This is a genomic window from Clostridium algoriphilum, assembly GCF_020443705.1.
GTDB classification, from domain to species: domain Bacteria; phylum Bacillota; class Clostridia; order Clostridiales; family Clostridiaceae; genus Clostridium_AD; species Clostridium_AD algoriphilum.
In genome coordinates this window covers 57,672-115,342 of record NZ_JAIZZK010000009.1, presented here as the reverse complement: position 1 = coordinate 115,342, position 57,671 = coordinate 57,672, and the positions used below count along the sequence as shown (strand labels likewise).

At 30.2% G+C, this 57,671-nt stretch carries 51 protein-coding genes and 1 riboswitch (2 of these 52 cut by a window edge); of the genes, 11 read left to right on the top strand and 40 right to left on the bottom strand.

The window, feature by feature from the left end:
- The 3 genes in view from LGK95_RS09170 to LGK95_RS09160 are tightly spaced (at most 29 nt apart) and all read left to right on the top strand, a layout consistent with a single transcriptional unit that may run on beyond the window.
- Nucleotides 1-343 carry the end of a DUF362 domain-containing protein gene (locus LGK95_RS09170; protein ID WP_226124318.1) on the top strand. Its footprint begins 764 nt before the window's first position, so 343 of the gene's 1,107 nt are visible here — the last part of the coding sequence; the start codon falls outside the window, past its left edge; the stop codon is at nt 341-343.
- 29 nt (nt 344-372) lie between these two features.
- Complete coding sequence (locus tag LGK95_RS09165) at nt 373-1,254, top strand: aldose 1-epimerase family protein (protein WP_226124316.1); 882 nt, start codon at nt 373-375, stop codon at nt 1,252-1,254.
- A gap of 15 nt (nt 1,255-1,269) precedes the next feature.
- Nucleotides 1,270-1,521 (top strand): GerMN domain-containing protein, encoded by a 252-nt coding sequence (locus LGK95_RS09160; RefSeq protein ID WP_226124335.1) that lies wholly within the window; start codon nt 1,270-1,272, stop codon nt 1,519-1,521.
- 158 nt (nt 1,522-1,679) lie between these two features.
- On the opposite strand, the gene LGK95_RS09155 is transcribed toward LGK95_RS09160, so the two are convergent.
- The 18 genes from LGK95_RS09155 to LGK95_RS09070 form a co-directional block, all read right to left on the bottom strand.
- The gene (locus tag LGK95_RS09155; protein WP_226124314.1) at nt 1,680-2,513 is read right to left on the bottom strand and encodes a conjugal transfer protein TrbL family protein; all 834 of its coding nucleotides are present in this window, start codon (nt 2,511-2,513) and stop codon (nt 1,680-1,682) included.
- Nucleotides 2,514-2,525: 12 nt separating this feature from the next.
- On the bottom strand, nt 2,526-4,346 hold the full coding sequence (locus LGK95_RS09150; RefSeq protein WP_226124312.1) for a VirD4-like conjugal transfer protein, CD1115 family: 1,821 nt from the start codon (nt 4,344-4,346) through the stop codon (nt 2,526-2,528).
- An 11-nt stretch (nt 4,347-4,357) separates the two neighbouring features.
- Nucleotides 4,358-4,939 carry a hypothetical protein gene (locus LGK95_RS09145; protein WP_226124310.1) on the bottom strand — a complete coding sequence of 194 codons (582 nt, stop codon included), beginning with the start codon at nt 4,937-4,939 and terminating at the stop codon, nt 4,358-4,360.
- Between the two features lie 14 nt (nt 4,940-4,953).
- Nucleotides 4,954-5,919, bottom strand: a complete 966-nt coding sequence (locus LGK95_RS09140; protein WP_226124308.1) for a bifunctional lytic transglycosylase/C40 family peptidase — start codon at nt 5,917-5,919, stop codon at nt 4,954-4,956.
- Nucleotides 5,916-7,154 carry a type VII secretion protein EssB/YukC gene (locus tag LGK95_RS09135; RefSeq protein WP_226124307.1) on the bottom strand — a complete coding sequence of 413 codons (1,239 nt, stop codon included), beginning with the start codon at nt 7,152-7,154 and terminating at the stop codon, nt 5,916-5,918. Before LGK95_RS09135 ends, LGK95_RS09140 begins: the two co-directional genes overlap by 4 nt.
- Before the next feature lie 6 nt (nt 7,155-7,160).
- Nucleotides 7,161-9,158 (bottom strand): VirB4 family type IV secretion system protein, encoded by a 1,998-nt coding sequence (locus LGK95_RS09130; protein ID WP_226124305.1) that lies wholly within the window; start codon nt 9,156-9,158, stop codon nt 7,161-7,163.
- 13 nt (nt 9,159-9,171) lie between these two features.
- A complete protein-coding gene (gene trsD, locus LGK95_RS09125; protein ID WP_226124304.1) occupies nt 9,172-9,780 on the bottom strand; it encodes a TrsD/TraD family conjugative transfer protein in 609 nt (202 codons plus the stop codon).
- Nucleotides 9,764-10,180 carry a hypothetical protein gene (locus LGK95_RS09120; protein WP_226124303.1) on the bottom strand — a complete coding sequence of 139 codons (417 nt, stop codon included), beginning with the start codon at nt 10,178-10,180 and terminating at the stop codon, nt 9,764-9,766. Before LGK95_RS09120 ends, trsD begins: the two co-directional genes overlap by 17 nt.
- Nucleotides 10,181-10,204: 24 nt before the next feature.
- A complete protein-coding gene (locus tag LGK95_RS09115; RefSeq protein ID WP_226124302.1) occupies nt 10,205-10,549 on the bottom strand; it encodes a CagC family type IV secretion system protein in 345 nt (114 codons plus the stop codon).
- A 481-nt stretch (nt 10,550-11,030) separates the two neighbouring features.
- Nucleotides 11,031-13,004 (bottom strand): hypothetical protein, encoded by a 1,974-nt coding sequence (locus LGK95_RS09110; protein ID WP_226124301.1) that lies wholly within the window; start codon nt 13,002-13,004, stop codon nt 11,031-11,033.
- 3 nt (nt 13,005-13,007) lie between these two features.
- On the bottom strand, nt 13,008-13,469 hold the full coding sequence (locus tag LGK95_RS09105; protein ID WP_226124300.1) for a hypothetical protein: 462 nt from the start codon (nt 13,467-13,469) through the stop codon (nt 13,008-13,010).
- A 196-nt stretch (nt 13,470-13,665) separates the two neighbouring features.
- Nucleotides 13,666-14,355, bottom strand: a complete 690-nt coding sequence (locus LGK95_RS09100) for an ABC transporter ATP-binding protein (RefSeq protein WP_226124299.1) — start codon at nt 14,353-14,355, stop codon at nt 13,666-13,668.
- A 13-nt stretch (nt 14,356-14,368) separates the two neighbouring features.
- Entirely contained in the window at nt 14,369-16,864 is a 2,496-nt protein-coding gene (locus LGK95_RS09095; RefSeq protein WP_226124296.1) for an ABC transporter permease, read from the bottom strand.
- Nucleotides 16,865-17,168: 304 nt separating this feature from the next.
- A complete protein-coding gene (locus LGK95_RS09090) occupies nt 17,169-17,705 on the bottom strand; it encodes a PTS sugar transporter subunit IIA (RefSeq protein ID WP_226124294.1) in 537 nt (178 codons plus the stop codon).
- A gap of 236 nt (nt 17,706-17,941) precedes the next feature.
- A complete protein-coding gene (locus tag LGK95_RS09085) occupies nt 17,942-18,691 on the bottom strand; it encodes a MurR/RpiR family transcriptional regulator (protein ID WP_226124292.1) in 750 nt (249 codons plus the stop codon).
- Between the two features lie 271 nt (nt 18,692-18,962).
- Nucleotides 18,963-20,288, bottom strand: a complete 1,326-nt coding sequence (locus LGK95_RS09080) for a 6-phospho-alpha-glucosidase (RefSeq protein WP_226124291.1) — start codon at nt 20,286-20,288, stop codon at nt 18,963-18,965.
- A gap of 109 nt (nt 20,289-20,397) precedes the next feature.
- Nucleotides 20,398-21,975 (bottom strand): PTS transporter subunit EIIC, encoded by a 1,578-nt coding sequence (locus LGK95_RS09075; protein ID WP_226124289.1) that lies wholly within the window; start codon nt 21,973-21,975, stop codon nt 20,398-20,400.
- A gap of 460 nt (nt 21,976-22,435) precedes the next feature.
- Complete coding sequence (locus LGK95_RS09070) at nt 22,436-23,323, bottom strand: MurR/RpiR family transcriptional regulator (protein WP_226124286.1); 888 nt, start codon at nt 23,321-23,323, stop codon at nt 22,436-22,438.
- A 339-nt stretch (nt 23,324-23,662) separates the two neighbouring features.
- Here LGK95_RS09070 and garR point away from each other — a divergent pair, with 339 nt between their 5' ends.
- The 5 genes from garR to LGK95_RS09045 all read left to right on the top strand — a co-directional run bounded on the left by garR (nt 23,663) and on the right by LGK95_RS09045 (nt 29,427).
- Nucleotides 23,663-24,556 carry a 2-hydroxy-3-oxopropionate reductase gene (gene garR / locus LGK95_RS09065; protein ID WP_226124284.1) on the top strand — a complete coding sequence of 298 codons (894 nt, stop codon included), beginning with the start codon at nt 23,663-23,665 and terminating at the stop codon, nt 24,554-24,556.
- Nucleotides 24,557-24,558: 2 nt separating this feature from the next.
- A complete protein-coding gene (locus tag LGK95_RS09060; protein ID WP_226124282.1) occupies nt 24,559-25,992 on the top strand; it encodes a four-carbon acid sugar kinase family protein in 1,434 nt (477 codons plus the stop codon).
- Nucleotides 25,993-26,025: 33 nt separating this feature from the next.
- Nucleotides 26,026-26,862, top strand: a complete 837-nt coding sequence (locus LGK95_RS09055) for a class II fructose-bisphosphate aldolase (RefSeq protein WP_226124280.1) — start codon at nt 26,026-26,028, stop codon at nt 26,860-26,862.
- Between the two features lie 288 nt (nt 26,863-27,150).
- Nucleotides 27,151-28,473: a gluconate:H+ symporter gene (locus LGK95_RS09050; protein WP_226124279.1), complete on the top strand. Its 1,323-nt coding sequence runs from the start codon at nt 27,151-27,153 to the stop codon at nt 28,471-28,473.
- Between the two features lie 129 nt (nt 28,474-28,602).
- Complete coding sequence (locus LGK95_RS09045; RefSeq protein WP_226124277.1) at nt 28,603-29,427, top strand: HAD family hydrolase; 825 nt, start codon at nt 28,603-28,605, stop codon at nt 29,425-29,427.
- A 103-nt stretch (nt 29,428-29,530) separates the two neighbouring features.
- Here LGK95_RS09045 and LGK95_RS09040 read toward each other — a convergent pair whose 3' ends face one another.
- From LGK95_RS09040 to LGK95_RS09030, 3 genes are all read right to left on the bottom strand, one after another.
- Nucleotides 29,531-30,508, bottom strand: coding sequence for a DMT family transporter (locus tag LGK95_RS09040; RefSeq protein ID WP_226124275.1), 978 nt, complete (start codon nt 30,506-30,508; stop codon nt 29,531-29,533).
- 450 nt (nt 30,509-30,958) lie between these two features.
- A complete protein-coding gene (locus LGK95_RS09035) occupies nt 30,959-31,348 on the bottom strand; it encodes a tautomerase family protein (protein ID WP_226124273.1) in 390 nt (129 codons plus the stop codon).
- A gap of 38 nt (nt 31,349-31,386) precedes the next feature.
- Entirely contained in the window at nt 31,387-32,142 is a 756-nt protein-coding gene (locus tag LGK95_RS09030) for a DeoR/GlpR family DNA-binding transcription regulator (protein WP_226124271.1), read from the bottom strand.
- A gap of 365 nt (nt 32,143-32,507) precedes the next feature.
- On the opposite strand from LGK95_RS09030, the gene iolG (LGK95_RS09025) reads away from it, so the two are divergent.
- Nucleotides 32,508-33,530, top strand: a complete 1,023-nt coding sequence (iolG, locus tag LGK95_RS09025; RefSeq protein ID WP_226124268.1) for an inositol 2-dehydrogenase — start codon at nt 32,508-32,510, stop codon at nt 33,528-33,530.
- Between the two features lie 185 nt (nt 33,531-33,715).
- Here iolG (LGK95_RS09025) and LGK95_RS09020 read toward each other — a convergent pair whose 3' ends face one another.
- From LGK95_RS09020 to LGK95_RS08980, 9 genes are all read right to left on the bottom strand, one after another.
- Nucleotides 33,716-34,471 carry a DeoR/GlpR family DNA-binding transcription regulator gene (locus LGK95_RS09020; protein ID WP_226124266.1) on the bottom strand — a complete coding sequence of 252 codons (756 nt, stop codon included), beginning with the start codon at nt 34,469-34,471 and terminating at the stop codon, nt 33,716-33,718.
- 502 nt (nt 34,472-34,973) lie between these two features.
- Nucleotides 34,974-36,569, bottom strand: coding sequence for a solute:sodium symporter family transporter (locus LGK95_RS09015; protein ID WP_226124264.1), 1,596 nt, complete (start codon nt 36,567-36,569; stop codon nt 34,974-34,976).
- 27 nt (nt 36,570-36,596) lie between these two features.
- On the bottom strand, nt 36,597-37,493 hold the full coding sequence (gene iolE / locus LGK95_RS09010) for a myo-inosose-2 dehydratase (RefSeq protein ID WP_226124262.1): 897 nt from the start codon (nt 37,491-37,493) through the stop codon (nt 36,597-36,599).
- An 18-nt stretch (nt 37,494-37,511) separates the two neighbouring features.
- A complete protein-coding gene (iolG, locus tag LGK95_RS09005) occupies nt 37,512-38,525 on the bottom strand; it encodes an inositol 2-dehydrogenase (RefSeq protein ID WP_226124260.1) in 1,014 nt (337 codons plus the stop codon).
- Between the two features lie 19 nt (nt 38,526-38,544).
- Entirely contained in the window at nt 38,545-40,479 is a 1,935-nt protein-coding gene (iolD, locus tag LGK95_RS09000; RefSeq protein WP_226124258.1) for a 3D-(3,5/4)-trihydroxycyclohexane-1,2-dione acylhydrolase (decyclizing), read from the bottom strand.
- Between the two features lie 35 nt (nt 40,480-40,514).
- Nucleotides 40,515-41,303, bottom strand: coding sequence for a 5-deoxy-glucuronate isomerase (locus LGK95_RS08995; RefSeq protein WP_226124256.1), 789 nt, complete (start codon nt 41,301-41,303; stop codon nt 40,515-40,517).
- A 25-nt stretch (nt 41,304-41,328) separates the two neighbouring features.
- Entirely contained in the window at nt 41,329-42,345 is a 1,017-nt protein-coding gene (gene iolC, locus LGK95_RS08990) for a 5-dehydro-2-deoxygluconokinase (RefSeq protein WP_226124254.1), read from the bottom strand.
- 11 nt (nt 42,346-42,356) lie between these two features.
- Nucleotides 42,357-43,202 (bottom strand): class II fructose-bisphosphate aldolase, encoded by an 846-nt coding sequence (locus LGK95_RS08985; protein ID WP_226124252.1) that lies wholly within the window; start codon nt 43,200-43,202, stop codon nt 42,357-42,359.
- Between the two features lie 483 nt (nt 43,203-43,685).
- Nucleotides 43,686-44,147 (bottom strand): methylglyoxal synthase, encoded by a 462-nt coding sequence (locus LGK95_RS08980; RefSeq protein ID WP_226124250.1) that lies wholly within the window; start codon nt 44,145-44,147, stop codon nt 43,686-43,688.
- A 195-nt stretch (nt 44,148-44,342) separates the two neighbouring features.
- Here LGK95_RS08980 and LGK95_RS08975 point away from each other — a divergent pair, with 195 nt between their 5' ends.
- The gene (locus tag LGK95_RS08975; protein ID WP_226124248.1) at nt 44,343-44,987 is read left to right on the top strand and encodes an MtnX-like HAD-IB family phosphatase; all 645 of its coding nucleotides are present in this window, start codon (nt 44,343-44,345) and stop codon (nt 44,985-44,987) included.
- Nucleotides 44,988-45,546: 559 nt separating this feature from the next.
- On the opposite strand, the gene LGK95_RS08970 is transcribed toward LGK95_RS08975, so the two are convergent.
- The 10 genes from LGK95_RS08970 to ric form a co-directional block, all read right to left on the bottom strand.
- Nucleotides 45,547-46,656 carry an ice-binding family protein gene (locus tag LGK95_RS08970; protein WP_226124247.1) on the bottom strand — a complete coding sequence of 370 codons (1,110 nt, stop codon included), beginning with the start codon at nt 46,654-46,656 and terminating at the stop codon, nt 45,547-45,549.
- A 38-nt stretch (nt 46,657-46,694) separates the two neighbouring features.
- Complete coding sequence (locus LGK95_RS08965) at nt 46,695-47,486, bottom strand: hypothetical protein (RefSeq protein WP_226124245.1); 792 nt, start codon at nt 47,484-47,486, stop codon at nt 46,695-46,697.
- A 209-nt stretch (nt 47,487-47,695) separates the two neighbouring features.
- Nucleotides 47,696-48,142 (bottom strand): hypothetical protein, encoded by a 447-nt coding sequence (locus LGK95_RS08960; protein ID WP_226124243.1) that lies wholly within the window; start codon nt 48,140-48,142, stop codon nt 47,696-47,698.
- Nucleotides 48,143-48,532: 390 nt separating this feature from the next.
- Complete coding sequence (locus LGK95_RS08955; protein ID WP_226124242.1) at nt 48,533-50,053, bottom strand: CoA-acylating methylmalonate-semialdehyde dehydrogenase; 1,521 nt, start codon at nt 50,051-50,053, stop codon at nt 48,533-48,535.
- A gap of 462 nt (nt 50,054-50,515) precedes the next feature.
- Nucleotides 50,516-51,382: a 4-hydroxy-tetrahydrodipicolinate synthase gene (dapA, locus tag LGK95_RS08950; RefSeq protein WP_226124241.1), complete on the bottom strand. Its 867-nt coding sequence runs from the start codon at nt 51,380-51,382 to the stop codon at nt 50,516-50,518.
- 93 nt (nt 51,383-51,475) lie between these two features.
- Nucleotides 51,476-51,649, bottom strand: a riboswitch (Lysine riboswitch).
- A 102-nt stretch (nt 51,650-51,751) separates the two neighbouring features.
- Nucleotides 51,752-52,975 carry a ComEC/Rec2 family competence protein gene (locus LGK95_RS08945; protein WP_226124240.1) on the bottom strand — a complete coding sequence of 408 codons (1,224 nt, stop codon included), beginning with the start codon at nt 52,973-52,975 and terminating at the stop codon, nt 51,752-51,754.
- Nucleotides 52,976-53,289: 314 nt separating this feature from the next.
- Nucleotides 53,290-53,430 carry a hypothetical protein gene (locus LGK95_RS08940; RefSeq protein ID WP_226124239.1) on the bottom strand — a complete coding sequence of 47 codons (141 nt, stop codon included), beginning with the start codon at nt 53,428-53,430 and terminating at the stop codon, nt 53,290-53,292.
- Between the two features lie 393 nt (nt 53,431-53,823).
- Nucleotides 53,824-55,470, bottom strand: a complete 1,647-nt coding sequence (gene hcp / locus LGK95_RS08935; RefSeq protein WP_226124238.1) for a hydroxylamine reductase — start codon at nt 55,468-55,470, stop codon at nt 53,824-53,826.
- Between the two features lie 165 nt (nt 55,471-55,635).
- The gene (locus LGK95_RS08930; RefSeq protein WP_226124237.1) at nt 55,636-55,977 is read right to left on the bottom strand and encodes a cupin domain-containing protein; all 342 of its coding nucleotides are present in this window, start codon (nt 55,975-55,977) and stop codon (nt 55,636-55,638) included.
- 83 nt (nt 55,978-56,060) lie between these two features.
- Nucleotides 56,061-56,759, bottom strand: coding sequence for an iron-sulfur cluster repair di-iron protein (gene ric, locus LGK95_RS08925; RefSeq protein WP_226124236.1), 699 nt, complete (start codon nt 56,757-56,759; stop codon nt 56,061-56,063).
- A gap of 267 nt (nt 56,760-57,026) precedes the next feature.
- On the opposite strand from ric, the gene LGK95_RS08920 reads away from it, so the two are divergent.
- Nucleotides 57,027-57,671: the 5' portion of a Crp/Fnr family transcriptional regulator gene (locus LGK95_RS08920; RefSeq protein ID WP_226124233.1), read on the top strand. It continues 66 nt past the right edge of the window; only the first 645 of its 711 coding nucleotides appear in the window; its start codon is at nt 57,027-57,029; the stop codon falls past the right edge of the window.

Below are 57,671 nucleotides of genomic sequence, written 5' to 3'. Positions count from 1 at the left end.
AATTGCAGAATACTCATATGCTGTGGTAAATGGTCGTCCAAACTTCCACATCAGTCTGGTTATTGATGTATCTCCGTTCTGTGACTGTCATGGAGAAAACGATGTACCAATTGTGCCTGATGTTGGTATGTTTGCTTCCTTTGATCCTGTTGCACTAGATGTTGCTTGTGCTGATGCGGTAAATGCACAACCTATTATAGCCGGAAGTCTTCTCGATAAAGGTGGTAAAAAGAATCATGACCATTTCACTGATGTGAGCCCTGAAACTGATTGGAAAGTTGCAATTGACCATGCTGTAAAGTTAAATCTTGGCAGTAAGGAATATGAATTAATTAAAATATAAAAAATATAAAATAATATTTTTAGAAAGAGGTGGCCTTTATCAGTATATTAGAAAACAGTAGTTTGCTTATAGAAGTTAATGAGCATGGAGCAGAACTCAACAAGTTATTCTCGAAAAAACATAATTTAGATTTCCTATGGAGTGGTGACTCAACCTATTGGGGAAGGAAATCGCCTATATTATTCCCTATAGTAGGTAGACTTAAAGATAACGAGACACTCATAGATGATAAAATTTTTAATATGAATCAGCACGGTTTTGCAAGAGATTGTACATTTAAATTAATAAATGAAAATAAGAATAGTATAAGATATTCTTTAATTGCCAATGAAGATACAAGAAAAAGATTTCCTTATAATTTTGAATTACTAATTACTTATGAATTACATGATAATAGTATTAAGGTGCTTTGGAATGTGAAAAATATTGATTCTAAAATTATATATTTTTCAATAGGAGCTCACCCTGCTTTTAATGTACCTTTTAAATCCGATGAAAAGTTAGAAGATTATTATTTAGCTTTTAAAACTAAAGAAGATGTAGAAAAATATACATTTGAACTTCCTTATATAAAGGGGAAAAGTAAAGTTAAAGCACCTGAATATATTTCTATAAAACCAGAAGTATTCAAAAATGATGCCTTAATTTATAATGGAGTTGATGAAGTAACATTAAAATCTACGAATAATGATATGGCTCTTAATGTTACTTTCAAAGATTTTCCTTTCGTTGGCATATGGTCACCCTATTACACAGAAACTAATACAATGGCCCCATTTGTATGTATTGAACCTTGGTATGGCATTGCAGATTTAAAGGATTCCACAAACGTTTTTAAGAATAAACTTGGTGTTAACAAAATAGAAGTTGGTGAAGAATTTAATGCCAGTTATGAAATAACAATAACATAATTGGTTTAATTTACTATAACAATAAAAAGTCTTTATTTAAATAAAGATAATATGGTATACGTGGACTTTTCAAAAGAATTCACACAGGAAATGAATGCTGGTAGTGGTTACGAAAGTCAGATACTACAATGCATTACTAATACACTGGGTGATTATTATATGGTGAAAAAAGATTATATAACCGTAGAATGTAAGCCTTATAGTTCTGGTCATATTTTAATGGAAAATGATGAAGCTTTTATTCTAGATTACAAAAATACTAAATAATTATAAGGAAGTCCAAGGGATTGCATTTTAGCAATCCCTTTTTTTAGGTTATATTGGAGTACTAACAGTATTGCTTGGATTAATTTTCATTTTACCTTGATATGTTAAAATAATATTATAATAATATTGACGTATAATTTTTTTTATTAATTTTGTATTTAAAGCCCACCTTTCATCATTAGTTTTCTTGTGGCCAGTTTCCCGGCAGACACAGCAGTTTTCCCACTTCCTGTTGTATACCACATAGACCGTAAAACACTTGGACCTTTTATTAATAGACAGCAAAATCCGATTAGTAGCATTAAATTATACCATTCAAAACTACTTGCCAAAATTGTTGTAACTCCTCCCATTAACAAGGTTTGTACGAGTATTGTTGAAATTTGGCTTAATACTTCTCTCCACCAAACACTCATATAATTGTTGTCATCAGCGCACATTGATATTGCAGCCCAAATAGATAGTAATTGTAATAGAATTAAATCTGCATGATATATACACATTTTAAAGAAAAAACTTACGACTGCTATTGTTATAAATAAAGTCATTAATATAAGTACAAAGCTATTGGATTGCGAAAATAAACCCCCAATGCTTAGTATATATTTACCAGTTGAAGCTGCTAAATCTTTCGATACATTTTTAAACATATAATCTCCGAGTGGATAAACTACTTTTCCTATTATTAATAGCAATAATGTTGGAGCTGCAACAATCATAAAAGAGGCTTTAACAGCCCTAGTGATTATTTCCCATATTGTTGCTTGTGTTTGGTCATTACTCACATCTACCAGGTATTGGATTATTTTAAATGCTATAATACAACTCATTATTGTTATACCTATTCCAAGAAAAACTAAATATACTTTTTTGAAAAAATCAGGCATTTCTTTTGGTTCAAAAAGTATTTTTGCAATGAAATTTGCTGCTTGTTCTAAAACTTGATTTATAGAACTTAGGAAATATTTATTAATTGAAGCTCCTATATCCATAATTACCTCCTATTATAGTTCGAATTTTCTTTCTGTTACTCTTCTATAATCTTTTTGACTTATTCTGTACCTGCTAGTTATATTGGGGAAAAGTTCAAATTGCTTTGTTTTCTTTAATTTCATTGGATACTTTCCAGTTATAATACATATAGATTCATCTGGATTCATCGTTAATATTTCATCCGCATTCATTAAATTTCTACCTGTGTAAGAAAAGCTTTTGGATGATGAACTTGACTTCTTTTCTCCACGTGATTTTGAATTTGACCCAGTGTTGACCTTTACTGTTGATTTACCTATTAACCTTGAAAAATATTCCGCAGTTGTATCATTCACATTGCCTAGACATAATTTAACGCCGCAGTTTCCTAAAATTGATTCTGCTTGTTCTTTACCATATCTATCTTGTAATTGAGTTATGTTTTGTAAAACAGTACAACAAGCAATACCATATCCTCTGCAAGTGGCTAAGAATCTTTCATAATCATCCAAACGTCCTAAATTGGGGAATTCATCTAAGTAAAATATAACCGACTGTGGTAACTTTGTATTATTGTTAGCCCCAATCGTATAAAGTTCTTGAAAAGTTTGATTGAAGAATAAATTTATAAGTCCTTCCCAAGTGCTATCCATTACTGGGATTATTACGTATAATGCGATTTTTCTTTTTCCTATATCTCCTACATAGAAGTCCGAACTTTCTGTAAATGTTGCAACTTCTTCATCCACATAATCTCCTATAGTTGTTAATAATGAGATCATAATACTACTTCTTGTCTTTTCTACTGATTTTTTAAACCCTAATTCGTATGCTCTACGTGCTGGATGTTTTTTATCTAATCTCATAAATTGTTCGTCAAGTTCGCTTACTCCTGATTCATCCGCTTCAGGGTCAAACTCTTGTAAAAAGTTTAGTACCCCTGTTATGTTCCTGTTTTCCTTTGGCATTTCATATATATTATATAAAATTAATGCTTTCAATAAACTTACTTGTGAATTGTACCAAATATCTTTATTTTTGGGATTGTTTTTTGCTGCGACTAATGTGTTGGCTACTGTCGTTGCATCTCTATCTTTTTTTACATAATCAAAACAATTGTATTTATCTGAATATCTCATATCATCAAAATTAATTACGTGGACTTCATAACCTTGTTTCCGTTTTACTTCTGCGGTCAATTCATAAACTTCACCTTTGGGATCTGTTACTACAATTGAACACTCTTTTTCATGCAAAACATTTGAAATTATATAACTTTGAGTTTTTAAAGAACCCGGACCCCCAACTACAAAATGATTTCGGTTAGGTAATTTTGAATTAGTTGGCTGAATTAAAACTTTACCGTCTTTTATTCCTAGAATTATACCACCACTTGTTGAAGAATAGTTAAACTCATTCTTTTTTTCAATGTTTTCACTTTTTATTTCCATGCTACTTTCTAAATCTTTAAACATCTGTTTCACTGGAACACCTATAGTTTCATTTTTAACAAATATTTCTTTGTTATTAGCATATCGACTTGAACCATGTACCGCATATTTTTCTTCAACTTTGTAAATGTCTTTGTCTGATGATTTATAAATTATATAAATCATATATAATAAAACTATTATAGTTCCAATAATTATAACTGAATTTTTTCCACTTATCATTTCTGATATTGAACTAATTGGGTGAAACAATAAATTTAAAAATCTTTCTTTCATTATTTCCGATGTCATATTTTTAACTTTATATTGTTCAAGTGTTGATATTGCAACTGATACACATAAAACAACTATTTCTAACATCAAAGTCATTATTAAATAAGAAAAGAATTTTATTTTTTTCATTTTCTCACTCCTTACTTATTTGTTGAATATGGTTGGAAATTACCCATTAAAGTACATTTTGTTATCATCCATTTATCTTTTTCTTGTTCTTTTGACTCCAGTTCATAAATTTGATTTATTGGTTTGCCTTCAACTCCTTGAACTGAATATGTTGTCGTAATATTTACTAATGCGGTAATTGCTTGATTGTTATTTGTTGTTAAATAAATATTCAAATTTTCTACTTTACTTTGAATACTTGTCGTTGGTGCTTCTATATTTCCCGCTCCTTTTAATGCATTGTATACATCAGTTGTTACATATTTTTTTATATTTTCAAATCGATTTTTATAATTTTTGTTAGTATAATTAAACTGGGCATCAATGAAATTACCTATATTATTTTTTACTTTCTCATCAGTTAATAATGCTTGAGTATTACTATTTGTATCATATTCTTTTACTTTCTTATTTAAATTTTCACTTTTAGAAGTTAATGTTCTTATTTCATCATTTTTATTTTTAACATCTATTTTTTGACCAATTACCACAAATATAAATATTAAATTTATTACAATTGATGTTATTACAATTGAAATTATTTTTTTTTGCATTTGATCCACCCACTTTATTTATTTATTCTTCCAATTCCAACTAAATGTTCTTGATAATACGGTTTAGTTAAATCAATATACCCTAAACCAGAACCACCAGATTGATACATTTTATTGTTTCCTACATATATGCCAACATGTGTAATATAATCAGGACAATCATAAGTACCTGTAAAAAACACTAAATCACCTGGTTTTGCTTCACTAGATGGAACTATTGTACTTTGATCGAATTGATTTTGTGCTGTTCTACTTAATTTAACACCTACCTGTGAATATGCATATTGAATTATGCCTGAACAATCAAAACCTTGAGCTGGGCTACTTCCTCCAAATACATATGGTCGACCTTCATATTTTAAAGCTACTTTCATCAAATCAGTATACTTAGTATCTTCTAGTGCGATATTTGTATTGTGTTCACCCTCTACAGGCTTGTCTACCTTGTTCATTACATGATCAACATAATTTACATCACCATAACTACTCCAACCATATACTGACGCTTCTTTTGCTGAAAAACTTGTTGCAAGCTCTTTAGTATGTTTTTTACCATTGCTACTTACATAATCTATATATCCACTACCGAAATTATAACTTTGAACTATAGTTTTGAAATCAACACCTTTACTATTTCCATAATCAAGAACACTTTTAAAATGTTTGACTCCTGAATCAATGCTTCGAATTGGATCTTTTATTGTATTAGGTGAAAGGTTTATACTTTCTGAACTTTGCATAACATCAAGTGTATCTGTCTCTCCAATTTCTTGATACATTAAAGCTAATAGAAAATCTACATACTCACTACATTTGTACTTTTTACAATATTCTTGTACTATAGGTCTCCATCTTGATATTTTATCAGGAACTTTTGCTTTTCCTGTAGACCCAGCGTTTCCATTTCCAAAAATAGCCATTATAACAACTAAAAGAAAAATAATTAACCCAATTATAAATTTAATTAATTTAAACTTCATTTAGCTGCAGCTTCTTTAGTGGCTTTAGCTTTATCTATTACTGCTTTTTCAGATTTTTGTATTTCATTTTTTAACAGCTCATTATTTAATTTGGTATTTATTCCTTTTGCATTTGCTATGTCATTATTTTTCAAGAAAACATTAGCGATTCTTAACAACTGTTCTTCATCTTGCACAATTTCTTTATCAAGCAATAAAGCATTTCTATTAAAACTTAAAATTTCTCTTTCAACTTCAATATATTTATTTTTTGTTTTAAGGTCTAATATTTTCTTTTCTTCCTTATCTTCATATAATTTTAATACAACTTTTTTTGCACAATCTTTGTTAGTATTAATTGCATTATCATATTTTCCTACTATAAAATAGGCTTCTGCTAATTCATTATTACTTGGGTTAGTTTCTTTTAGTTTTTTAATCCCTGTATCATTTTCACCTTTTGCTAGGCATTCATAAGCTTGTTGACTATTATTTGCACTTTTTATTTGCTGGGCTGCTAAAATTCTATAATTTTTAATCTGTACTATATTTATAATTATTGCGATTGCTACAATTACAATAATTACGCCGCCAACAATAAGTTTTGATTGTATTTTATTTATTTTATTTTTTTTATTATCTTCTTCTAAATTTCTAAAAAAGTTTGTTTCATCTTTAAATAACTTTTCTCTTATTAATTCATGTAATTCTGAAACTGTATTCGCATTTTCAATTACATTTAAAAAATTATCATTTTCTTTTTCTAATAACTCTATTTTTTTAATTTTAAACTTTTCATATGAGTATTTACTAAGCATGGATAAAATTAATAATTTATATTGATCAATTTCGGCTAAATTTTTAACACTTGGCAAAAATTGATTACTCCTATACAAAAACTTTATTGTTTTAAAATTTTTAAAATATATATTTCTTGGGTGTAGTAAAACTTTTTCCGTGAAATTATTTAATGGATCTATCTCTAACACCTTTTCTAGTATTGAAAGCCTTATAACTTCTGAATATTGTTTTGCTTTAAAAAATGATTCATATCCTTCTTCTATTTCGTAATTCAACACACATTTGTTATTTTCATGTGCTACATCTTTTAATGCAAAAAAATAAGGTGATTGTTTTTTTAATTCTTCTAGTTCAAAGTCATTTTCAAATAACACAATGTTATTTCCTAATTCAATTTTGCATTGATTATTTGCTTTTATATACAATGTGGCATCTTCCATTAACGTGATTTTCATATCCTATTATTCCCTTCCGTCATAATTGTTTACTTCTTCAATTTCAAGAGGACTTATATAAAGTTCCTTTTCATAATCAGGCTGGATTTTTGCATCTTCTTCATATTTTTCAGTATATCTTTTGGGATTACATAATCTTAATTCCTCTTTTGTTAATTCTATTTTCATAAAAACACGTTTTGTTCCATAAATCATTAATGCTTCACCTTGTCGTTTAGCCCTAAGTAATGATATTTCAGGCTTTGAAAAATTAAGTTTTAGTTTTTCAATTAAATCATCAACGCCCTTATTATCAATTCCAAAGAAAACTTTTGTGAATGAGTTCTCAACAACTGCAGTTCCTAAATCTCCATCGCTATAATTTGCTTTCAAGACATCATTAATTTGTTGGGTTGCAGCTATTGCTCCTGCTTTATATTTTCTAAACCTTTTATATGCTTGAAAAAAGAAATCACATGATTCTTGATTTTTTAATAAAAAGTGAAATTCATCTATAAACATATATGCAGCATAATCATTTTTTAACTCTGAGCTTTGAGACTTAACCTTTGTTATATCGTCCCATAAATAAGAGAATATATTTAAGTAACAAGCACCCTGAACATCTTTTTCTGTTTGTAATGCCGATAAATCAAATGATACTATTTCACTAGATAAATCAATATTTGTATACCCATTAAATAATGAATTTGAGCCATAAACATAACTTTCCAGTATGTAATAAAAATCTCTTATAAGCGAAAACTTTTCAGTGTCTTCTATCTTTAACGCTTCGCAAGATTTATATAGATCCTCTAATATAGGAAAATCTTCATGTGTTATATTTTTAAGATCTTTGCATTTTTCTAACTTAACATATAATTTCAATACTAAGCTTTCTATAATGGATGCTTCTACTTGGCTCATATCACTTTTGATAACTTTAAAAAAGCCCTTTAGTCTTTGACATTTTTGTTTTATTAAATTCTTGATTCTATTTTCTTTATTTATGTTTTTTATTATTTCATCATCCGATAATTCATCTGAATAAATTTCAAATGGATTTATTATTGTTTCTGACACCGAACTCAAATGAATTACAGTACCGCCAAAATAATTTACGATATCTGTATATTCATTTTCAGGATCTATAATATATATCTTTTTACCTTGGGCTATTAAATTTATAATTTTTCTTTTTAAATATGTTGTTTTTCCAACTCCACTTGTTCCAATTACAAACATATTTTGATTTAATGTTTTTTTATCGTCTAAATAGTTAATTGCTACTAAGGAATTAGTTTTTTTATTAATTCCTTCTATTTGTGACTTTGGCGATAAATCGCAAATTTCGCTGTCATCAAAAGGGAAAAAACTACTTGCTGCGGTTGTATTGCTCATTTGATAAGTATATTCTTTTAGTAAATTTTGTTTTAATGGTAAAGCTGACCAGTAAGCATTATTCATTTGGTAGTATGGTACTATACCTTTTATATGTAGTTTCATTAAGATACGCTGTATCTTTTCTTCTAATAGTTTAAGTTCCTCTTGTTCTTGTGCTTGTATTAAAATATATGTATAAATGTACACAAATCCTGATTTATTGTTCAAAGCTTCTTCCAATTGATAAGCAGCGCTTTTCATTTCTTTTTTTAATTTTATTTTATATTGGGGGTCATGTGTTTTTAATAATTCTGCTTCTTTATTTTTAAAACTTGAATTATAATGCTCTAGCATTATTGATGCATCTGTTGGTTCTATGTATTGGCTTATTGTAATATTACCCTTCATTCTTTTTAGATCTGATAACCAATTTCCCTTTTGTTCATTAGGGTACGAGGTGAAAGCTATTACTCTTATATAATTGCCACCCATTTCTACACAATCCTTATTTTCTTTATAAATAAAAGGGTAAATTGCATCAATTGGTGTTGCATCAATTAAACCCGATATTTCGTCTTTTTTAACAGGTTCCTTTATTTGCTCTTTTACTTCTTTCTTTTTTTTACTTTTTAATAATTTCATTTTTCCCTCCGTCCTAAGCATATATTGAATATTTAAAATCTATGAATCTATGTAACGTCGAAATAGTTTCTTTTGTACTTAATATTTCTAAGCTTACATCATGAGATTCAAGCATTGATTCTAGTGAATTTTTAACCTTTGACATTTTTTCTCTTAATTCCTTTTCAGCATTACTTAACTCTACTAATGTTCTTTTCTGTATTTTTTGACTTAATACAACTAGATGTTGTTGTGTTGTTAATTCTGAATTTAATTCTATATCTTGATAATGCATGCAATTAGCTGCAATTAATTGTTGTAAATGTTTTTTTGATTCGGAGTTTTCCATTTTAGAATTTTTAATACTTAAATAACGTTTTTTCCAATATAGATTATATCTTTTTAAATCTAATGGAACTGTCATGCTTACAGTTTGTAAACTTTCATTGTTATTTGACATTAAAAAAGCCCCATAATCTTCGAATAAACTGTTTTGTTCATATTCTGCAAGAAGATCCATGTTTACCCCTTCAACTTTTATCATTACAATTAGTTCGCTATTTTTTAGCAGTACAAAATCACTATATATTCCTTCTATAGGGCTTATATCTTGTAAATATAATTTTTTATTTTCCTGTGCCATTACTTAAATTCCCCCTTTCTTTAGGCTTTATATAATACATCTTTTGCTTGTTTAAAAATGAAATTCTCATTTTTATATAATCCAAACACTTTATATTACTCCTGTTTTTAATAGGTCTTAAAATTGCCATAACAAAGCCTGTACATAAAATTAAACAATCAAATATACCTTTTATTATCCAAAAGAATACACTACTATATGGAGGTATAACCACTATAATTGTAGATAATAATAATGAAGGTACTATAAACTTCGCAACATCTGTTACAGATAATCCTTGCACTATGTTATATCCCTTTTCTACATTACCAGGAAAAAAAAACCTTTTTCCTGTTCTTCCATTTTCTTCTTCTCCCAATAATTCAAGTAAAGCTTTTTTTAAGCCCTCTTTATCTTCCAAATCATTCACCTCATTTATTTTTTCTTATTGAAACAAACCATATATCCAAGGAATTAGCCATACTAAAGACCCACCAACTGCAACTGCTAAACCTATTGTTCCTACACTTTTCCACATATCGTTTTTCACATGAGGATCGTCTAAACTTGGCAATTTTGATATAATTACCTTGAGTGCTGCTATAACTCCAACTACAACAATAATACCTGTTAGAACCCCTTGAATTACTGATAATCCTTGATTTACTTTAGCTGTTACTGTTGCTTCATCACTTGCTGCCAAAACTGGTATTGAATTTATAATTGATACCCCTGCCACATATGCAGCAACTAAACTGCTCTTGATTTTTTTCATGTTTTTGCTTTTCATCTTTTTTTACCCCTTCCTATATTTGATGTAATATTCTATACATCAATCTTCACTTTAATACTTGCAATCTACTTTTTTATACAAAATGTCTATCTTGCAAACAGTTTAAAATACTACATGTTTCGCTATTTTAACTTTTAATTTTCAATATTTTCTTTTCTTATATGTTTTATAAGGTTGTTTTGCTTCATCTCCTCCAATCAGGCTATTTTGCTACCTTTCTATACTCTTATTATGCATTACCGCCGATTATAAAGCAAGAAATTCCATGGAAATAATAATCATTTTTCGACATAAAAGGACTTAATTTAAATATATTCCATTATATGCTTTTATTGTAATACGACAAAAAAATAAAATACCTCAATATTCATTTTTCTGAATAATGCAGTATTTCTTCAAATAGGAATTTAGTGGCTTAAGTGGCTGAATTTTTACACAAATCATTGTCGTACCCATAACCCTAAATATTAAATTAATATTATAAGCTACACTCCAATGATAGATCATATTTATGACTAACTACTTTTGTTATTATTGGTTTACTTGGGGGGGTAATGAATTCCCTTTGTTTCTTCTTAGACTTAGATAGTTCTAATCGTTGATCTATAGCAGATTTATTAGTGATTTTACTATGTAGAGATTTTTTATTTTCTAATTCTTTTTCTTTTTCATTGTGAATTTCTTTAGCTTTATTATATTGATCCCAATTTGTTATTTCTTTGGATTCTAAATGTTTTTCAGCTCTATTGTACTTTGATATTTCATTAATGTGCTCATTTTCAAAGGCTTTTTTAAAAGACTTTTTTTGGTTGTATTTTTCTACAATAGGCTTGTACTTATCTATTGTTTCCAAATCACATTTAATTTCAGCTAAATCGATCTCATCATTTTCTAGTATATCTATTTGCTTATAAATTTTTGACATTTCTCTAATTTCTGTTTCTTCTGCTATTATCGTAGAACTTATATCACAAAATTCATTTATAGTCTTTAGGAATTTGCACCCATCAATTTTATTACTTTCAAGAATATCCATACTTAGTTCATTTATTTGTTTTTCTTTATTATCATTATTTAGCATTTTATTTTCAGGTAAATATCTCTGAAGGTTGTTTACCTTTTGTTTAAGATAATCTATTTTTTCATCAAAGGTTGTTTTGTCAATTACTCCTCTTAAAGATATTTGACCTTCTACTTTTTCTAGATTACTATCAACTTCTGCTAACTTTTCACTGCAAATTTTTTTCACCTTTGAATCATCTGTTTGGATAGCTATAATATTTAAATTGTCTTTCGCCTTTAGAGTACAAAGTAATTCTTTTTTAAAAGGATCTACATTAGGGGTATGTATTAATTCACGATGATCTAATGCCTTTACTTTCAAATCAGACTCCCTAGTGACATCTGTATACATTTCTTTAATTTCCTGTTCTTTAGATGCAACAATTTTGAAGCATTTAGTATTATCTTTTTTTTCTGATATATCTACATTAAGTTTAATCTTTTCTTCTATACTAAGATTATCTTCAAGGAATTGTAATTTATTTTCTAAATAAGACTTCTGCTCCAAAGTATATTTAGGACAACTATTTTCACTATCAAGTAAATGTTCAATATTTTCCTTTGAAATACCATTTAATAAATCAGGGGTATTTCGTAATTCAATAATTTGATCCTTAAGTATATTTCTTTCACTGTTAATTTTCTTTTCAAATTTGTTTAATTTTACTTTTAACTCTTCAATATACTTAAAATCCATCTCAGGATTTTTTAATTCATCTGTATATTCTTTCATTAAACAATTATATGTTACAATTTGTTCATGAACAATTCTTTTTTCATCCATCGCTTTATATACATCTAAAGATATATCCTTATTCTTAAGATCGATATAACCATCTTTTTTATTTATATTTTCTTTATATAAGTTACTTATTTCTTCTATTTTATATTGTGTACTCCGTAACAATCTTGTATCTAGTTTATAGTCATTTAAATTTATAGGAATTAGTGTAATATTTTTAGTATAATCTGGATTCTCGAAATTTTTGTAAGCATTTTTTGTTATTTCTAAGCCATGCGGAATTAATATTTGTGTTATTCCTCCTAGACCATATTGAGGATTTGCAGTGGTATCACCAACAGCTATCTTTACCTGAAGGTTTACAGCATATAACCTGGCAGTAGGCTTATACTTAGCTATATTCTCTTTAGCAATTTCATCATACCAAGCACTAACTTGAACTCCTTGACATAAAGCTGTTACATCTAGATTTAATTTTTTAAATTCCTCTAATGGTAAGAAATAATTACCTCCACCATTTGGCATTTCAAGCGCAACAATTAATTCTCCATTTTTCAAAGTAGAATTTTTTAAATTATCTACACCTATATACCATTTTTGTCCTTGAAACATTTTGTTGAATAAAACAGGATAGGGTTTATATTTCATACTCTACTTAGCCTCGTTTTCATATAAATAATTAATTCTAATGCGTACACTAGGACTTCTTATTTCTGAATCAAGCACAGCATATCCACCTTGAAAATCTACATCCTCATCTATGTATTTAACGTCTAACATTTTTCTCATCAATGCTTTATTTTTTTCTACTAGTTCTCCAAATTCAACATAATCTTGATTAAAATGGCATTTTCTAGATGCATCATCTACATTAAATGTAATTTTTATGACTTTATTACTTAAGATATTTAAATTTATATCTACATCAGCACCATCGACAACTATCCTTTTTAATAAAAGATACGGATGTCTCTCAGCTTCTAAGTTCCTTTTTCCATCTTCTGTTAACAGATCTTTAATATTAGAGTTTTTGATTTCCTCTATAGACATTCCCGCTTTTATAATATGATTTTCATCAATTATTAAATCTCCTGTGCTTTTATCTAAAATCATCGTCTACCACCTCATATGTATTTTATTAAATTATTAGTAATTTACTTTTGTATAAATTGATTGTATACTAGGTAATTCATGAAGTCAATTTGAGGTATATGATGATATATTACCGTGTTCTGCAAATTTTAGTATAAAAAAAGCCATCTGATTTCAGATGGTTTTTTTTGGTTCACTATAACCTTTATTATACAACTTATTCCACAAGTTCTTCTCTATCAACTATTTCTCCATCAATTAATTTTATTATAGATGTACCATATTGGGCAGCATCAGACGAGTGAGTTACTTGTATCAGTGTTTTTCCGTATTCTTGATTTATCTTTTTAAATAACTTCATTATATCTGTCCCAGTTTTTGAATCAAGGTTTCCAATTGGTTCATCCAAAAATATTATTTCCGGTTCAAAAATTAAGGCTCTTGCTATAGCAACCCTCTGTTGCTGTCCTCCTGATAATTCCCTTGGAGTCAACTTTCTCGTGTCTTGCATACCAATTATATCTAATATTTCCTCAAGCTTTTTATTATAATCTTTAAGCCTTTTGCCATCTAATATTATTGGAAGCATTATATTATCCTCTACGCTTAGGTTTGGCACTAGATTATAAAATTGGAATACAAATCCCAGCTTATTTCTTCTCATCCAGCTTATTTCTTTTTTCTTTATTCTACTAATATCTTTGCCATCTATGCACACTGTTCCTGAAGTTGGTTTATCTAATCCTCCGAGCAAATATAAAAGGGTTGACTTACCACCACCGGATGGTCCCATAATTGATATAAACTCCCCTTTTTCAACGTTAAAATTTATATTTTTTAGCACCTTAACGCTTTCTTTTCCTACCTTAAATGATTTATTTAAATTATTAACTTCAATTATACTCATAGGATTTCCCCCTTTATTCATACTTTAATTCATTTATTATTGATAATTTATTGCTCCTTAGCATTATAGGTAATGATCCTAATACTATTAATACTAAAGCTGCTACTGCGTACATTGGTACAGATTTAATATCTAAAACTATACGCATTGGCATTTCCATTGCAGTCATAGTCTTAGTAAGTAGTGACAATCCTAAATAACTATAAGGAACAGCTATTACTACTGACCACACTACTGAAAATACTGACTCCCAAAGTAACATTCCATTTCTAGCACCATCTGACATCCCTACTGAGTTTAAAATTGCGAGCTCTCCCTTTCTTTGTAAGAAACCTATTGTAATATTATTCAGCACTCCGAGTGCCGCTATAAAAATTGCCAAATATGAAAATATACTTAAAACATTAACTATCATTTGATTTTGATCCAGATTTTGTTTTTGGAACTCATCCCTTGTAGTTGCAGTTGCTCCAAAATCTTTAACAACGGTCTTTAATTCTTTTTTAACATTCTCTGTTGATTTTGTAGTTTTAAATGCTATTTGATTCGCTTCTATAACATTAAATTCTTTTTTCATAACATCATTCTTCATTAATATAAATGTACCATTATTGTATACTTTGCCATCCATTGTTCCTATTATTTTAAGATTCTTTTTTATGTCATTCACTTCAATTGTAATTTTATCTCCTACATTTACATTCAGTGCTCTTTTAATCTTGTCGGTTATAATAATTTCACTATCTGTAGACTTATCAAACTTTTTATACATCTCACTATATTTATCACTATCTAATTCTAAATATCCATTAAATTTCTGATATTTTTTGCTATCTACTCCTTCAAGAAAAATCATTGTATCCTTGTTAGCGCTGCCCATTGCAAACTTAAATACTTGAATGCTATCCTTATTGACATTTTTATTTTCTTTTATTTTAGAAATTAGTTTATCTGTTACACTCACGCCTTGGATTCCAGGCACCCCTTTAATTCCTGTTACTGAAACATCAAAATCCATCTGTTGATATGCTCCAGTAACTATATTCTTCATACTTGTCCCTATGGATGTAATCATAAATATTGATAACATAGAAATTACTATAAGTGTAATATTCCCCATAAGCACCTTTGAAGTTCTTAAGTTATTAAGAGAAAATATTATAACCTTACTTCTTCCTCTAAATAATTTGTACAATAAATTAGTTACTACATCTATTACCTTAGGATACATAAGCACAAGCCCTATGATAGATACAAGTATAAATATACTACTTAATGAATTAACCCAAGGGGCATCTATCGAATTTACAAATATTGTAGCTACTAATATAGTAGTCCCAATGATAAATTTTACCCATCCTATGCGCATTGATATATTCACATTGTTTAATATAACTTCCTTTACTTCTAACTTTCTTATTTTTATTATTGGAACTATTGCTGATATGCAAGAGAATACTATTGCAAAGATCGCTCCTATAACAAAATATAGTGGATTCACTGAAAACTTTTCAATTATTCCATAATCCTTTAATGGCGATATAAAATAATTGATTAAATACAGACCTCCATATCCAAAAATATTTCCAAAAATTGCTCCTATTATTCCATAGCCTATACTCTCGAGTAAAAGTATCTTTTCTACAGTCCAGTTTGTTGCCCCTTGACTTAAAAATGTTCCTATTACAGGTAACCTCTCAGTTATGGTTAATTTAAATGAACCATATATAATTATTGCACTCATAAATAATACTATTACAAGCATTGCATATAATACTTTCGTAAATGAACCAATTTGCTTTTCAATAGATGCTGCATCAAAAAGTTCCTTGGCAGCAAATTGTGTATTGTTATCATTAAACTTCTTTACACTTTCTTTTAGACCATCTAATGATTTATTCGCTGTTACGTAGTTATATTTCCCTTCCACTTTATATTGCTTCGATATATATTTATATGGAACTATTATTTGATAGGTCGTTTTCTTATCATTATAAAAAGTTGCCTCATTCGCACTTATGACTGCGACTTTATACTTTTTACTTTCTCCTGCTATAAATAATTCTAATTCATCATTTATCTTTAATTTTTTTTCCTCAGATGTTCTTTGGGAAATTATACACTTTGCTCCAGTGAATGTACTTAAGTCACCTTCAATTAAATTATCTTTGTTTATGTTTTTGTCTTCCTTCCCTCTAATGGTTACATTATTTATTTCATCCCCATTAGTTGTTGCTGATAAGTCAATCTCACCGCTTATATTTTTAATTCCTTTTTCTTTTATATCTTTCGTCTTAAAGAAAGGTTCAGACCCCTTAGATGTTATAATTATTTCTTTCCCCTCAAATAATTCGGTCATTGGTTTTTCAAAACTGCTAATTGCAATCTTAACTGTTCCTGAAACTGTTACTAATAACCCTGTACTCATTGCTATAGCCAAAATCAACAAGCAAAATCTTGCTTTCTTCTCTAACATGCATTTGGCTATATATTTAAAGAATATTCTCACACCGTTTCCCCCTTGCCTAATATAATTTCTTAATAATAATTTCATGCATACATTCTCATCTAATACGTAATCTATCAATTCTATGAATTAATATAAGTGATTATTCCATCTATATTTTTCTTTCTTGTAAAATCTACTGGATTATTCAAACCATCATTCATTTATTCATCACAAAAAATAAATTATCATAAGAAAAAAGATGCATAAATTTAAAGCACCTTTCTTATTATGATAATTTTTCTAATCTGAATAGGAATAACTTCTTTCGATATATATTAATAAAAGTATAAATTATCACAAGAGATTATTTTATAATCACTGCATTTTCATCCTTAGCCTTAACTTTTCCAAGATTATAACTAAAACTTTTTCCGTTAAGCTCAATGAAAACTATAAGTACAACAATAGATGGTACCTTATCCTTTATTTCTTCAATATTAACTTCTAATAACTTATCTCCTGCCCTTACTTCATTGCCTTGCTCCACATAAACGTCAAATCCTTCTCCCTTTAAATTAACAGTATCCAATCCAAAATGAATTAATATATCAACCCCGCAATTACTTCTTATTGAAATAGCATGTTTGGTAGGGAATACAGATGTAATTATTCCATCAACTGGTGAGAATAGCACTCCATTTTCAGGCTCTATAGCAAACCCATCACCCATCATTCTTTGAGAAAACACCTCATCTTCCACGTCATCTAAGTTTATTATTTCTCCCGAAATAGGAATTATAAATGTTTCATTTTTTTCTTTATCCTTTTGAACTTCATGTACATTTTCTTTGTGAATGTCTGCTTGATCATTAAACATAAAAGCTTTGATTTTATTAAACATTTTTCACCCTCCAAATATAATTAATAAACTTGTACTAAATCAAATATTTAAACTTCTTTATATTACTATTATATTAAAAATATCAATTGATTTAAACCTTTTCATCGTCTAAAAAAACAGGTTCTACATGAAAATAACATGTATTCCCATTAAGTATAGAATAAAAAATACCAAGACAAAAGATCATATAAATTTAAATATTCATATGTTCTCTTGTTTTGGTATTAGACTAAATTTCACTTGTTTTTTTCTAAATATATACCTATTAAAAATTCAAATAACATTAAAATATTAGCATAGAAAGAATTTGCTAATTTATTACGATCATCCATAGTATTCATATCATATAATTTAAAATTTATGTCTGATATTTTAGCTAATGTATTATCCACATCTCCTGTAAATGAAACTATTTTTATTCCATTTTTCTTAGCAGATTCAGACACTTTTACTAAAAAATCTGTTTCTCCCGACTTAGATACACATATAAATAGCTTTGCTTTTATTGCATTTACATCATAACTTTCATAAGATTCAGAATAAATACAATTAAAACCAAGAACTAATAATTTTCTAGTAATATACTTTACTATAGGTTCTGAAAATCCTTGTCCACAAGTATATATAACTTCACCTTTATTTTCTATTAATAAATCTATAAAATCACTTATTTTTTTAGATTCTATCAAAGCTAATAATTCTTCTAAGTCTACTCCATAATATTTATTACTTTCTTGACCTGAAAAATGAGATTTCTTTTCTTTCAATGTAAAATTCAAGTTATAATACATATCTAAAAATCCCGAATATCCTAATTTTTTTGCTAAATTCATAATAGTAGTAGTAGACGTATAGTTTTTCTTTGCTATACCTCTTACCCCTATATCTTTAACATTCTGTATATTAATTATTATATAAATTAATATATTTTCTTCTGTCTTACTTAACTGATATTTATCCACCATTTTGCTAATATCTAAATTCATGCATTTCTCACCTACTATAAATAGTATATAATTTATTTAACGATAACACAAACTTTAATATCACACTACTACATCCATGCAGGGCATAAGTTATACTTTATAATTGATAAGAATTTAAGAGCATGAACATTAAATTTTGATTTCTCACGAAATAATTATATAAATAAAAAAAGACTGCGTTAGAAATAGATATAAAATCTATTTCTAACACAGTCCTAACCTTGGAGTAATTTACACAATAATAAAATACTAAACTATCAACACTCCAAACCTATTTTAATTCAGGCCAATATTCTTTGTTTACTTTAATTAAATCATCTAAAATACTTTTAGCAACGCTTGCACTAGGTACAGTTTTAGAAAGTGTAATAGCTTGCCATAATTTTAGATAGGATTTCTCTACCCAAGCTTCGACTACTAATTTTTCTACAGAAACCTGTTGCTGCATTAATCCCTTCTGGAATTGAGGAATCTTTCCTACTACTAATGGTTCTGGTCCATTACTTCCAACCATACAAGGTATTTCAACCATAGCTGTTGGATCAAAGTTTTCGATAGCACCATTATTCTCTACAATTAACAACATTCTTTCCTGTGAATTATATGCTATAGCTCTTGCTAAATCTACTATATATGATGCATGATCATCTACATGCAAAGCGCATCCTTTTGTAGATTGTTGTTCAATAATTTTCCTGCACTCTCCAAATACAAACTTTTCTCTTCCATCCATTACTTCGTTTGCTCTTGAATATTCTTTATTTGAATGCTTAACAACATAATCCTGGAATAAATAATATTTTAAATAAGTATTAGGTAATGTGTTTGGGTCTAATGCATACACATCTTTTGCTTTTGAAAAGGTATCATACCAACTTGCCTCAGTTTCTTGAGTACCTCCTTTATTAATTATATAACCATGTTTAGCAACATGTTCTTTTATTTTTGGCATTAAGTCATTTCCATCATTATCACGTATATCTGTCCACCAGCCAAAATGATTAAGTCCATAATATCGAACTTTCATATCTTTTCTTGACTTTAGTCCTAAAATTTCAGCCATGCGTACTTCTGTACCTATTGGCATATCACATATGTTTAATATCTTTGAATTAGGCCTTAATTTTCTAGTTGCTTCTGCAACTATTGCTGCTGGGTTGGAATAGTTTAACATCCATGCATTTGGTGAATATTTCTCCATATAGTCAAGTATTTCAATAACTCCACCAATGGATCTCATTCCATAAGAAATTCCTCCTGGACCACAAGTTTCTTGTCCAAGTACATCATACTTTAATGGGATTTTCTCATCTAATTCACGCATTGCATATTTACCTACTCTTATATGAGCCATAACGAAGTCTATATCTGTAAATGCTTCTTTTGGATCTGTTGTCACACAGAATTCAATATCTGGTGCTTTCTCCTTTAAAACAACTTCACATGCTCCAGCAACTATTGCCTGTCTTTCCTTATCATTATCATATAATTTTAGTTTTCTTATAGGGAACCTATCTAAGTTGTCTAAAAGCATTAATATTATTCCTGGTGTAAATGTACTTCCACCGCCAGCTATTGTTACTGAAAATTTATTCATTATTATACCTTCTTTCTAATTTTATATATAAGCTATGAATAAGTAATTAGCATACTAATTATTTACCAATTCACAGTATTAACCTTTTTGAATGATTAGCATAAATTCCTTAAACAGAAAGATATTTGTCAACAGCACTTCTTACTCCACTTACTTTAGGTCCATAAATAGCTTGAATGTTATTACCGTTTTTTATTACCCCTAAAGCTCCTGTTGCTTTTAATGCTACTTCATCAACCATTTCGGCATCCTTTATCTTCACTCTTAAGCGAGAAAAACAATTATCTACAGTTTCTATGTTTTTCTTTCCACCAAGTGCTTCAACTATTACTGATGCTAAATCAGAACTATCGGTTTTAACTACTGCTTCTTTTACTGAACTGTTACTAACCTTATCTTTATAATCTTTTTTGGTATATAACTTTACTTCACTATCTTCTCTACCTGGAGTTTTTAAATTAAACTTAATAATTATAAACTTAAATAAAAAGTAAAATGCTACTAGTTCAACCAAACCTACACCTATAGCAATAGGCCATCTAGTCCTACTAATTCCTGCGGGTAAATTGTATGTCAAGAAATCTATAATACCACCTGCCGCATAAGTCCTAACTCCAAGTGCTACTACAATTACTTGAAATATTCCATCAAATACTGAGTAAGCCACCCATAAAGCTGGTGCTACAAATAAAAATGTAAATTCTAAAGGTTCTGTAATACCAACTAAAACAGATGTTGCTACTGCGGGTATTAAAATAGCCTTTAATTTAACCTTATTTTCTGGTTTTGCAGTTTTATAAAATGCAAACGCTGCTCCTACTAACCCAAACATTTTGACCATGCCATACTGTACATATTTTGCTGACGGATCAAAAACTTTTATTGATGGATCTGTTAACTGCGCTAAGAATATATTATAAGCTCCAAATACTGTTTTTCCACCAACTTCTAGTGTTCCACCAATATTAGAGTAAGAAAATGGAGTCCATATTAAGTGATGTAATCCTGTTGGTATTAGTACTCGATTTAAAAATCCGTATAAAAACACACCAACATTACCTGATATATTTATAAAACCTGTTAGACCACTGATACCTATTGCGACTATAGGCCAAATATAGCTAAATGCCATTCCAAGGATTAGTAAAATAGGTACTAAAACTAAAAGAACTAATTTTGTATTACCATAAAACGCAAATGCACCTGGGAACTCTTTATTACTAAATTTATTATGAACAAGTGCTACTACCACACCGAGTATTATTCCTAAAAAAACTCCCATATCAATTACTTGAAATCCCAGAATTATAGTTTGACCTGTACCAAATAAGTCGGAAGTTGTTTTGTAACCTACTAATTTTCCTGTTAAAGTAAGCCACTCATTATTAGCTCCTAAAAATATTAAGAATGAAAGTAATGCCACAAGAGCTGCTTCTGCTTTTTTATCTTTTGCCATCCCCATTGCAATTCCAACACAGAAGAGGATACCCAAATTATTCATAATAGGCCAAAGACCACTTGCAATATATTTTCCAACATTTATTAAAGAATTACCATCTCCAACAATTGTTGGATTGCTTAAAATAGAAGATAATGCAATGATTATACCAATTATAGGTAAGAACAATACTGGAACTACTATAGCTCTTGCAAAAATCTGCATTCCATTTACTATTTTTTCTTTCATTTAAAAATCCCCCTTTTTAAATTTGTTGTTAGTTTTTTATGTAATCATTTACTTGTTATACAATATTTCTCCCCCACTATTAATTTAAAACAATTACAAAGCTAATATAGAATTACTTAATCAGTAGACTTTTAACTCCTTTCTTTTAATATTTTGTTAATTTGTTGTTAGTTACACTTTAACAAATTTTTGTAATTTTTTAAATAGAAATGCCCCCTTTAAAAACAGGTTAAGTCAATTGACAACCTGTTTTTTTTATACAATATTAACTTTTTTTATCAAGATCAGAAATGCTCTTTTAATTTTTCCGTAGTAATACCATAAACATTCGTTTTAGAACACAAATAAAAAAACTTGCAAATACCTAATGTAAGGTCATTCGCAAGTTTCAAAGCTATTATGCTCTAACTTAAAATGATGATTTTCTGCTAAACAAAAAATCGATTTTTTTAATTCTAACTCATTTAGGCATTTTCTTTTTTACACTAGAAATTGCTTTTCTTGATTTTTCAATCATCCTTTTACTTTCTTCACCCATTTTTAGACTTACTGAAATATAAATCATATCTAAAATAACAAGTTGAATAAGTCGTGATACCATAGCATCTGTATAGTATTCTAAATCATATGTCGAACTAAACAACGCAACATCCGAAATTTTTGCAAGATCAGAATTCAGATAACTTGTAATGCCTATAATCTTGCATCCTTTTTCTTTTGCACTTTCAGCACATTCTAATACTTCTCGACTCTCCCCTGTATGAGAGATGAGAACTACAACATCATTAATCTCAAGATGACAAGTTTTTATTAATGAAAAATGTGAATTTACATCATAAGATACCTTTTTACCAATTCTCATGAACTTATGATATGCATCCATGGCGATTACACTCGATCCCCCTGATCCATAAAATAATAAACTGTTGGATTCATAAATAAGATTCACAGCTTTCTCCAAATCATCTACATTTATTATGTTATTCAGATCATTTACTGCACAGCCTACAGAATAAACGACCTTTTGTTTAACTGCATTAATGTCATCCTCAGCTACAATATTTTGATATCCATCCTCTATTTTAATGCCATTTGGTGACAGTGTATGTGTTTCTTTTGATAATTCCCCTGCCATATCTAGGCGAAATGTACTATATGAGCTGTAATCCAATTTATTTATAAAACGAATTACTGTAGGTTCACTGACATTACATTTTTGCGACAATTCATTAATAGTAAGTCTCACTGTTTCAGATTTATTGTTAAGAATAAAATCAGCAATATTTTTCTGAATTTTAGAAAGCGTATTGAATCTTGATCTAATGGTAGCGAAAAGATTGTCCTCCATAGTTATATTTTCCTCCTAACGTTTGTAAATAAACATCTTTAATAAATTAATTGTAGCAATATATCACATAAAAAACAATTAAATTAATGAACTATAATATATTGTAAAATAGTTATTGACAACGTTTAAATATTTTGATATTATTAAGACAGTAATAAAACTACTGTTATTAATATTCATTAGTAGTAAAGTTACTGGAAAGAGTGTAAATGTTTACTATTGACTGTATCATTAATAGCAATTCTAGCTAACTATAAACATTTAATACTTTAAAAGTACAATTAAATAACTAGCTAAACATATAAAAAATAATTTATAGTAAAAAATGGAGGAGTAAACATGAAAAAAAATATTGGTTTTATAGGACTAGGTATAATGGGAAAACCTATGACATTAAATCTCATCAAGGCTGGTCACAAATTAACTGTATTTGATATTAATAAAGAAGCGGTGAAATTAATGGTTAATGCAGGTGCTACTTCAGCTGAATCACCTAAAGATGTAGCAGAAAATAGTGATATCATTTTTACAATGCTTCCAAATTCTCAACATGTAAAAGAAGTAGTTTTAGGTGAAAATGGAATTACTCAAAGTGCCAAAAATGGAACTATTGTAATCGATATGAGTTCCATTACTCCAGTAGTTTCTAAGGAAATCGCCAGCGAAATAACTAAAATGGGACTAGAAATGTTAGATGCACCTGTAAGTGGAGGGGAACCGGGAGCTATAAACGGTAACTTATCAATTATGGTAGGAGGTAAGCCTGAGGTTTTTGAAAAGGTTAAAGATGTGCTTTATAATATGGGAACCTCTGTAATATTAGTTGGAGATAATGGTTGTGGTGTAACTGCAAAGTTAGCAAATCAAATTATTGTAAATTTAAACATTGCGGCAATGTCAGAAGCACTAGTACTCGCATCAAAAGCTGGAATTGATATTGAAAAGATGTACCAGGCAATAAGAGGAGGCCTTGCAGGAAGTGCTGTACTTGATGCAAAGGTTCCTTTGATTCTCGAAAGAAATTTTGTAGCTGGTGGTAAAATAGCTATCAATCTTAAGGATATAACAAATGTTATGGAAACTGCACATGCACTTGATGTTCCACTACCTCTATCCAGCCAGCTATTGGAGATATTCCATGCGCTTAAGGCAGATGGAAAAGCCAATGATGACCATGGTGGAATAGTACAATATTATGAAAAAATTGCTAAAGTTGAAGTAAGAAAGGGGTAATTATGAATATTAAAAAAATATTAGTAAAAGAGGCTTTCTCTAAAATACCAGCAGTAGATATAAATGTTGTAAACAAATTATATGAAAAAGAATTACTTGAACTTAATAAAAAAATAATAGTTCTTGATGATGACCCTACAGGTGTACAAACTGTTCATGATATTTCAGTTTACACTGATTGGTCAGTAGATAGCATAGAAAAGGGCTTTGCAGAAAAAAACTCCATGTTTTTCTTGCTAACAAACTCTAGAGGTTTTACAGCAAGTGAAACAGAAAAAGCACATAAAGAAATAGCTTTAAATGTTATTAAAGTGGCAAAAAAATATAATAAGGAATTCCTTATTATTAGTAGATCAGATTCAACGCTTAGAGGACATTACCCTCTTGAAACAAATGTATTAAGAGAAGTAATTGAATCAAATTCCGAGCTTATATTAGATGGTGAAGTATTATTACCCTTCTTTAAAGAAGGTGGCAGGTTTACAATTGACAATATCCACTATGTTCAATATGGAGAAGAATTGATACCTGCTGGCGAAACTGAATTCGCAAAGGACAGAACTTTTGGTTATACAAAGTCTCATTTAGGTGAATATGTTGAGGAAAAAACGAATGGTGAGTTTAAGGCTGAAAATATCACGTATATATCACTTGAAAGTATTAGGAATCTTGATATCGAAACTATTACAAAACAATTACTTGAAGTTAATAATTTTAATAAAGTAGTTGTAAATGCTGTAGACTATGTTGATGTAAAAATATTCTCTATTGCATTAATTAAAGCATTAAAAACAGGAAAGAATTTTATGTACAGAACTGCAGCTGCATTCACAAAAGTAATTGGTGGTGTAAGTGATAAGGGCTTACTTACTAGAGATGAACTTATTAAGAATGAATCTAATAATGGAGGATTAATAATAGTTGGTTCTCATGTTAAAAAGACTACTGAGCAGCTAGAAGAATTGAAGAAATGTAGTTTTCTACAATCTATTGAGCTTAACTGTCAGCTTGTATTAGAGCCTAAAAAATTTGAAGCTGAAGTGGATAGAGTTTTAGAAAATTGCGAGAGGCTTATAGGTTCTGGTAAAAGTGTAGCTGTTTACACTAGTAGAAAAAGGATAGATTTAGGACTAGATAAAAAAGAGGAAGAATTAAAACTTTCTATCAAAATATCAGATGCTGTAACAAGTATTGTCCAAAGATTAAAAATAAGACCTAAATATATTATTGCAAAGGGTGGTATTACCTCAAGCGACGTAGGAACAAAAGGTCTTAGTGTGCAAAGAGCAACCGTTATTGGTCAGATTAAGCCAGGCATACCTGTTTGGGCTACAGGAAATGAAAGTAAGTTCCCAGGATTATCATACGTTATATTTCCAGGTAATGTAGGAACTAAAACTACTTTAAAAGAAGCAGCTGAGATTTTAGATAAATAAAAAACGAAATTAAAAAGGTCATAGGAGGATAAAATGCTAGTTAATATGAAGGAAATTCTCCATTATGCAAAGCTGGGAAATTATGCTGTCGGTTCATTTAATATTTATAGTTATGAAACTATAAAAGGTGTATTGGACTCTGCTAGGCATCAGAATACTCCTGTAATTCTTGCATTTGGCGAAAAATATCTAGAAAATATGGATTTTGAATTAGTATATGGCTTGGTAAAAACATTATCAAAAGACATTAAAGTTCAAGTTGCTTTGCATCTGGATCACTGTAGCAATTTAGAGAATGTGTACAAAGCTATAAAGGCTGGTTTTACTTCAGTGATGTATGATGGCTCTTCACTACCGTATGAACAAAATGTTGCAAACACATTAAAAGTAGTTGAAGTTGCTCATTCATGTAATGTATCTGTAGAGGCTGAGTTGGGTTCTTTAGCAGCAGGAGTAAATTCACATGAAGGAAAATCTACTGATGAAGAAATTTATACAAACCCTCTTCAGGCTAAAGATTTCGTACAAAAAACCGAAGTAGATGTATTGGCTGTATCAATTGGTACAGTACATGGAATGTATAAGGGAATTCCGAACATAAGAATAGATATATTAAAGAAAATTTTCAAAGAATTGGACATCCCTCTTGCATTACATGGTGGTTCAGGAACACCTGAAGATGTGATTAGGAATTGTATTCAAAATGGGATTTGTAAAATAAATGTTAATACAGAGGTATCATCCTATACTGTTGATAAATTGAAAGAATTATTAAATGAAGGAAAGAGATATCACTTATCCCAAATTTCTTTGATGCAAATAACTTATGTTAAAGAAGTAGTTTGTAAGTACATGAAACTTTTTGAGTAAAATGGTTTTGTATATTTAGATTAGTATATAGTATTTAGAATAAAATGAGTTTTATAAAAATTTTATAATCCAAAAACAATATGGAATGACAAGTTATTATATTGAAAAATTTGCTTGCCGTTTCATATACCTTACAATTTATCGACTTAAGTAAATTAACGTATTTTTAACTAATCCATAGAATTTTAGGTTAGCTCAATTTAGTATATAACTCCTGAAAACGATAACAATATCAACAAAAGCAATTTTATGTAAGTAAATAATTATTAATAATTAGGAGGTTAAAATATGCCACTAATAATAATTGGTATAGGCGTAGTATTATTACTTGTGTTAATGGTAGTCTTTAAGGTAAACGGATTTATTTCTTTGGTTTTGGTTTCTATTACAGTTGCAATTATGGAAGGAATGCCTGCAGTAGAAGCTATAGCATCTGTTAAAGCTGGGCTAGGGGGTACCTTAGGAAATCTGGCACTAGTTTTAGGCTTCGGAGCAATGCTCGGGAAGCTTATGGCTGACTGTGGAGGAGCTCAAAGAATTGCTACAACACTAATACGAGTGTTTGGAAAGAATAGAGTTCAATTAGCAGCTGTTATAACAGGTTTTATAGTAGGAATGGCACTTTTTTATGAAACAGGCTTTATTATATTAATACCATTGGTATTTACTATAGCCTTAGAAGCTGAGGTTCCCGTTCTTTATGTAGGTATCCCATTAGTTTCAGCATTAATAACAGCTCATGGATTTTTACCACCTCACCCTGGCCCAACAGCAATTGCTGGTATATACAATGCAAGTTTAGGAAAAACACTATTGTATGGGATACCAGTAGCAATACCAGCTGTTATCTTAGGTGGAACTGTTTTTACTAAATTTTTCAAAAAAGATTACTTAAATTGTGACATTCCAAAGGCGCTTTTTAACCCAAGACACTTTACAGAAGAAGAAATGCCTGGGTTTGGTATCAGTATATTTACAGCAACTATTCCGGTAATTTTGATGTCAATTCAAGCTATTATTGAAATTTCTTCCCCAAAGTCATCTCTACTTCCATATGCTAATTTCTTTGGGGACCCTGCAATAGCACTTTTGATTTCTGTACTAGTTGCTATATTCACTTTTGGAATCAATAGGGGTAAGAAAATCCAGGAAGTTATGAATTCTATTACAGCCTCAATAGCTTCAATAGGAATGATATTATTAATTATTGGTGGAGGCGGTGCCTTTAAACAGGTAATTATAGACAGTGGGGTAGATATATATATTGCCCATATGATGCAGGGAACTAACCTTTCACCATTATTACTAGCTTGGCTCATAGCAGCTGTTTTGAGAGTATCTCTTGGTTCTGCTACTGTAGCAGGTATGACAGCAGCAGGTATTGCAGGACCGCTTATAGGAATTACTGGTGTATGTCCAGAGCTTATGGTTATTGCAACCGGAGCAGGAAGCTTAATATTCTCACATGTTAACGATGCAGGCTTCTGGATATTTAAAGAGTATTTTAATCTTTCAATAGGTAAAACACTCAAAACGTGGACAGTAATGGTTACGATTGTTTCATTCATAGGACTAGCTGGTGTATTAATTATAAATGCGTTTATAGCATAATTAAATAATTGGTGTATATAGTTTTAATAAATTATATACACCAATTGTTTTTCATGAGGTTTATAATATAATTAAAATTATTAAATTTAAAGTTAGCTATAATTTAAGATATAAAAGGAGGAGTTACAAATGCTTAAATATAAATGGTGTGTATGTGATATGGATGGAACATTGTTTAATTCTTCAGATGTCATATCAAAAGAAAATGAAACAGCCTTAAAAAAACTTCAACAAAGTGGATTAGAAGTAATTATTGCTTCGGGAAGAGTTGATCTAATGTTAAAGCCTTTTATAAAACAGTTAGATTTAAAAGGATATGTTATATCTTGTAATGGTGGCTTAATTAGAGATATAGAAACAGGAAACATACTTTATTCAAAGGTAATGGACAAAATTAGCGTAAGAAAAATCATAACTTATTGTATTGAATATAATATACATTTTTTAATATATACTACTGATGTGGTATTTTCGAACAAAAATAACCCTAGGGCCGCTAAATTTGAAAATCTTAATAAGATGCTACCAAACAATTTACAAGTACCTATTAAGTATGTAGATAATAAAATAATAGAAAATATTGATGACATAAATGCCATAAAAATTTTATTAGTATGTAGTGATCATGAACATGTAAAATCTTTAGAAGAACATTTTTCAAGTTTTGATGATCTTACGGCATTGAGTTCGATGGGCGGACTTCTAGATATAATGGCTTCTAATATTTCTAAAGGTAGGGCACTAAAAATCTTATCAGAGAAATTAGATGTAGACCTAACTAAGGTTATTGCTTTTGGGGATAATTACAATGATATAGATATGTTTCAACGCGTTGGCATGCCTATAGCAATGGGAAATTCTGTAGAGGAACTTAAAACATATGCAAAGTATATAACGAGGTCAAATGATGAGTCTGGTATAGCCTATGCAATAAATAATTTCATATGGTCTTAAGATATTATCAACATAAAACATATAGTCCTTTCTAGTCTTTTTATCAATACATACATGAAAGTAGACTCACAACAATATTTTGTGAGTGAAAATGTAATTTAAATTAAAAATTTTGAATATTCCTTTTAAAATTAAAAATTTGACTAGGTTTCACAATTACCAAAACCGTTCCTAATGTTATAATCACACTACCTACAATTAATTCACTTGTAATGGGAGTATGAAATATCAACGTATGAAATACAATCGTCCATAAAGCATATGTTATGTTTAAAGCGGTTCCTTTAGCAGCTCCTATTAAATAAATCGTTTTATAGTAAAATATAAAAGATGTTGTTGCAACAAGCGCTGACAATACAAGTAACCAAATAGTATTACTGGCAAGTACTTCTCCTGTTAAAAAGTGTCCTTTCAGGATTGGTACTATAATTGCTCCATAAACTATGGCAGAAATTATGTACCTTATATTTAAGGCTTCTATAGGTCCTATATCATCCTTCATGCCATAAGCACATATTACGCTTTCAGATGCCCACCCCACAACTGCTCCTAGAGCAAAAAGTACTCCTATGATAAAAGTGCCTTTATTTACTGTTCCACCACCGAAATATCCTAGGACAAATACACCTAGCACACTTAACCCTATCCCCATCCAAGTGCTCTTTTCAATTTTTTCTTTTAAAAGTATAAAAGCAAGAACAGCTCCTATTGCTGGATAAACGGCTGAAATATTCGCAGTATATGCAGGTCCTATATACCTCATACTGAACATATAACAAGTCATACCTAAAGGACCTCCAAACAAAGCACCTATAGCTATAAATAACCCACCTTTTGTCTTAAATCCTTTTAAGACAGATTTAAAGTTTCCTCGACTAATATTTATTATGCTCATATATATAGCTGAAAGACCATCTTTTAAAAATGCAGCAACAAATGGAGCTAGAAATATTATGTTATCATTCTGTGAAAATAATGATGCCGCTAAAATTATTCCTATTATAACAGCATCTAATCCCCATGCTAAACCAGAACCAATACCCAGTATACAACCTACTTTGGAATTATTTGAATTGCTCATTCTACACCTCTTAAATTTTTGATAATAAATTTATAGAATAAATGGAGTAAGTTAATCTTTCACTAACCTAGTAGATAGGTCAAATAAATCGAGTGTAATTTCAGTCTGTTATTGACTAATATATATTATATATATGCCTATACTCTCAAAACTATTTTATTAAATATAAAAAAATTCAAGCTAAATTTCTCTAACCTCAGCCCCACTATTCTATTGCAATAAAAAAAGAAGGTAATATTTACCTTCTTCATGTTTACTCTATAAAACCTGTGCTATAAATAATATTCAAGTCCCAAAGACATATATTTGGGTTGCAGAGAATTACTATATTATACGTATGGTACTCTTATACAAGTTTCTCAAATTGATAGTTTGAAATCAAAATAAAGAACATAAACAAAAACTCATTTCACAAGTTTTTGTTTATGTTCTTATATGATGAAATCTTCTTTAGAGTTCGCCGGTTAAAAACTGTGCTTTCCCAAACCCAAAACTCCAATCTTCGCCTTCATTCACAACCATTGAAACCATAATATCTGCTGGGTCAATATTGCATTCTTGTTTTAAAGCAAGCACTAACTTTTCATAAAAAATTTCTTTTTTTTCATGTGTGCGTTGACGAGTAGTAATAGTAATAACAATCACACTTTTAGAACGCTTAAACCCTAAGCCTGTATCTTTAATAATCATTTCATAAGGGTGATGTTGGTGAACAATTTGATAACGATCACCTTCTGGGACTTGAAAAGCATCGACAATTACTCGATGTGAGATATCTAGTATCTTTGTAACCTCTGTTTCTGTTCTTCCTTCAATCATATCAAAACGAATTAATGGCATTTAAAACCCTCCTATTATTAAAATCTAATTAGTAATTTTTATTTTGAACATTCAATTATAGTATTATGATCAGAGCAATAATCAACATATTCACTAGATAAGCATTCATTAGTTATAATTCTTTTGACATCCGTTAATTCAGCATAGGTCAAGAGTGTTGATTTTCCAAATTTCGAGGAATCTGCTAATAAATATAATTCACCTGCTCTTTTAGCAACATGTTTTTTTATTTCTGTTTCTAAGATATCTGAATTTGTTAATCCATGTTTAATAGATACTCCCGTTGCTGACATAAATGCCTTATTAATATTATACCGATTAATAGTATCATCTTCGTCAATACCAACAAATGATTGAGTGCCTCTTTTGTAAGTATGCCCAACTATTATTAATTGAATATTATTTAAACCAGCTACAGCATTTATAATGTCTAAACTATTAGTTAAAACAGTAAAGCTCTTATTATTGTCTATTACTTCTAACATTTGGCGCGTAGTAGTCCCCGAATCGATAAAAACTAAGTCATTTTCTTCAATAAAGGAGGCTGCAACATGAGCAATGTTTTGTTTTTTTTCTTGATTTTGGATTGTTCTATTTTCAAAAGGTATTAAAGAAGTCTTATTAGCTAAAACACCTCCATATACTTTTTTTAAATTACCGTTTTCTTCCAAATAGTTGACATCACGACGGATAGTGTTTTTTGAAACACTAAAAGTTTCACAAAGTTCGTCTAAAGAAACACTCCCATTTTGGTATATATATCGCTCAATCTTCTGAATTCTTTTTAATTTCATTTGTGAGCTCCCCTTACGTTTATAGTTTATCAATTAATGTAATTATAGCACATATCCAAAACATAATCAACATATCATCACTTTCATTGTAATTATTGTAAATTAAATTTAATATTTCAATATATAACCAAAATTAAATTGACTAATGATTATATTAATACTATAATATAATCAATACCTTATCAAATAGATGTTTTTGGATATATTTATACAAAAATATCTTTATTTTGAGACTATTTTGTAAACGTTATTTTTCATTTATGAAAACATGAAACTTTGAATAATTAATTGTGGCATCTTACAGTCCCTTGATTACAAGATTTTGCAATTACTTATAGAAGATAAGTATTAAGGAGGAATAGAAAATGACAAATATTAATGTAGGAATTGTAGGGTTAGGAAGATTAGGAAAAATACATGCTTCAAATTTATCAAAACAAATACCTGGGTGCACTCTTGTAGCTGCTTGTAGTTTATTCGCAGAAGAATTGGATTTTGCAGTAAATAATCTTGGGGTAACAGAAACTTATAAAACATACGAAGAAATGATTGAAAGTCCAAATCTAAATGCAGTATGCATTGTCTCGCCTTCAGGCTTCCATTGCAAACAGATTAGACAAGCTATGGATAAAAACTTACATGTATTCAGTGAGAAACCAATAGGATTAGATATTGAAGATATTGAAGAAACACAAAGAGTTATTGAAGCTCATCCACATCAAGTTTTCATGTTAGGGTTTATGAGACGTTATGACGAATCCTATAAATATGCTAAGCAAATGGTTGATGATGGAGAATTAGGAGAATTGACTATTGTTCGTAGTTATGGCATAGATCCAAGTGAAGGAATGGAAAGCTTTGTCAAATTCGCAGGTAATAGTAATAGTGGTGGTTTATTTGCAGATATGTCTATCCATGATATTGATTTAGTGAGATGGTTTACAAAAAAAGAGATCTCTAAAGTTTGGGCAATGGGGAAAAACGCAGCTTATCCGGAACTTGATAAAGTAAATGAGTTAGAAACTGGAGCCGCAATGCTGCAATTAGAAGACAAAACTATGGCGATTTTAGTAGCAGGCCGAAATTGCCTTCATGGTTATCATGTAGAGACAGAGCTAATTGGAACGAAAGGAATGCTACGCATTGCAACAGTTCCTGAAAAGAATTTAGTAACAGTAATGAATGAACATGGCGTCATTAGACCTTGTTCTCAAAACTTTCCAGAACGATTCAAACAAGCATTTGTTAATGAGCTAAAAGAATTCATTCTATGTATACAAGAAAAACGTCAACCGGAAGTTCGAGCATTTGATGGATTACAAGCTACAAAAGTTGCACTTGCTTGTAAAAAATCTTGTGAAACTAACGAATTAATTGAAATCAAATAAAAGAAAACACATTAAAGCGATGGTGTGTATAATAATATTATTATAAAATGAGACTACTGTAAAATTGTAGCAAACTAAAAAGCACTTAGATTTAAGTGCTTTTTAGTTTGTGGTACCGCAATCAAAACGTTCCTTCGTTATCAATGGTTTACCTTGTAAAAATGATAAACAAGACTTTCGAAACATCATTCAGATACACTAAAATTAATTTTATTCTCTTCAAAAAATTCTATATATTTTTCAGACGGTTTTTTATCGGTTATAAGATGATCAATATCGCTTAATTGACAATACGTCATAAGTGTTGAAACATCAAATTTAGAAGAATCTACTAATAAGAATAGCTCATTAGTCTTTTCCACTATAATTTTTTTAAGTTTATATTCTAATGACGAAGAATTTGTAGCCCCATTAGATATAGAAACACCTGTAGCAGCCATAAATGCTTTATTTACATTATAGTCTTTTAATATCGCAAGAGCATGTATTACCTCAAAAGAATTTGTCTTTCTTATTAATCTTCCCCCTGTACAAATAACGTTTAAATTTGGATAAGGGAGTGCATTTACTATAACATTCAAATTATTAGTAAGTATAGTTACATCATTTTTGTTTTTTAAGAAGTCTATCATATTAAGTGTTGTTGTACCAGAATCTATGAATATAACATCTCCATCATTAACAAAGCCAGATGCAACTTTAGCTATTTCCATTTTTTTATAATTATTTTTACTGTTTCTTTCTTCGAAAGGAATTAAGGATTTAATAACAGCTGTTACTCCACCATAAACCTTTTTTACGGTTCCTTTTTTTACAAGTTCATTTATATCTCGACGAATTGTGTTTTTAGAAATTTTAAAAACATCACACAATGAATCTAAAGGGACTGATTCGTTGCTTAGTATATATTCCTCAATTTCTTTAATTCTATTAGTTTTCATAATTAATTATCCTTTCTTCATAATTTATAGGTAACTTATAAATAAACTACGAATATATATTACACAACCTATAATATCTTTGTTTTTAAACTTTTTAGTATATGGTAATCGTTTTCTCGGGATTAATAAATTCAACTTATACATATAATTTGTGTAATGATTTGACTGTAATTTCTGTATTTAAGTCAAAACAGTTAATAACATTCCCTTATTTGTTATAAGTGAATCACTACGACAAATAGAAAGCAAAAGATGATGTTCTTCTTCAATACAATTATACCAAAAAATAATGCTGAAAAACAGTTTAAATTTACTAATAATATGCTCTTTAATAAAAATAAAATTAATTTCCGTTTAAAATGAGCTCCACTAATATTGAAACATATTAGTGAAGCTCATTATTCATCATTAATTTAGATTCTCAAACTTATTAATGGCTTAATTTTAATGTTTAATTTGTTGCTGTATAATTTATAATATTATTTAATTCTCCTCTTTCTTTTTATCTAGCAAGTCCTAATGGTGAAAATAATATATACATTCCGATCATACAAATTACAACAAATGCTCCAATATACTTTCCATATTTCCATGGTGTCAAATCCACTTTATTTTCATTATCTTGAATTTTAAATGGTATTTCCATCGGTTTTAATTTACCAATTAATAGCATTAATAAAACATCCAAGAAGAATAGACCACTTAATACGTATAAAAAATTAATATCGGCAAATAAGAATTTAGACAGCATATATGCTACAATATGAAAAATCATTGTTACTTTTGCGGCTAAAGCCGGAACACGTTTTGTATAGAATCCAAGTAGAATAATTGCTAATAATGGCATATTATAAAAGCCATTGTATTCTTGAAGGAATGTGTACAATCCTGCTGGCGCATAAGCAATAAGCGGGGCAACAACTACTGAAACTATTGCTACAAACGTTGTCACTAATTTCCCAACTCTAACAACTTCTTTGTCAGAAGCCTTAGGACGAAACACTGGTTTATAGAAATCTAATGCGAATAGGGTTGAAGTACTATTCAAAGCTCCTGCGAAAGAACTTAATATAGCTCCAAAAATTACTGCTCCAAAAATACCATAAGCCCATGTTGGAAGTACTGCTGTGACTAATGATGGGTATGCATCATCAGCTATTTTTAGTGTGTTTCCAAACATATTATATGCAATAATCCCTGGAAAAACTAAGAATAAAGCTCCGAATATTTTGAAAAAGCCTACATATAACGCACCCTTTTGTGCTTCTTTAAGATTTTTCCCGGCTAATGCCTTTTGAACAATCATTTGGTTAGTACACCAATAAAATAGATTATTGAAAAACATCCCTAAGAATAATGTTGGCCAAGGAATTAATTTTGAGTCAAGTGATCCGATAGCGTTTAATTTCTCTGGAGTATGCGAAATTATTACTCCAAGTCCCCCACTGAAACTACCATTACCTAACATTATTAATCCTAAAATCGGTATTGAAATACCTCCAACAATTAAACCAACACCATAAATTGTATCACTAAAAGCACTTAAAGATATTCCTCCAATTAATACATACAATAGTCCAACCAAACCGATAAATGCCGCTACAACTATAATTGCAACTTGGCCATCTACATTTAATAATCTATCTATATGGAAAAGTTTATTAAATACTAACGCCCCTGAAAACAATACTACTGGTAAAAAAGTAACGGTGTAACTTACTAAAAACAAAAATGATATAATTCTCTTAGTTGTTGTATCATAACGAATTTCAATAAAATCAGAAATAGTACTAATTCCATGTTTTAAGTACTTAGGTAAGAAAACAAATGCTAATAATACACAAGCAAAAGCAGCTGTAACTTCCCAAGCCATTACCTCCATTCCAGCCACGTAACTTTGACCATTTTGTCCAACAATTTGTTCAGTAGATAAATTTGTCATTAGAATTGTTCCGGCAATTGTAATTCCTGTTAGGCTTCGTCCTCCAAGAAAGTAACCCTCTGCATCACATTTGTTAATTGCTTGTGATTTTTTCCAAGCAATAAACCATACAGTTGCAACTATAGCTATAAATGTAATTATCGAAAAAAGATTCATTAACTCACCGCCCTTTTTATAATAGGATTATAATCCGCACACCTCTTTAATATATTTTCTTGCTTTAACTGCATATTCAAATGGATTTGCCTTTGCTGGATCTTGCTCTGCTTCCACTAGTAGCCAGCCCTCATAATTATTATCTGCCAAGATCTTGAGTATTGGATTAAAATCTATGCTTCCATCACCGGGTACTGTAAAAGCTCCTAATCTAACGCCATTTAAGAAACTAAGCTTTTCAGCTTTAACCTTTTTTGCTATCTCCGGTCTAACGTCTTTTAGATGAACATGCTTAATTCTATTAATATACTTTTTAAGTATTGCTATATGATCTTCACCTGAGTATACTAAATGACCTGAATCAAACAACAAGTAAACTAGATTTTCATCAGTAATGCTCATAAGCTTGTCTATCTCTTCTGTCGTTTGTACACCTGTTCCCATATGGTGATGGTAAACGAGTTTCATTCCTTTATCTTGAGCTAACTTTCCTAACTTGTTTAATCCACTTCCAAGTAGTTCCCATTCTTCCTCATTAAAATAGTACTTTCCATCAAATACTGGTGTATCTAATTCGCCTTGTATACTGTGTCCTTGTTCAGCCACAACGATTACATTAGCTCCCAAAGCATATAGAAAATCTCTATGCTTAATAAATTCCGCTTGAGTTTCTTCATATGGTTTCGTGGTTAAGAATGAACTAAACCAAGCACTTGCAATTTCCAAACCTCTAAGTTCTAAAGCCTTCTTTAAAACGTTAACATCCTTTGGATATTTGTTTCCTACTTCAGTTCCCTTAAAGCCAGCTAATGCTGCTTCGCTCAAGCACTGATCAAAAGTGTTTTCTTTTCCTAAATCTGGCATGTCATCATTTGTCCATGCAATTGGAGCAATACCTAATTTAACTTTTTTACTATTCAACATAATTAATACCCCCTACAATTAAAATTTAATTTCAGATAATTTAACTGGTCTATTCTCATGTAATGATTTTGTAGCAGCTTCACCAATTAATACAGCTTGTAAACCATCTTCTGCATTTACAGGTGTAGGTGTATTATTTACAATTGCTTCAACAAATTCTGTTATTTCTTCAGCATAAGCTTGCATATATCTTTCTAAGAAGAAGAATAATGGTTTTTCTCCTGTAACACCATTTTCATTTGATATTACTGCTGTTGAAGTGCTGTCATTTGCTACTGCAACTTGACCTAATGATCCAAACACTTCAGCCCTTTGATCATATCCATAAGCTGACTGCCTTGAATTATCAATTACTGCTAAAGTTCCGTTTTTCATCTTTAATGTTATAATTGCTGTATCAATGTCCCCAGCTTCGCCTATAGCTTTATCAACCAATACAGTACCAGCTGCGTAAACCTCTTCAACTTCACTATCTAAAAGATATCTAGCCATATCAAAATCATGAATTGTCATATCTAAGAACATACCACCTGAAACCTTTACATAATCTATTGAAGGTGGTTCTGGATCTCTTGAAGTTATTTTCAAAATATGAGGTTCTCCAATTTTTCCAGCAACAACCGCATTCTTAACTGATTTAAAGTTATGGTCAAATCTTCTATTAAAACCTACTTGATACTTAACCTTAGATTTACCTAATTCATTAATGACTTCTTTTATTCTAGTTAAATCATGATCAATTGGTTTTTCACAGAAAACACTTTTTCCTGCTCTTATTGCTTCTATTGAAATTGGTGAGTGTGTATCTGTTGAAGAGCAAATTAATACTGCATCTATTTCTGGATCTTCTAATATTTTTTTATAGTCACTATATACCTCAAGTATTCCCTTACTCTTTGCCCATTCTCTTGTAGCATCGTTTAAGTATGCATCAGCAATTGATTTAATTTCAGCATTTTTAACATATTTTGATATACTTTCTCCATGTACCTTTCCAATTCTTCCTACACCAATAATTCCAACTTTTAACATAATAGCATCTCCTCTAGTTTTAGTATTTTCTTGCATTTATAAGATTATCTTTTTTGTCAATATAAGCATTTTTTATTGATTCTTTATTAGAAACCTCAGCAACACCAACATGCCACCAAGAATCATAACCATCTGTCATTGTTTTTGGAAGTGTTTTTATATCTATTAAAGTAGATCTAGTTTGTTTCTTTGCATCTACCAATGCTTCTTTAAGCTCTTCTATTGTTTTTACTGTATAGCTTTTCACTCCGTACCCCTGCGCACATTTTGCAAAATCTATTGGAATTAGGCCACCATTAAGCTTACCACTTTCTTCATTTCTATATCTAAATTCTGTTCCAAAGCTACCCATTCCATTTCCCATTTCTAGATTGTTAATGCAACCAAATCCACTGTTATCAAATAACAATACATTTATCTTCTTGTTTTCTTGAATAGAGGTTACAAGTTCTGAATGGAGCATTAAGTAACTTCCATCACCAACCATTGCATATACCTCTTTATTAGGTTCTGCAAGCTTCACTCCTAAAGCTCCTGATATTTCATATCCCATGCATGAAAAACCATATTCCATATGGTAACTATATTTATCTCTTGAAACCCATAATCTTTGTAGATCTCCTGGTAAACTACCTGAAGCACCAACTATAACATAATCTTTTTTAAGGAAATTATTAATTTCACCTATAGCTGTAGTTTGTGGAAGAGCTTCTCCGCAAAGTTCATAAAACTCTTTTAAGCTTGCTTCATTTTGTCCTAATATTTCTGGTTTGAAATCATTTTTAATATACTTTATACTATATAATCTCTCAATTTCTTTTTCCCATTTGTTTTTGGCATCAGAAATTTCTTTCTTATACCCACTCTTATATCCTTTTTCAATAAGCTTATCTATAAGTTCTTCTAAATTAACCTTTACATCTCCAACAATTTTAGTAGCATCCATTTTATTTGCATTATACCTAGATGTATTTATTGTTAAGAATTCAACTTCATCATTTTTAAATAATCCTTTAGAACCCGTTGTAAAATCTGTAAATCTTGTTCCGAGTCCTATTATTAAGTCCGCATCCTTCGCTATAAGATTTGCAGCAAGATTGCCTGTAACTCCGACACCACCCAAATTTAGGTAATGAATTGATTCTACTGCACTTTTCCCTGCCTGGGTTTCAGTAATAGGTATGTTAAATTTCTCCGCAAATTTCTTTAGTTCTTCACCGGCTTCTGAATATTTGGCTCCACCACCACAAATAATTAATGGTTTTTTCTTTCTACTTATTAAGCTTATAGCATCTTCTAGTTCTGCATCTGTACCTTTTCTTCTTTCAATTCTATGCACTTTCTTCTTGAAAAAATATTCTGGATAATCATAAGCTTCTGCTTGAACATCCTGTGGTAAAGCAATACATACTGCGCCAGTATCTCCCTCATCTGTTAATACCCTCATTGCATTTATCATAGCTGACATCAATTGTTCCGGTCTGCTCACTCTATCCCAATATTTAGTCACAGGTTTAAAAGCATCATTTGTACTAATTGAAGCATTATGCTCTTGTTCTACTTGCTGAAGTACAGGATCTGGCTGCCTTGTAGCAAATGTATCACCCGGTAGTAATAATACAGGTATGTTATTTGCTGTTGCTGTTGCTGCAGCAGTTATCATATTAGCAGCACCAGGTCCTACAGATGATGTGCATGCATATATTTTTTTTCTTCTTTTTTGTTTTGCAAAAGCTACAGCCGCTTGAGCCATACCTTGTTCATTTCTACCTTGACGAACTATTAATTCACCAGGGTCTTGCTCTAATGCTTGCCCAAGACCTAATACATTTCCGTGTCCAAATATTGTAAAAACGCCTTCAACAAATCTTTCTTCTTTACCATCAAAACTCACAAACTGATTGTTTAAAAATTTAACCAATGCTTGTGCAGTAGTTAGTCTAATTGTACCCATTTCAAACCTCCTCATATCTTAATTTATCATTAATACTATTTTTCTGGCCAAATTTTAACATCTTTTTCCCAAAGCCATTGATGTTCTGGAACATCTATCCTATCTGTCCATGGATTATTTTCTAAATGTCTAATCATCCAACAATAATACATTGCATAACCTGGAGCTGAGGTTTGTGGATGAACAAGTCCTCCATTTATTGTAGCAAAACTATTATCAGTTATTTTATATGCATTATCTCCAATCAAACATAAACCTAGACCTTGAGGTTTGTTAAATTTATAGAAATATACCTCTGGTTGTGGATGATGATGTGGTGGATAGCTTGACCATTTACCAGGATAAGTTATAACTTCACCCATGACCATATTAGAATATGGTGCATTCTTATAATCAAATACAGTTCTTACAACACGTCTTGCAGTGCCATTCCATGTACCTTCTCCAAAAACATCACTTTGACAATCTTCTGGAGAATAAAATTTAGGTTCAAATTTTTTATCATTATCTGTGCATTGAATAAGTATTTCGCTCTCATCCTCTGCAATTAATGTAACCTCTGTAGTTTTTGGTGCATGCAAACACCATGGATCTTCATCAAATACAGAATCTCTTTTCATTGTTTTTTCGTTTTGTTCCCAACATATTTTTACATTTCCTGTTAGGAGAAGTATAGCCATTTCCTTATCCTTCTGAAAATATTCTTTCTTTTCTCCCTTGCTCAATTTTACGACTACTATGTCCATTAACATATCCTTGTTCTTGCCATTAATTTCGCACAAGAAATTACCCCCATACTTTATACCACCTAAACTATGAACCATGTTAATACCTCCTTATAAATCTTTTTTAAACTCGTGCAACCATTTCTCCATGTTCTTCTTTACTATTTCTTATAAATTCTTTAATCTCTTCTGCTTTAGGCATTGCATCTGAGCAACTGTGACTTGCAACGAGCATTGCAGCTGAAGCACTACCAAATTCTAAGCAATCAATAATGTCCCAACCTTCAAGTAATCCATAAACAAATGCAGAACCATATGCATCTCCACCACCGAAGGATTTAAGAAGTTTAACTGGGAAAGGCTTTATATTATAGCTTTTTTTATCTGATGTATAAGCAGTTGATCCATCTTTCCCATGTTTTATAACAACAATTTCATTACCATAACCGAACCATCTATTAGCAATTTCCTGATCGCTTTTATCTTGTCCAATTATTCCTTGAGTTAACTCAAATTCTTCGCTTGATCCTATAATAACATCACTGTTTTTTGCAACTATAGAATAATAAATTGCAATTTCATCTTTATTAAGCCATGAATATTCTCTATAATCAATATCGAATATAACTACTGTATTATTTTTCTTCGCATACTCTAATGCTTTCAAAGTAGCTTCTCTTGATGGACTCTGTGCTAGAGCAGTTCCAGATATTATAATAGCTTTAGCATTTTTAATATATTCTTCGCTTATCTCGGAAACATTAAGCGCTAAATCTGCAACACCAGTTCTGTACATTAAAATACTACTTTCTGTTGGACTAAGTATTTCAGTGAAAGTAAGCCCTAAAGACTCTCCATTCTTTGCAAGACAAACTTGAGTTGTATCTATTCCTTCTTTTTTGAAATAGTTAATGATAAATTGACCAAATTGATCATCTGATACTTTGCCAATAAAACCTACCTTTTTACCTAGTCTTGCAAGTCCCACAGCCGTGTTCGCTGGTGACCCACCTAAATATTTTTTAAAAGTCGTACTTTCTGAAAGTGGCATATTTATATCAATAGGATTAAAATCAATTGCAGCTCTTCCTATTGGAACAATATCAAACTCTCTACTATTATCAAATTTAATGTAACCCATCATTTTGCCTCCTACGCTTTATTTTGACTTCCGAATATCAACATATGCCTTCTTACATTAAGATAAGCACCTTCTATTTCTGCCTGATGCAATTCAAAGTAATCAACCTTTTCAGACTGTTCATATAATCTTCTAACGTTTTCTTCAACTGATGCAAATGTTGCTGTTGCTATATTAATTTTTCTAATTCCAAGACTTATACATTTTTTAAAGTCATCCTTACTTATTCCTGTTCCCCCGTGTAGTACTAATGGAACCTCTACACTCTTATTTATTTTATCTAATATATCAAAATTTAATTCTGGCTTTTCTAAGTATACTCCATGAGCATTTCCTATCGCTACTGCTAATGCATCAACACCTGTCTGCGCGTAAAACTCCTTTGCTTCATTTACACCAGTACACAATACTGATAAATTTTCTGAACCATCTTCGCTACCACCAACTCGTCCTATTTCTCCTTCTACGTTTGCATTATATTTTTTTGCCTCGGAAATAACTTCTTTTGTTAACTTCATATTTTCTTTCAGTGAATACTTTGAACCATCTATCATAACTGAAGTAAACCCAATCTCAAGAGCTTCCTTTATTCTTTCTATTGTTATTCCATGATCTAAATGTATAGCAACTGGAACTTTTGCATTTATTGCTGCTGCAATCATCATAGGCCCTATTAAACATAATGGTGTATGATTTAATCTTACCTCCGCGATTTGAAGTATCATCGGAGAATTTAATTCTTCACCAGCTTTTATAGCACCCATTATCATTTCCATGTTTGCTACGCTAAAAGATCCTACTGCATATTTCCCTTCTTCTGCTTTAATCAATAAATCCCTCATATTTACTAATGACATTTATTTCACCCCTTCCATAATGATTTATAAATATTTATTATGTCTTCCTGATTAGCGGTTCTATTTGTATTTAGAATCGCAATCCCTAAATAGTCATTAATTTACCTTGTATTCGTTATCATTACCCTTAAAAAAACTTTCCTTTATAATTGTGTATCTTGAAGTTAAAAATAAGTTACTCATTCACTATTTTTCTTTAATGTTGCTTCGTTGTCACTTATTGATTATATTATACATAACTTAACCAACACATGTCAATAGCAATAGTGTATTTTTTTTATTTATTAAAAGTATTGAGTATGTTTCAGTCACATTCAGCATTAAATTCTCATTATTTAATGCCATTGCTTATATAAACTTATTAAATAGTCTATATATTTATTAATCTAGGATTTATTTAAGAATATTTAATAACTGGGAATGAATTATTTTTTTTACTTCCTTAAGTTCAGTTTCATCTTACTAACTTCTCTAATTTTTCACTTACAGATTTAGTAACAATTCTTTTCTTATTTTGCTATAATAGTCAACAATATTTCTATCATACTCCCCCTCCATAAACTTAGAATTCAATAAAAAATCTGCAGTAGATCGATTCATTGCCGCTGGGATGTCATATACAACTGAAATTCTTAAAAGTGCTTTAACATCTGGATCATGAGGTTGTGCAGTAAGTGGATCACAGAAAAAAATTAAAAAGTCTATATCTCCATTTACAATTGATGCTCCAATCTGTTGATCACCTCCCATAGGACCACTTTTGAACGCCTTAACAGGTAACCCTGTATTTTCACTAATAAGTCTTGCTGTAGTACCTGTTCCCATAAGAAAGTGTTTAGATAAAGTATTATAATTTTCTTTTACCCAATTTATTAATTCCTCTTTTCTGTTATCATGAGCAACTAATGCAATATTTTTTTGTTTACCAATTTTATAGTTATCCATACCTTTACCCCCTTATCTTCTTTAAATTAGCATAACGATTACATTTCTTGTTACTTTATTGTTATATGTTTGTCATCTTTTGATTATATCTTATCTTATTTAACAAACATATGTCAATAATTATTTTTTTCTGTTATACTTTTCTTAAGGTTGTATAATCTAAATTTAGAATAAATATATAAGGAGATTAACATAATGAAAGATTTTGCATTTATATCTGATTTTGATGGAACTCTTACTAAAAAGGATTTTTATAAAATATTATCCGAGGCTTATTATAAAGAAGAACTCTTACCCCTATTCAACTCTTGGAAAAATGGAGAAATGAAAAATAGAGAGTATTTAGGCTATGTTTTTAATAATGTACGTAGAAGTGAAGCTGAGCTAAATGAAGACATCTTAAATATTTCTTTTGACCCTTTTGCTAAAACTTTTATAGAGCAAGTTAAAGCTGCTGGCGGAGACTTTATTGTGATTAGTGCTGGAGCAAGTTATTACATAGATAAAGTCTTGGAGAATTATAATATAAAAGGAATAGATGTTTACTCCAATAAAGGTATTTATAAAAACAATGGTATTTACTTTGACTTAGATGAAAATAGTGAATTTTATTCAGATCGTTATGGTATTGATAAATTAATCATTGTTGAAAAACTAAAAGCTAATTATAAAAATATAATTTATGCTGGTGATAGTGCACCAGATCTAGCTCCTGCATTAATATCAGATTTGGTTTTTGCAAAAGGAAAATTAGTGGATCTTTTAAAAAAAGAGAAAAAAGAATTTATAGAATTCCAAAATTTTTCTGAGGTGTGGGACAAGTTAAAGAAACACATATGATATTTAAAAACATTTAAAAACATGTCCATGATTCTAAACGCATCGTGGACATGTTACATATAAATGCTCGTATTAATTTTAAAAGTGAATTTATGGTATTCCAATATGTTTAACTTTATAACCAGCTTACAATAATATCCTTTTTCTTAGATTTTAAATTCCTTCCACTAGAATATCCAACGGATATAACAGCCATTAGCTGTACGTCATCTAAAACTCCTAATAATCCCCTTACTTTATCTTCACATTTTAATATTCCACTAATCCAGCAAGTAGTATATTTTGTATCGTATCTCCGATTGATTCAGTATGTCTTAAGTAAATGCTTGGGGATTTCTCGTCTAAAGATTTGGTAAACTATTATTACTATTAATTAGATATGACGAAATGAATGTATGATCTGTGTACCTAGTTTTAGTGGGTAACATATTATTTATTAATAAGCCGAATGTACCACAATACTAATATGGATAAAGTGGAAAGGGTGTTCATGATGCAATAAACATGTTTTAATTTTTCCATATTGGAATGTAAATGGCTTAATTCATAGATTAAATACTTAAGGGGTAACAGAAACACTATCAATGGTTACAACCTCTCTAAACTCAGTAGTTAGAGGTGACGTCAAAGTTACAATGTTATTCTTAACCTGGACAGTTTGTGAATTAGCTGCTGCTTCAATGGTTTGTGGTGTTGCATAGCTACCTAGGTTTCCTAACAGCTTACTTGTCCCATCAAATATATGGATTCCATAGTTAAATATTGCTACTCCACCAGCGGAAACTGTTTTAGTAGTTCCAGCAGTTATATTGGTATAAAATTTTTTATTCCTTGAGTTATATCCTACAAATTTAATATTAGAGGCATATGATTCACCTGTTACAAAATAGTAATTAAAACCTTCTACAGTTTTAACAGATTCCACTGAAGGAGCTACAACTGTGTTTTTAATCAAAGTGACTGCAGTCTGTGCCAACAGCCGTCCATTTATAGATGCATTAGTCTCCAAAGTGATATTTGTCTTACCAAGTATGATTCCTTCAAAATGTGCATCTGTTCCAATTGAAACGGTTTCCGCTGCCTGCCAGAAGATGTTCTTTGCTTGTGCTCCACCCGTTAAGATAATCTTGGTGTCGCTAGCTTGGGTAATTCCTTTAGCTATTTGGAAAATCCAAACATCGTTTGGTCCGCCATTAAGAGTGACATCCGAATTTATTAAAACACCGGTGCCCCACTTGTAAACACCGGCTGTAAGTGTTTGACCACTAATATCTCCATTATACAGTTCGGTATAATTGGGAGCTCTTCCAGCTGCATCGGTGTACGCTGTTTCCATATTGTTTATCGCTGTAGTAAGAATACTGGACGTTGGCGAATCATAGTCTGCAGCGTATGCCTTTCCAATAATTTGATTTGAAACTGAAAATTCATTAGTGACATCTTTTGTCAGAGAAAATCCAGTAATGGCCGTCGAAGCAATTGGGCTAACTCCTATATTCCCAGTAATTACAGAATTGGGCACAGAAGATATTCCTGATTTTGACAATACTGCATAATTACCGGCCGTACCAAGGTTTACTGAAGCAGCGAATACTGAACTAGATGAAAATAATACCACGCTTATAATTAAAAAAGATAACAGTAGCTTTTTTAATTGTTCTTTCTTCATAATTCTCCTCCTGATTATCTCCAAATATAAAGTAAAGGTTATAATACCCCAAAAACTGTTTTAATCATGTTAAATGTATACTTTATAAAAGATAGTTTAGGTAGCAATCCTTTATTTCCGAGCTTCACTGTTTTATAAGATATATTTAAAGGTGCACCGTACCGTCCTCCACCTTCAAGCCAGATAGCTCCTAGCCAAATCTCTTGTACTGGAGTAGTTAATGATATATATGGGTTAGTTAATACCTGGTTACCTCCTACATATACTATTATTTGCTTATTACTGCCATTAACCAAAACGTAAATGTCATACCATTGGTTTTTAGATAGGCGACTAAAAAGCCCTTGACTATAAACAGGTTTCTCAAAAATATTATATGAAACTCCTATTTGATTATTCTCATTCATAACTAATGTTATCTGCCCTGTAGGGAATACTAACGTGCCAAGTGTCACTGCATTTCCTGTGAAAGAAGAAACCTTTAAGCGAATTTGACAAACAAAATTTTGAGGTGGTGCCTGTGATATTTTCAAGTTTTTTTGTATATATGGAGTTGCGTACTTTCTTTTAGATAATTGGATTATACCATTCTCTTCCCCATCTTTAGCCTTCCAAGTGGCATCTAAGGCAGTCCAATTATCAATTCCTTGACTGAAAGATTCTTCATAATTTACAATTTCACTTGGAAATGAAAGTCGATATACTATCCATTTTATAAAAAATATAGAAAAGAATAATAGAAGGATTGACAAAATTATACTTAGTATAGGCTTTCTCCTAAAAATGCAAAGGTTATTTTTAAATAAATTTTTAAAATTTAAATTTTTCATAAACCCTCCTGTTTAATCGAGTGATATGCTAGTTATTACAATAGCAACTCTATATGGATTAGAAATGGCTAGTAAATTACTAGCCACCTGTAGTTCCTGTTTTGTGAGATATTCTTTACTAAAAAGTTTTTTTAGGTTTAATTCTTAAAAATAGAAATAAACCGATTTGGCATTAGCGTACTTCATATTATAATTAATAGCTTAAAAAACTATGGTGCAATAGTAGTACTATCAATGGTTACAACTGTTGAAAACTGAGCGGTGAGCGGTGATGATAAAGTGACAATTTTATTATTAGCTTGAACAGTTGTTGAATCTGCTGCTGCTACAATGGTTTGTGGTGTTTCATAGCTACCTAAATTTCCAAGCGTCGTACTTGTCCCATCAAATACGTTTATTTCATAATTAAATGTTGCTACTCCACCAACAGCAATTGTTTTAGTAGTTTCGGCAGTCAAATTAGTGTAAAATTTGTTATTTCTGGAATCATATCCTGCAAGTTGAATATTTGTGGCATATGATTCACCTGTTACAATATAGTTACTATTACCTTCCACAGTTTGATTGAATGGTGTATCCGCTAAGGCTATAGTTGTATTAAATATAACCGAAAGCAAGAATATAAACCCTGCTATTTTCCGACTTAATATTTTCATTTCTCTTATTTTCACCCCCTTATTTGGTATACATGCAAATTATAAATATATACCGCAGTATAATAGTATTCAAATATTCTTAATTTGTTACAGTAAGTTGTAGGTAATTAGTTGTTAGCGAACTTCTAGTGCATGTATTATTTCTAATAATACGGTTCAACCCAATTCATTTTTAAGAATTTTTCTTCAAGTGTTTGCAAAAAAAGATTAAACGGCCTTAGCCCTTTGGAATTCAGGATTTTAGCCGCTTAAGTCAATTTTTATTATTTTCACTTTCTACTTTACAAGGAACAGTTCATAAAGTGCAGTAATGGAAACATTCTTTTAAGTAATTTTCCTATTATTTAAAAACACCTGTAACATAAGTTACAGGTGTTTTTTTGTGCAATATTAATCGGTTACTAATGAACCGTCCCAAGTATCAACTTTTGTGTTTTTCTTCTCTTCGTCATCAAACCAAGTTGTTGTTACAACCTTGGTCTCAGTGTAAAATCTTACGCCATCTTTACCTAGTGCATGTAAGTCTCCGAAGAATGAATTTTTGTGTCCTGAGAATGGGAATATGCCTACTGGTACTGGAATTCCAACGTTAACTCCTACCATTCCGCCATCTGTTCTTCTTGTAAACTCACGTGCAAAATGTCCACTTTGTGTAAATATTACAGATCCATTTGCCAAAGGATTTTTATTCATTAATTGAATTCCTTCTTCAAAGTCCTTAACTCTCTTTATACATATAACTGGTCCAAATATCTCTATATCTCCAACTGTCATTTCAGGTGTTACATGATCTAATATTGTAGGTCCAACATAAAATCCTTTTTCAAATCCTTTTACAGTTGCATTTCTACCATCTAGAACAAGTTTTGCTCCTTCTTCTATTCCTTTATCTATCCATTTTACAACTGATGCCTTGTGAGCTGCTGATATAGAAGGTCCAAGCGTAGAAGCCTTATCATAAGCTGGTCCTAATTTAAGCTCTTTAGCATATTCAGCCAAAAGTCCAACTAACTTATCTGCTATACTATCTTGAGCTACAATTACTGGAAGTGCCATACATCTTTCTCCTGAGCATCCAAAACTGGAGTTAATAATTCCACGAGCTGCTCTTTCAAGTGCTGCATCTTCAAGTACTAAACCATGATTCTTAGCTTCGCAAAGTGCTTGTACTCTCTTACCATTTAAAGCTGCAGTTCCATAGATATGTTTACCAACAGATGTTGAACCAACAAAAGTTATTCCATTAACATCAGGATGTTCTAAGAGTATCTCTGCTTCAACCCTACTACAAGTAACTATGTTTAAAACACCATCTGGAAGCCCTGCTTCTTGCCAAAGTTCTGCACATCTCATTGCTGTCATTGGACACATTGAAGCTGCTTTTATAACAATAGTATTTCCTGCTGCAATGCAAAGAGGAGTCATCCATCCCATTGGGATCATTCCCGGGAAATTAAATGGAGCTATTCCAGCATAAACACCTACAGATTCACGATACAAAACAGTGTCGTATCCAGTAGAAGTGTTCATAAGTGACTCACCCATCATGAAGCTTGGAATACCACATGCAAGTTCAACCGGTTCTTTAATCTTTAAAATATCTCCTTTTGCTTCATTCCATATCTTTCCGTTTTCTCTTGCTACTATTTCAGTAAGCTCGTCCAAATGTTCTTCGAGTATATCTCTAAACTTAAACATTATTTGTGCCCTTTTCATTACTGGCATTTGAGACCATTTAGGGAATGCATCTCTTGCAGATTTTATTGCACTATTAACTTCTTCTTTAGTACAACATGGTGCTTTTGCAATTACATCACCAGTGCTTGGATCACATACATCCATATATTTAGTTGTTTTTGATTCTTGCCATTTACCATTGGTAAAAAATTTCAATTTCTTTATTTCATTCATAATAACCCTCCTAAATTTAGTTAAAAATAATTAGTTTGCTTTATTAAATAGCTACTCTTTTTTCGACTCATTTTAACTCTTATAATTGAACCTCATTGTAAAACGTAATTATTTGTGATGATATTTCTAGTTTGATTCAATTAAAGGAATCGTTTTCTTTTATCTTTTTAAAATTAAAATGAGTTTTCCTACGGTGATAAGTTATTGTTATGTTGTTGTTACTTTATGGTTACATTGTACACGACTTAATCAACATATGTCAATAGTTAATTTTATAAATAACTTATAAATATTTATGAGTAATTTTTGATTAAATGCAATACTAAATTAGCGCAGATTTTTGAACAGTATTTTCAAAATATTTATCATATAAAAAAAATAGCCAAGATATATATAACTCTCGACTACTTTCTCTAACTATGCAATAAGGTCAAAGTTCCAAACCAACACTCGATAGTACAATTAAAATCCAATAATTGTATCTAGTTTCTTTTGTAATTCCTTTGTGATTTCTACTAAAGGCAATCTAACTTCTGAAGAATCTATTAACCCTAGCTTTTTCAAACAATATTTCAATGGTGCTGGGTTAGGTTCTTGAAATAACATTGGGATAAATTCATATAATTTCTTCCAGGTTTCTAATGCCGCTTTACTATTATTACTTGCGATATCATTGTATACTTTAATGAACCCTTCAGTATTCATATGTGCAGAGGCTAAAATACCTCCATCTCCACCTAACGAAAGTGTTGAGTAAAATAAAGCATCCTCTCCGGTTAATATAGAAAAGTCTTTTGGTTTATTTAAAATTAAGTCTATTGTCTGCGCAATATCGCCACTTGAATCCTTAATTCCAACTATATTTTTTAACTCAGCTAATTTATGAATTGTAGTATTTTCAACATTTCTTCCAGTTCTATAAGGAATATTATATAAAATGATATCTAAATAAGTTACTTCTGAAATACTCTTGAAATGCTGAAAAATACCTCTTTGATCTGGTCTAGAATAATAAGGAGAAACAGATAATATTCCATCTATTTTATATTTTTCTACTACCTTAAGCTTCTCAACTACTTTTTTTGTATCGTTTCCACCTAAACCAACATAAATAGGTACTGCTCCATTCGTATATTCAATAGTTTTTTCAATTATCTTCTCATATTCCAAGTCTGAAATTGTAGGACTTTCACTAGTTGTTCCTAAAGGAATAAAACCATGCACTCCTTTATTTAAATAAAAATCTACTAACCTTTTATAAGAGACATAATCCACCTTACCTTCTTTAAATGGTGTTATTAATGGAATGAAAACTCCTGATATAGCCATAGTTTACCTCCTAAGATATTTTTTAAAAAAATAAGAGCCTTGGAAAAGTCCAAGGCTCCTTTAATCATATAAATTGAAATAAGAATAAAGTTCACTTTGGATAGCTCCTCACAATAAAATTGTGACAGTCTTACATATATTCTATGCAAAACCAGTATAATAGCCTTAAAGCATAAGCTATTTACTTCGGCGATGATTCCTTTTCCATTATGTCTATGTGCTTACCTCTATAATGGTACTCTTAAGCATCGCGCCTCTACCTCTAAATATTTAATTAATAATTATTATATACTAATATGTTCTCTAAATCAAATTAATATTTATTGAAAATTTAGACAATTAGAAAATAGAGCCAGAAGACATAGATATCTAATTACCTCCTGCACATATATTACAAGGATCTGCATGTCCTAACCTAATTGCTTCTTGCTTTGATCCCTCTAAAATTGTTTTACTTCTTTTTAAAGTGCTACAATTTTTGTCATAGTGATATGACTTTCCATTTGGTGTAAAATAAACTGTCTTATTATTCACATTGCTTGAAATCTTTGTTTTTGTAGTTTGTTTATTGACTACATTCTTTGATAAAATATTTGACTTGCTTGTAATTGCTCCAGTTCCGTTATAAGAGTAACTTCCTGGCTTAACATTAAAAGTTATATCATTACCATTACTAGTTGCAACTATAGTTCCACTTTCATCTGTCCTATATACTTTAATACCTTTAGCTTGCAGTCTTTCCATTGTTGACTTATGGGGATGTCCATAACTATTGTCCATGCCTACTGAAATAACAGCATATTTAGGATTCACTTTATCTAAAAAAGCTTCTGTAGTTGAGGAGTTAGAACCATGATGCCCTACTTTAAGCACATCAGCACTTACATCAAGACCCTTTGATAGCATTTCATTCTCAGATATATCCTCTGCATCTCCGTCAAACATAAAGCTATTATTACCAAAAGTTAATCTAATTACAATTGAATTATTATTTAAATCTTCATAACCACTACTATTAGGTGCTAAAATCGTAGCTGTTGCCTTTCCTACCTTAAAAGTTTCCAAAACTTTGGGCAGCGTAGCTTTCATTCCCTTAGCTTTAATCGCACTTACTACATTTTGAAAGGTCTTAGTATTTGATGTAGCCTTTGGCATATAAATTTTACCTACCTGAAAACTGTTTATTACGTAATCTAATCCACCAATGTGATCTTCATGCGGATGAGTACCTACAATATAATCAAGCTTTGCAATACCTTGTTTTGATATATAATTTTTAACAGTATTTGAGTCCTCATTATTTCCTGCATCAATTAACATTGAGCTTGAGCCTTGCTCTATTAAAATACTATCTGCTTGTCCCACATCTATATAATGAATTTTCAAATTACCATATGCATCCTTTTTATCATTATCAACTGATGTTGTATTTTTATTTGGTTGAAGTGCGTCCTTAGTTATACTCCCTTTTGACTCTATTTGACTAGATAAAACTGTTGTCGTAGTATTTCCAGATATACTTGAGCAACCACTTAAGCTTAAAATAAGTATTAATCCTAAAATAGAACTTAGATACCTTTTCATATTTCTCATTTTAATCCCCTTATAATAAATTTATTTAATTTAATTCTAAAATAACATTATCATTCATATATTTATATTCGAGTAATTACATAACTGCTAATACATTAATCTTTACAGATTAAAATACTTTGCATACATTTAAAACATTCTATTGTCATTATTCAACAAATATCTACAAATATCCTTCAATTTTTGTGTAAATAATAAAATTAAAAGAGGGTACATATTATATATGTACCCTCTTTGTGAAACTATTTATAATTCTTGTTAAAGGTCATCTCATCTCTAGAAACCTCATAAATTGTATAACCCTTCTAATTTAACTAATCTAAAAATTCAATATTGTCTTTTGCAAAAGATTCTATTAACATTTTCTCTCCTAATTGTTGTTTAATGAGGTCTTTCTTTGCCACTATTTTAGTTTTTTTCTTGTCTTCTATTATAAATGTATCTAATTTTTTCATTGTTAACGCATCTCCTTTGACTTTAAGTACATTTTTATACATATATTCTATTATCTCTCATAACCATTATATCATATAAGCGTTGGTACATCACAAGTTTTTTGATATTCTAAAATGAGTTTCCTCAACTCCACATTCAAAATAACTACTATTGGAAGTTAATTTAATTTCTAGTCAATCAATTACTACATTTTTAAATATCGGTCTCAAGACAAGAAATTCTCTATATTAAAAAGTAAAAAGGCAGTTTATTAAACTCACCTTTGTAAAAGAAATATAAAAATAGCCACTCTCTTTAGGAGAATGGCTATTAACTATCGTATAATTTATTCTTATGCTATATGACATTACTCTTACACCTGACTGATACTAACTAGAACTCTGAAATTGATATTATCCTAATATTTGTTTCAAATCTTCTTCTGGTGTGCTTATTGGTTTAATATCAAAAGTATCAACTAGAAATTGTAATACGTTAGGGCTTAAGAAAGCTGGTAACGTTGGTCCAAGGTAAATTCCTTTTACTCCCAGTGACAATAATGCCAATAGGTCAGCAACAGCTTTCTGCTCATACCAAGTTATAATCAATGATAGTGGTAGATCATTAATGGTGCATTTAAATGCATCAGCTAGTGCTAGTGCTATTTTAACAGCCGAATATGCATCGTTACATTGTCCTATATCCAGTAATCTTGGAAGCCCTGCAACTTCACCAAATTCCAATTTATTAAATCGGTATTTTCCACAAGCTAAAGTTAGAATAATACAATCCTTAGGAACTTGCTTTGCAAATTCAGTATAGTAATTTCTTCCCGGTCTTGCACCATCACATCCTCCAACTAAGAAGAAGTGCCTGATTTTTCCGTCTTTTACTGCATTTACTATTGTTTCAGCGTGACTTAAAGTTGCTTTATGGCCAAATCCAACTAGAATTTCTTTAACTTCCTCATCCTCTTCAAATCCACCTAATTCTAATGCTTTACTAATTATTTCAGAGAAGTCTTTATGACCAGTCTCATCATTAGATATGTGTTTTATTCCATCCCAACCAACTACACTTGTAGAGAAAATTCTATCTTTATAAGAATCTCTTGGTTTCATTAAGCAGTTTGTCGTCATTAAGATACAACCTGGTATACCATCAAATTCTTTTTGCTGGTTTTGCCATGCGCTTCCAAAGTTACCTACTAAATGAGGGTATTTATTTAACTTAGGATATCCATGAGAAGGTAACATTTCACCATGAGTATAAATATTAATCCCCTTATCTTCTGTTTGCTCTAGTAACATTTCAAGGTCCCTTAAATCATGACCAGAAATCACGATAAATGGTCCTTTTTTAATGTTTACATTAACCTTTGTAGGTGTTGGAGAATTATATTTTTCATTATTAGCTTTATCTAATACCTCCATAACCTTAACACTCATCTCTCCAATTTTTACTAAGTACTTGATAAGATCTTGAAGATTTAAACTATCATCAGTAAGTACTGCTAGAGCTATAAAATAAAAGTCGTCTACCTCATCACTATTATATTTAATAAATCTAGCTTGGTGTGCATACGCCGCAATTCCTTTTAATCCGTATTTTATAGTTTCGCGAACTGAGCGAATATCTGCATCTAAATCTTCATCATACATAACGCCTGCTTTTTTAGCATCTTCAAGGATTTGTTCTTTAGTATCGCTTAAATTATAAAGAGCTTCTTCGCTATTAACATTTTCACCGGATGCTTTTTTTCGCGCATCTTCTTTTATTACTTGGGATCTTTTAAGCATATCCATATGAGATCCAGGATCGAAATTTACATTAGTTAATGTCATAAACAATGAATTCTCAATAAATGAAACCCATGACTTATCAATTTTTTCACCTTTGGCTAAAAGTTTAGTAGCATAACAACTTATTCCTTTTAATTGATATATGAGCAAATCCTGCATTGCTGCAATTTCTGGAGTTTTTCCACAGACTCCTACTTTGGTACAACCCTTTCCACCAAAAGTTTGCTCACATTGATAACAAAACATTTTTCCTTGCATATGTAACCCTCCTAATTTTTCATATTCTTCTAACATTAGCTTATACTTTTTTTATATATATATGCAAGAAAATAATCAATATTCTTTATTCTTTTAATACACTTTTCTATTCTACTATAATAACATACCCTTAATTGTAAAATTAAGGGTATGTTATTCCTTCTACTATCCGTTAACTATGACTAACATCATTTTAAATCTTTCATCAGCCTCTAATCCATGAGGTATATTTGCTGGCATTAGTATTACTTCACCCTCCTTAACTTTAACAGGTTCATTATCTCCTATTGTTATTGTAACCTGACCCTCTGTTACATATACTAATGCATCTCCTGGTGCTGAATGTGTACTTATTTCTTCCCCTTTATCAAATGCAAATAGTGTTATACTAACGTTACTTGTTTGTGTTAGTGTTTTACTCACAACTTGTTTTTCTACATATAATACCTCTTCTTTTAGTACTAGCGCTTTTGCAACTTCAATATTTTTAAAAAACTTTCCATTCATAATTTTTCCTCCTCATATAATTTAATTCTTTGATTTTGTTAATAGTTTTAGTGTAGTTAATTTATAGATCAAATCTTTTTCTATTAAAGCATTTTAAATAAAACACTGTTTTCTAGATAAATATGAATAAACAAATCTTTTTCTAAGTCATGAAGTTTTGTATATACAAGTTTGAAAGAAGTACAAGCTCCTTCTGGCGCATTAAAATCTCTGGTTATCTTCTCTAATTCTTTAAGTATATTTCCAGCAGCTTCATGCTCCTCCTCTGTATCCTTTGTTAACTGTTGTATTTCTGATAAGACACTATTGTCCTTTGTTGTTTCATATTTCTCTATAAGAGGAAACAGATGCTCCTCTTCTTTGATTAGGTGCTCTTCAAGTTCTGTTTTCAATGCTCCAAAATATTTATGCACCTTTAATAGTTCTACACTATGAATCTTAAAATGTACCTTGAGTACTTTAAATAATATTGTATCTATTTCTTTAAGCTGTTTTTTTGTAAATTCATGATGAGTTTCTACTATATGTCTTATTAAGGTGGAAGGTTTTTCTATTCTCCAGTCCTTATACTCTGAATTAGTTTTTATAAACTTATCATGCTCATTATTAAGTTCATTTATGATTTCATCATTGTCTATTGCTATGAGCTCCAACGCTCCTTCTAAAGTATCATGTCCACCACAACAATAATCTATTTTATATCTGTTGAAAATCTGTGCAGCACCCGGAAAAATCGAAACTATTTCTCCAAGACTTTGATTTTTATTTATAATTTTCTCCATAATTAATTCCTCCTCGTATTCTTAAACTTTACTAAGTAATAAATCAGCTGTATAAACACTTAGCATAATATTTTTGCTCATAATATATTCCTCCAATGTTTTAATTTATTCTCACATGTTCTTGCTTTCCTATGACCCCATTCTATATTTATTTCAATTTTATAAATATGATTCAAATCAAAATTTATAAATAATAATAAAAATACTTATTATTATTTGACCGAAATAAATTAAAAATGTTATGATAATAAAAGGTAGGTGATAAATATGGAAGAGTGTAGTTGCGAAAATTGTAATCATAGCCTATGTGCTAAGAAGGTACCGATATTTTCATTTCTATCTGATGATGAACTTATAAAAATTATTGATATGACAGGACATAAAGTCTATAAAAAAGGTGATATGTTGTGTAGTCAAGGAGAAAAATCAGATACATTATATATTATTAATGAAGGTCAAGTAAAAATATCCAAGTTAACAAAAGAAGGTAAGGAACAAATAGTTCATATCTTTACTAGTGGTGATTTTTTTGGAGAGTTAAGCCTATTCAGTAATGATGAAATATATAATTTTGATGCTTATGCTATATCAAATGTTAAAATATGTACATTAGCCAAACAGGATATGGATAAAATTATCATGAGTAACCCCAAAATATCCTTAAAGTTATTACAAGTTATTGCAAGGCGTCTAACTCAGACTGAAAATCTTGCACAAAATCTTGCTACTAATGATGCAGAAATAAGAATTGCATTTATGCTTTTAGAGTTTGGTGAAAGGTATGGTGTTGAAAGCAGCCAAGGATTGCAAATCAATTTACCTATTAATAGGGAAGAAATGGCTAATTATGTTGGAGTCACAAGAGAAACTATAAGTAGGAAGCTCAGCATATTTGAGGAATTGGGTATTATT

Excerpts from the sequence above, each read along its gene's own strand:
- LGK95_RS08945 (WP_226124240.1), bottom strand. The coding sequence starts at position 52,975 with ATGAGAAATATGAAAAGGTATCTAAGTTCTATTTTAGGATTAATACTT.
- LGK95_RS08975 (WP_226124248.1), top strand. The coding sequence starts at position 44,343 with ATGAAAGATTTTGCATTTATATCTGATTTTGATGGAACTCTTACTAAA.
- LGK95_RS09155 (WP_226124314.1), bottom strand. The coding sequence starts at position 2,513 with ATGGATATAGGAGCTTCAATTAATAAATATTTCCTAAGTTCTATAAAT.
- LGK95_RS09135 (WP_226124307.1), bottom strand. The coding sequence starts at position 7,154 with ATGAAAATCACGTTAATGGAAGATGCCACATTGTATATAAAAGCAAAT.
- LGK95_RS09055 (WP_226124280.1), top strand. The coding sequence starts at position 26,026 with ATGCTAGTTAATATGAAGGAAATTCTCCATTATGCAAAGCTGGGAAAT.
- LGK95_RS09150 (WP_226124312.1), bottom strand. The coding sequence starts at position 4,346 with ATGAAAAAAATAAAATTCTTTTCTTATTTAATAATGACTTTGATGTTA.
- LGK95_RS09020 (WP_226124266.1), bottom strand. The coding sequence starts at position 34,471 with ATGAAAACTAATAGAATTAAAGAAATTGAGGAATATATACTAAGCAAC.
- LGK95_RS08940 (WP_226124239.1), bottom strand. The coding sequence starts at position 53,430 with ATGAAAAAATTAGATACATTTATAATAGAAGACAAGAAAAAAACTAAA.
- LGK95_RS09090 (WP_226124294.1), bottom strand. The coding sequence starts at position 17,705 with ATGTTTAATAAAATCAAAGCTTTTATGTTTAATGATCAAGCAGACATT.
- LGK95_RS09140 (WP_226124308.1), bottom strand. The coding sequence starts at position 5,919 with ATGAAGTTTAAATTAATTAAATTTATAATTGGGTTAATTATTTTTCTT.
- iolG (WP_226124260.1), bottom strand. The coding sequence starts at position 38,525 with ATGTTAAAAGTTGGAATTATTGGTGTAGGAAGAATTGGAAAGGTACAT.
- trsD (WP_226124304.1), bottom strand. The coding sequence starts at position 9,780 with ATGGCACAGGAAAATAAAAAATTATATTTACAAGATATAAGCCCTATA.
- dapA (WP_226124241.1), bottom strand. The coding sequence starts at position 51,382 with ATGGCTATATCAGGAGTTTTCATTCCATTAATAACACCATTTAAAGAA.
- LGK95_RS08985 (WP_226124252.1), bottom strand. The coding sequence starts at position 43,202 with ATGTCATTAGTAAATATGAGGGATTTATTGATTAAAGCAGAAGAAGGG.
- LGK95_RS08955 (WP_226124242.1), bottom strand. The coding sequence starts at position 50,053 with ATGAATGAAATAAAGAAATTGAAATTTTTTACCAATGGTAAATGGCAA.
- LGK95_RS09050 (WP_226124279.1), top strand. The coding sequence starts at position 27,151 with ATGCCACTAATAATAATTGGTATAGGCGTAGTATTATTACTTGTGTTA.
- iolG (WP_226124268.1), top strand. The coding sequence starts at position 32,508 with ATGACAAATATTAATGTAGGAATTGTAGGGTTAGGAAGATTAGGAAAA.
- LGK95_RS09030 (WP_226124271.1), bottom strand. The coding sequence starts at position 32,142 with ATGAAATTAAAAAGAATTCAGAAGATTGAGCGATATATATACCAAAAT.
- LGK95_RS08980 (WP_226124250.1), bottom strand. The coding sequence starts at position 44,147 with ATGGATAACTATAAAATTGGTAAACAAAAAAATATTGCATTAGTTGCT.
- LGK95_RS09060 (WP_226124282.1), top strand. The coding sequence starts at position 24,559 with ATGAATATTAAAAAAATATTAGTAAAAGAGGCTTTCTCTAAAATACCA.
- LGK95_RS09040 (WP_226124275.1), bottom strand. The coding sequence starts at position 30,508 with ATGAGCAATTCAAATAATTCCAAAGTAGGTTGTATACTGGGTATTGGT.
- iolC (WP_226124254.1), bottom strand. The coding sequence starts at position 42,345 with ATGGGTTACATTAAATTTGATAATAGTAGAGAGTTTGATATTGTTCCA.
- LGK95_RS09080 (WP_226124291.1), bottom strand. The coding sequence starts at position 20,288 with ATGAATAAATTTTCAGTAACAATAGCTGGCGGTGGAAGTACATTTACA.
- LGK95_RS09130 (WP_226124305.1), bottom strand. The coding sequence starts at position 9,158 with ATGAAATTATTAAAAAGTAAAAAAAAGAAAGAAGTAAAAGAGCAAATA.
- LGK95_RS09110 (WP_226124301.1), bottom strand. The coding sequence starts at position 13,004 with ATGAAATATAAACCCTATCCTGTTTTATTCAACAAAATGTTTCAAGGA.
- hcp (WP_226124238.1), bottom strand. The coding sequence starts at position 55,470 with ATGCAAGGAAAAATGTTTTGTTATCAATGTGAGCAAACTTTTGGTGGA.
- LGK95_RS09045 (WP_226124277.1), top strand. The coding sequence starts at position 28,603 with ATGCTTAAATATAAATGGTGTGTATGTGATATGGATGGAACATTGTTT.
- LGK95_RS09075 (WP_226124289.1), bottom strand. The coding sequence starts at position 21,975 with ATGAAAGAAAAAATAGTAAATGGAATGCAGATTTTTGCAAGAGCTATA.
- LGK95_RS09015 (WP_226124264.1), bottom strand. The coding sequence starts at position 36,569 with ATGAATCTTTTTTCGATAATTACATTTATAGCTATAGTTGCAACTGTA.
- LGK95_RS09035 (WP_226124273.1), bottom strand. The coding sequence starts at position 31,348 with ATGCCATTAATTCGTTTTGATATGATTGAAGGAAGAACAGAAACAGAG.
- LGK95_RS09145 (WP_226124310.1), bottom strand. The coding sequence starts at position 4,939 with ATGCAAAAAAAAATAATTTCAATTGTAATAACATCAATTGTAATAAAT.
- LGK95_RS09070 (WP_226124286.1), bottom strand. The coding sequence starts at position 23,323 with ATGGAGGACAATCTTTTCGCTACCATTAGATCAAGATTCAATACGCTT.
- LGK95_RS09105 (WP_226124300.1), bottom strand. The coding sequence starts at position 13,469 with ATGATTTTAGATAAAAGCACAGGAGATTTAATAATTGATGAAAATCAT.
- LGK95_RS09085 (WP_226124292.1), bottom strand. The coding sequence starts at position 18,691 with ATGAATTTAGATATTAGCAAAATGGTGGATAAATATCAGTTAAGTAAG.
- LGK95_RS08970 (WP_226124247.1), bottom strand. The coding sequence starts at position 46,656 with ATGAAGAAAGAACAATTAAAAAAGCTACTGTTATCTTTTTTAATTATA.
- LGK95_RS09100 (WP_226124299.1), bottom strand. The coding sequence starts at position 14,355 with ATGAGTATAATTGAAGTTAATAATTTAAATAAATCATTTAAGGTAGGA.
- LGK95_RS08960 (WP_226124243.1), bottom strand. The coding sequence starts at position 48,142 with ATGAAAATATTAAGTCGGAAAATAGCAGGGTTTATATTCTTGCTTTCG.
- garR (WP_226124284.1), top strand. The coding sequence starts at position 23,663 with ATGAAAAAAAATATTGGTTTTATAGGACTAGGTATAATGGGAAAACCT.
- iolE (WP_226124262.1), bottom strand. The coding sequence starts at position 37,493 with ATGTTGAATAGTAAAAAAGTTAAATTAGGTATTGCTCCAATTGCATGG.
- LGK95_RS09115 (WP_226124302.1), bottom strand. The coding sequence starts at position 10,549 with ATGAAAAGCAAAAACATGAAAAAAATCAAGAGCAGTTTAGTTGCTGCA.
- LGK95_RS08995 (WP_226124256.1), bottom strand. The coding sequence starts at position 41,303 with ATGGTTCATAGTTTAGGTGGTATAAAGTATGGGGGTAATTTCTTGTGC.
- ric (WP_226124236.1), bottom strand. The coding sequence starts at position 56,759 with ATGGAGAAAATTATAAATAAAAATCAAAGTCTTGGAGAAATAGTTTCG.
- iolD (WP_226124258.1), bottom strand. The coding sequence starts at position 40,479 with ATGGGTACAATTAGACTAACTACTGCACAAGCATTGGTTAAATTTTTA.
- LGK95_RS08930 (WP_226124237.1), bottom strand. The coding sequence starts at position 55,977 with ATGAATGGAAAGTTTTTTAAAAATATTGAAGTTGCAAAAGCGCTAGTA.
- LGK95_RS08965 (WP_226124245.1), bottom strand. The coding sequence starts at position 47,486 with ATGAAAAATTTAAATTTTAAAAATTTATTTAAAAATAACCTTTGCATT.